42 protein-coding genes, 1 pseudogene and 1 riboswitch (1 of these 44 running past the window's edge) are annotated in these 57671 nt (G+C 70.4%); of the genes and pseudogenes, 17 read left to right on the top strand and 26 right to left on the bottom strand.

Annotated features, from left to right (window positions below; all coding sequences use genetic code 11):
- Positions 1-972, top strand: partial view of a DUF5691 domain-containing protein gene (locus tag ADL01_RS07560; protein WP_053741121.1) — the 3' portion only. It extends 732 nt beyond the left edge of the window; 972 of the gene's 1704 nt are visible here — the last part of the coding sequence; its start codon lies beyond the left edge, outside the window; it ends in the stop codon at positions 970-972.
- Positions 973-1003: 31 nt separating this feature from the next.
- Here the strand turns inward: ADL01_RS07560 and ADL01_RS07555 are convergent, their stop codons facing one another.
- A complete protein-coding gene (locus tag ADL01_RS07555; protein ID WP_053741158.1) occupies positions 1004-1420 on the bottom strand; it encodes a cobalamin B12-binding domain-containing protein in 417 nt (138 codons plus the stop codon).
- Positions 1421-1818: 398 nt separating this feature from the next.
- On the opposite strand from ADL01_RS07555, the gene ADL01_RS07550 reads away from it, so the two are divergent.
- The gene (locus ADL01_RS07550) at positions 1819-2703 is read left to right on the top strand and encodes an esterase/lipase family protein (protein WP_053741120.1); all 885 of its coding nucleotides are present in this window, start codon (positions 1819-1821) and stop codon (positions 2701-2703) included.
- 279 nt (positions 2704-2982) lie between these two features.
- Entirely contained in the window at positions 2983-4482 is a 1500-nt protein-coding gene (locus tag ADL01_RS07545; protein WP_053741119.1) for a M23 family metallopeptidase, read from the top strand.
- 80 nt (positions 4483-4562) lie between these two features.
- Here the strand turns inward: ADL01_RS07545 and pcrA are convergent, their stop codons facing one another.
- Positions 4563-7088 (bottom strand): DNA helicase PcrA, encoded by a 2526-nt coding sequence (pcrA, locus tag ADL01_RS07540; RefSeq protein ID WP_053741118.1) that lies wholly within the window; start codon positions 7086-7088, stop codon positions 4563-4565.
- Positions 7089-7382: 294 nt separating this feature from the next.
- Positions 7383-7558: riboswitch (cyclic di-AMP (ydaO/yuaA leader) on the top strand.
- 7 nt (positions 7559-7565) lie between these two features.
- Here pcrA and ADL01_RS07535 point away from each other — a divergent pair.
- Both ADL01_RS07535 and ADL01_RS07530 read left to right on the top strand, forming a co-directional pair.
- Entirely contained in the window at positions 7566-8768 is a 1203-nt protein-coding gene (locus ADL01_RS07535) for a C40 family peptidase (RefSeq protein WP_053741117.1), read from the top strand.
- Positions 8769-9260: 492 nt separating this feature from the next.
- A complete protein-coding gene (locus tag ADL01_RS07530; protein WP_053741116.1) occupies positions 9261-10388 on the top strand; it encodes a C40 family peptidase in 1128 nt (375 codons plus the stop codon).
- Positions 10389-10403: 15 nt separating this feature from the next.
- Here the strand turns inward: ADL01_RS07530 and ADL01_RS07525 are convergent, their stop codons facing one another.
- Together ADL01_RS07525 and ADL01_RS07520 are read right to left on the bottom strand one after the other, a co-directional pair.
- Positions 10404-11219, bottom strand: coding sequence for a LuxR C-terminal-related transcriptional regulator (locus tag ADL01_RS07525; protein ID WP_267889905.1), 816 nt, complete (start codon positions 11217-11219; stop codon positions 10404-10406).
- Complete coding sequence (locus tag ADL01_RS07520) at positions 11216-12508, bottom strand: ATP-binding protein (RefSeq protein ID WP_107090833.1); 1293 nt, start codon at positions 12506-12508, stop codon at positions 11216-11218. Before ADL01_RS07520 ends, ADL01_RS07525 begins: the two co-directional genes overlap by 4 nt.
- A gap of 179 nt (positions 12509-12687) precedes the next feature.
- Between ADL01_RS07520 and ADL01_RS07515 the strand changes: the two genes are divergently transcribed.
- Together ADL01_RS07515 and ADL01_RS07510 are read left to right on the top strand one after the other, a co-directional pair.
- Positions 12688-14214, top strand: a complete 1527-nt coding sequence (locus ADL01_RS07515) for a PspC domain-containing protein (protein ID WP_053741114.1) — start codon at positions 12688-12690, stop codon at positions 14212-14214.
- The gene (locus ADL01_RS07510; RefSeq protein WP_053741113.1) at positions 14201-14473 is read left to right on the top strand and encodes a hypothetical protein; all 273 of its coding nucleotides are present in this window, start codon (positions 14201-14203) and stop codon (positions 14471-14473) included. Before ADL01_RS07515 ends, ADL01_RS07510 begins: the two co-directional genes overlap by 14 nt.
- 55 nt (positions 14474-14528) lie before the next feature.
- On the opposite strand, the gene ADL01_RS07505 is transcribed toward ADL01_RS07510, so the two are convergent.
- Positions 14529-15059, bottom strand: coding sequence for a DoxX family protein (locus ADL01_RS07505; protein WP_053741112.1), 531 nt, complete (start codon positions 15057-15059; stop codon positions 14529-14531).
- A 357-nt stretch (positions 15060-15416) separates the two neighbouring features.
- Positions 15417-16694, bottom strand: coding sequence for a hypothetical protein (locus ADL01_RS07500; RefSeq protein WP_053741111.1), 1278 nt, complete (start codon positions 16692-16694; stop codon positions 15417-15419).
- Positions 16695-16945: 251 nt separating this feature from the next.
- Between ADL01_RS07500 and ADL01_RS07495 the strand changes: the two genes are divergently transcribed.
- Positions 16946-17827, top strand: coding sequence for a DUF4429 domain-containing protein (locus tag ADL01_RS07495; protein ID WP_053741110.1), 882 nt, complete (start codon positions 16946-16948; stop codon positions 17825-17827).
- A 104-nt stretch (positions 17828-17931) separates the two neighbouring features.
- Here the strand turns inward: ADL01_RS07495 and ADL01_RS07490 are convergent, their stop codons facing one another.
- Positions 17932-18726: a class II aldolase/adducin family protein gene (locus tag ADL01_RS07490; protein ID WP_053741109.1), complete on the bottom strand. Its 795-nt coding sequence runs from the start codon at positions 18724-18726 to the stop codon at positions 17932-17934.
- A 198-nt stretch (positions 18727-18924) separates the two neighbouring features.
- Here ADL01_RS07490 and ADL01_RS07485 point away from each other — a divergent pair, with 198 nt between their 5' ends.
- Positions 18925-19392, top strand: coding sequence for a pyridoxamine 5'-phosphate oxidase family protein (locus ADL01_RS07485; protein WP_053741108.1), 468 nt, complete (start codon positions 18925-18927; stop codon positions 19390-19392).
- Positions 19393-19410: 18 nt separating this feature from the next.
- On the opposite strand, the gene guaA is transcribed toward ADL01_RS07485, so the two are convergent.
- Positions 19411-20982 carry a glutamine-hydrolyzing GMP synthase gene (guaA, locus tag ADL01_RS07480; RefSeq protein ID WP_053741107.1) on the bottom strand — a complete coding sequence of 524 codons (1572 nt, stop codon included), beginning with the start codon at positions 20980-20982 and terminating at the stop codon, positions 19411-19413.
- 415 nt (positions 20983-21397) lie between these two features.
- Between guaA and ADL01_RS07475 the strand changes: the two genes are divergently transcribed.
- Positions 21398-21688 (top strand): chorismate mutase, encoded by a 291-nt coding sequence (locus ADL01_RS07475; RefSeq protein WP_053741106.1) that lies wholly within the window; start codon positions 21398-21400, stop codon positions 21686-21688.
- Positions 21689-22348: 660 nt separating this feature from the next.
- Positions 22349-23386, top strand: a complete 1038-nt coding sequence (locus ADL01_RS07470; RefSeq protein WP_053741105.1) for an LAETG motif-containing sortase-dependent surface protein — start codon at positions 22349-22351, stop codon at positions 23384-23386.
- Positions 23387-23443: 57 nt separating this feature from the next.
- Here ADL01_RS07470 and ADL01_RS07465 read toward each other — a convergent pair whose 3' ends face one another.
- The 4 genes from ADL01_RS07465 to ADL01_RS07450 all read right to left on the bottom strand — a co-directional run bounded on the left by ADL01_RS07465 (position 23444) and on the right by ADL01_RS07450 (position 30420).
- Positions 23444-25195: a GMC family oxidoreductase gene (locus ADL01_RS07465; protein WP_324614583.1), complete on the bottom strand. Its 1752-nt coding sequence runs from the start codon at positions 25193-25195 to the stop codon at positions 23444-23446.
- 120 nt (positions 25196-25315) lie between these two features.
- On the bottom strand, positions 25316-26947 hold the full coding sequence (locus ADL01_RS07460; protein WP_053741104.1) for a succinic semialdehyde dehydrogenase: 1632 nt from the start codon (positions 26945-26947) through the stop codon (positions 25316-25318).
- A 213-nt stretch (positions 26948-27160) separates the two neighbouring features.
- Positions 27161-28948 (bottom strand): serine/threonine-protein kinase, encoded by a 1788-nt coding sequence (locus ADL01_RS07455; protein ID WP_078960371.1) that lies wholly within the window; start codon positions 28946-28948, stop codon positions 27161-27163.
- Positions 28945-30420, bottom strand: a complete 1476-nt coding sequence (locus ADL01_RS07450; RefSeq protein ID WP_053741154.1) for a diacylglycerol/lipid kinase family protein — start codon at positions 30418-30420, stop codon at positions 28945-28947. Before ADL01_RS07450 ends, ADL01_RS07455 begins: the two co-directional genes overlap by 4 nt.
- 239 nt (positions 30421-30659) lie before the next feature.
- On the opposite strand from ADL01_RS07450, the gene ADL01_RS07445 reads away from it, so the two are divergent.
- Positions 30660-31610, top strand: coding sequence for a hypothetical protein (locus ADL01_RS07445; RefSeq protein ID WP_053741103.1), 951 nt, complete (start codon positions 30660-30662; stop codon positions 31608-31610).
- A gap of 25 nt (positions 31611-31635) precedes the next feature.
- Here the strand turns inward: ADL01_RS07445 and ADL01_RS07440 are convergent, their stop codons facing one another.
- The 5 genes from ADL01_RS07440 to ADL01_RS07420 all read right to left on the bottom strand — a co-directional run bounded on the left by ADL01_RS07440 (position 31636) and on the right by ADL01_RS07420 (position 42476).
- Complete coding sequence (locus ADL01_RS07440) at positions 31636-33315, bottom strand: serine/threonine-protein kinase (RefSeq protein ID WP_053741102.1); 1680 nt, start codon at positions 33313-33315, stop codon at positions 31636-31638.
- Positions 33316-33457: 142 nt separating this feature from the next.
- Entirely contained in the window at positions 33458-35104 is a 1647-nt protein-coding gene (locus ADL01_RS07435) for a serine/threonine-protein kinase (protein ID WP_053741101.1), read from the bottom strand.
- A gap of 130 nt (positions 35105-35234) precedes the next feature.
- The gene (locus ADL01_RS07430; RefSeq protein ID WP_063783477.1) at positions 35235-38030 is read right to left on the bottom strand and encodes a protein kinase; all 2796 of its coding nucleotides are present in this window, start codon (positions 38028-38030) and stop codon (positions 35235-35237) included.
- Positions 38031-38182: 152 nt separating this feature from the next.
- The gene (locus ADL01_RS07425; protein ID WP_053741099.1) at positions 38183-40330 is read right to left on the bottom strand and encodes a serine/threonine-protein kinase; all 2148 of its coding nucleotides are present in this window, start codon (positions 40328-40330) and stop codon (positions 38183-38185) included.
- Positions 40331-40769: 439 nt separating this feature from the next.
- Complete coding sequence (locus ADL01_RS07420; protein ID WP_053741098.1) at positions 40770-42476, bottom strand: glycerol-3-phosphate dehydrogenase/oxidase; 1707 nt, start codon at positions 42474-42476, stop codon at positions 40770-40772.
- Positions 42477-42769: 293 nt separating this feature from the next.
- Here ADL01_RS07420 and ADL01_RS07415 point away from each other — a divergent pair, with 293 nt between their 5' ends.
- The gene (locus tag ADL01_RS07415; protein WP_053741097.1) at positions 42770-43996 is read left to right on the top strand and encodes a nucleotide sugar dehydrogenase; all 1227 of its coding nucleotides are present in this window, start codon (positions 42770-42772) and stop codon (positions 43994-43996) included.
- 754 nt (positions 43997-44750) lie between these two features.
- On the opposite strand, the gene ADL01_RS07410 is transcribed toward ADL01_RS07415, so the two are convergent.
- The 4 genes from ADL01_RS07410 to ADL01_RS07395 form a co-directional block, all read right to left on the bottom strand.
- Entirely contained in the window at positions 44751-45875 is a 1125-nt protein-coding gene (locus ADL01_RS07410) for a GuaB3 family IMP dehydrogenase-related protein (RefSeq protein WP_053741096.1), read from the bottom strand.
- 118 nt (positions 45876-45993) lie between these two features.
- Positions 45994-47496 carry an IMP dehydrogenase gene (gene guaB, locus ADL01_RS07405; RefSeq protein WP_053741095.1) on the bottom strand — a complete coding sequence of 501 codons (1503 nt, stop codon included), beginning with the start codon at positions 47494-47496 and terminating at the stop codon, positions 45994-45996.
- 185 nt (positions 47497-47681) lie between these two features.
- Complete coding sequence (locus tag ADL01_RS07400; RefSeq protein WP_053741094.1) at positions 47682-48269, bottom strand: sigma-70 family RNA polymerase sigma factor; 588 nt, start codon at positions 48267-48269, stop codon at positions 47682-47684.
- 256 nt (positions 48270-48525) lie between these two features.
- A complete protein-coding gene (locus tag ADL01_RS07395; protein WP_003948568.1) occupies positions 48526-49137 on the bottom strand; it encodes a response regulator transcription factor in 612 nt (203 codons plus the stop codon).
- A gap of 404 nt (positions 49138-49541) precedes the next feature.
- On the opposite strand from ADL01_RS07395, the gene ADL01_RS07390 reads away from it, so the two are divergent.
- The gene (locus tag ADL01_RS07390; protein WP_053741093.1) at positions 49542-49874 is read left to right on the top strand and encodes a WhiB family transcriptional regulator; all 333 of its coding nucleotides are present in this window, start codon (positions 49542-49544) and stop codon (positions 49872-49874) included.
- A gap of 36 nt (positions 49875-49910) precedes the next feature.
- Here ADL01_RS07390 and ADL01_RS07385 read toward each other — a convergent pair whose 3' ends face one another.
- Positions 49911-50810, bottom strand: coding sequence for a LysR family transcriptional regulator (locus tag ADL01_RS07385; protein ID WP_053741092.1), 900 nt, complete (start codon positions 50808-50810; stop codon positions 49911-49913).
- A gap of 283 nt (positions 50811-51093) precedes the next feature.
- Here ADL01_RS07385 and ADL01_RS07380 point away from each other — a divergent pair, with 283 nt between their 5' ends.
- Positions 51094-51867 carry an SDR family NAD(P)-dependent oxidoreductase gene (locus tag ADL01_RS07380; protein ID WP_053741091.1) on the top strand — a complete coding sequence of 258 codons (774 nt, stop codon included), beginning with the start codon at positions 51094-51096 and terminating at the stop codon, positions 51865-51867.
- A gap of 93 nt (positions 51868-51960) precedes the next feature.
- Positions 51961-52668: an ester cyclase gene (locus ADL01_RS07375; RefSeq protein WP_053741090.1), complete on the top strand. Its 708-nt coding sequence runs from the start codon at positions 51961-51963 to the stop codon at positions 52666-52668.
- A gap of 123 nt (positions 52669-52791) precedes the next feature.
- On the opposite strand, the gene groL is transcribed toward ADL01_RS07375, so the two are convergent.
- The 4 genes and pseudogenes from groL to ADL01_RS07355 all read right to left on the bottom strand — a co-directional run.
- Positions 52792-54414 (bottom strand): chaperonin GroEL, encoded by a 1623-nt coding sequence (groL, locus tag ADL01_RS07370; RefSeq protein ID WP_053741089.1) that lies wholly within the window; start codon positions 54412-54414, stop codon positions 52792-52794.
- Between the two features lie 138 nt (positions 54415-54552).
- The gene (groES, locus tag ADL01_RS07365; RefSeq protein ID WP_006377800.1) at positions 54553-54861 is read right to left on the bottom strand and encodes a co-chaperone GroES; all 309 of its coding nucleotides are present in this window, start codon (positions 54859-54861) and stop codon (positions 54553-54555) included.
- 337 nt (positions 54862-55198) lie between these two features.
- Positions 55199-55984 (bottom strand): polysaccharide deacetylase family protein, encoded by a 786-nt coding sequence (locus ADL01_RS07360; RefSeq protein WP_053741088.1) that lies wholly within the window; start codon positions 55982-55984, stop codon positions 55199-55201.
- Positions 55981-56250: pseudogene (locus ADL01_RS07355) on the bottom strand (polysaccharide deacetylase family protein); the annotation flags it as partial. The pseudogene ADL01_RS07355 and the gene ADL01_RS07360, both read right to left, overlap by 4 nt.
- A 306-nt stretch (positions 56251-56556) precedes the next feature.
- Between ADL01_RS07355 and ADL01_RS07350 the strand changes: the two are divergent.
- Positions 56557-57671, top strand: a 1115-nt coding sequence (locus tag ADL01_RS07350) for a THUMP-like domain-containing protein (protein ID WP_053741087.1), incomplete at its 3' end; no start/stop codon positions are given.

Below are 57671 nucleotides of genomic sequence, written 5' to 3'. Positions count from 1 at the left end.
TTCCTCGACTCGCTCCGCACGGGGCTGCGTTCCGAGGACGAGCCCTTCCTGGAGCGGGCGTTGGCCGACCGCAGCCGCAACGTCCGGGCGACGGCCGCGGAGTTGCTGTCGGCGCTGCCGGATTCGGCGCTCGCCGCGCGGATGGCGGTCCGGGCCGGAACGTGCGTGGCGCTCGACCACACGAACAGCGCGGACGGCATGAGCGGGGGCAGCGGCGATGCGAACGGTGGGCCCTCGCTCGTCGTGGAGGCGCCGCACGAGTGCGACGCCGGTATGGAACGGGACGGCGTCGTGGCGAAGGCCCCGTCCGGGCGCGGTGAACGGTCGTGGTGGCTCGGCCAGTTGGTGGAGGCCGCCCCGCTCGGATCGTGGCCTGGGCGGCTCGGCGGGCGTACTCCGGAGGAGATCGTGGCGCTGCCGGTGGCCGACGACTGGCAGAGCGAGCTGCACGCCGCGTGGTGCCGGGCGGCGGTGCGGCAGCGGGACGCCGGCTGGGCCCGGGCGCTCCTCGGCTCACCCTCGACACCCGAGGCGGGCGGGCCCGGCGCGGTGTCCCTGGCGGAGCGGGCGAAGCTGCTCGCCACGCTCGATTCCGCCGAACGGGCCGAATGGGTGGCCGGATTCATCGCGACGCACGGCCTGTCCGAGGCATTCCAGTTGCTCGGGGTGTGCGCGGTGCCGTGGGCTCCGCCGCTCGGGCGGGCAGTCGTCGACGCGCTCGACATCGCGCGGGACGCGGGCAGCTACCCATGGAGCTTCAGCGGGGTGATGGGGCTGGCGGAACGCTGCCTGGACCCCTGCGAGGCCGGCCGTCTCGACGGCCTGCTGGCGATCCCCGACGAAGGCGAGGACGCCTCACCGGGCGCGGGCACCTACTGGGCCGAGGCGTTCCAGCGCCTGGTGGGCACGTTGCGGCTGCGGGCGGCGATGGCGGAAGAACTGGCGACGGACGCGCGGGTGGGAGATGCTTGACCTGCGGCCAGGCACCATCCACACCGAAGCCCTACGACCCAGCAGACTCCCGTACATGCCCCCGCACCCAGTCCACAACCGAAGCCGTGGTCGCACCGGGAGTGAAAATCTCCGCGACGCCCAGCTCCTTGAGCGCCGCGATGTCCGTCTCGGGAATGATCCCGCCCCCGAACACCTTGATGTCGTCCGCGTCCCGCTCTCGCAGAAGGTCGATCACGGCCGCGAAAAGCGTGTTGTGCGCACCGGAAAGGACAGAGAGCCCAATGGCGTCGGCGTCCTCCTGGATCGCCGTGTCGACGATCTGTTCGGGAGTCTGGTGAAGGCCGGTGTAGATGACCTCCATACCCGCATCCCGCAGTGCCCGCGCGATCACCTTGGCCCCGCGATCGTGGCCGTCGAGCCCCGGCTTCGCCACCACCACGCGGATCGGACCGGCTGCCACACCCATCACTGCCTCCATGAAGTGAACGAACGTTAAGTCAAGCATCCCTCAACCGGCAGTTTCGCGACGTTCGGCGAGGGGGAAATCACATGGTGGGACACGTTCGCCGCGCACCGGCGGGACCGGCGCGAGGGGAGCCGCATCGAGGTCGTCGTGCCACCGCGTCGCGAGCCGCGCGGCGTGGAGGTGCGGTGCATCGGAGATGGCACGAAGGGCAGGAAGGCACGACAGCGGGGAGCTTCGTCGCCGTACGGCAAGGAGCTTCGCCATCCCTTGACGTCGCACAGACCACACGCCCCACTCGTGTACCACCGCCGACGCCACCACCGGCCGCTCTCGTCGCGACTCCCATGAGGGCACACAGGGGACAGGGAAGTCCCCCGGGTGCCGACAGGAGGTCGGCCATGAAGGTCATCCGGGCAGTCTTGCCCATGCTTCCGCTCTGCGAGCGCGTCCTGCCGATCAGGCTGACGGGGCTCTCCATCGCTCTCCTCAAGGCGACCGCCCTGGAGATCGCGATCCTGGCGGGGCATCTGCTTCTCTATCCGTCGGGCATCGTCCAGGAACGCCGGACCCCGGACCCGGAACCCTCCTCGCTCCCCGAAACCCGCGCCACGCCCCTGCCGACGGAGCCGAAGGCCCCGGTCGTCCTCCTGCACGGCTTCATCGACAACCGCTCCGTCTTCGTCCTGCTGCGCCGCTCCTTGGCGCAGCACGGCCGACAGCAGGTCGAGTCGCTCAACTACTCCCCGCTGACCTGCGACATCCGCACTGCTGCCGAACTGCTCGGCCGGCACATAGAGGAGATTTGCAGGCGCACGGGCCAGCCGCGGGTGGACATCGTCGGGCACAGCCTGGGCGGCCTGATCGCGCGCTACTACGTACAGCGACTCGGCGGTGACCTCCGCGTCCGTACGCTCGTCACCCTCGGCACCCCGCACTCCGGCACCCGGGTCGCCCCGCTGGCCAACGCGCACCCGATCGTCCGCCAGATGCGCCCCGGCTCGGAGGTCATCGAGGAACTGCGCCTGCCCGCGCCGGACTGCCGTACGCGTTTCGTCAGTTTCTGGAGCGACCTGGACCACCTGATGGATCCGCTGGAGTCGGCCTGCGTCGACCACCCGGACCTGCTGGCACAGAACGTACAGGTCACAGGCGTCGGCCACCTCGCCCTGCCCCTGCACCCCGCCGTCGCGACCGGCATACGGGACGCCCTGGACCAGAGCGACGACTCTCTCGGCGCAGGCGCGCGGTCCGATCAGGCTCGAGCCGGACTGACCGTGGCGTAGGCCTCGCCCGAGCACCGTCCACAGACGGCTCACGGCCGTCCCAGGGCCGTCTCATGGCCGCCGAACAGCCGTCACAATTCGAACAACCTTCGAACGCCAGGCCAAACCCGTGCCCGCCGTCCCCCGAAACACGGCCGAATGCCCGTTTCCCTCAGGCACGAAACCTGCGGAAGATTGTCGCGCCCGCATACCGCCGGGTACAGTCGCCGCACTGCTCTGCCAGCCCCTGTTGTCGAGGCGAAAGAGAAGTTGGTGAACGAACCTCACCCGTCGGGGACCATGACCTCCCCGACTCCGGCTTCCGATGCCGCGACGGCCCATTACCCGTCGTACGGCACCCAGGAAGTTCCTTTCGGTGACTTCACCACGTACGACCCCACCTTCGCCAACGGTTTCGACGCGAACTTGGGCACGGGTACCGCCACGGGAAATTTCGAAACCGACCCGCTCTTCGGCAACATGCCGGGCGACGACGGCACCGGTGCGCACGACAACTCCCAGTGGCCCACCGGCAGTCACCACACCCTGAACTACGACCCGTACGCGGCCCAGCATCACGCCGCCTACGACACCGGGGCGTACGACACCACCACATGGGCGCCGGGATACCAGCAACTCGCCGACATCCCCGCGCAGACGCCGCCTCCGGGCGCCGACGCCAGCGGTCAGTGGGACGCGAGCGCCTGGCTCCAGCCCGAGCAGGCCGGCCCCGCCGACCAGACCCAGCACTGGGAATGGGGCACGCAGGCCTTCGACACCGGTGTGTACGACGCCACCCAGTGGAACTCGGACAGCGGCGCGGACAGCACGCCCGATCCGACCGCCGAGTACGACGACGCGCGTGAGCACGCGTACGACGAGCAGGCCACCGACGTAGCGGAGGACGACCGGCACGCCCTCGACCACGACGACTCGGACCTCGTCACCGACGGCGAACTGCCCGCCGAGGCCCCGCTGCTGGACGGCCAGGAAGAGGCCGACCTCGGCGCGGTGCCCGGGGGCGGGCGCGCGGCGTCCCGTACGGCGGCGCGCAGCGCGGGCCGGTCCCGGCGGCGTACCCCGGCCAAACGTTCCGCTCTGCTGACCATCGCCGTTCCGTCCGCCTGTGTGATGGGGGTCGCGGGCATCGCCGCCGCCTCCGTGGGCGGGATGAGCGGTGACAGCGAGCAGAACAGGACGACGTCCGCGTCCGACGGCGTCGCCGTAAAGCCGTCCACCGCGAACAACAAGTTGGACTCCCAGCTGGAGAGCCTCTCCGCGGGCGCCGACGACTTCGCCGACCGGGCCAGCCGGACGCAGGAACGTATCGACCTCAAGGCCCAGCAGGTCGCCGAGAAGAAGGCGGCGGCCGCGGAAGCGGCCCGCAAGGAGCGACTGCGCCCGAAGTACGCCCTCCCGGTCGCACAGCGCGGCCTCAGCGCCTACTTCGGCCAGGCCGGCATCAACTGGATGTCCGTGCACACCGGGATCGACTTCCCCGTCTCGTACGGCACGACGGTGATGGCCGCGACCGACGGCACCGTCCGCACGCAGTGGAACAGCGCGTACGGCAACATGCTGATCCTGACCGACAAGGACGGCACGGAGACGTGGTACTGCCACCTCTCCAGCTACCAGGTGGCGTCCGGTACGACGGTCAAGGCCGGCGACCCCATCGCGTACTCCGGTAATTCCGGCAACTCGACCGGCCCGCACCTCCACTTCGAGGTACGGCCCGCCGGCGGCTCGGCGATCGACCCGCTCCCGTGGCTGCGCAGCCACGGCCTCGACCCGACGTAGTTCCCGTCCGGACCCGTCCGGTCCCGTCTCGTACCTGGTTACCGGCGTGACCCGGGCATCGACGATGCCCGGGTGTCCGGCTACAGCTTCTCCACCGGCGCGTACCGCAGCAGCAGCCGCTTCGGCTTGTCCTCGCCGAAGTCGACGGTCGCCTCGGCGTTCGAGCCCGTGCCCTTCACGCCCACCACGGTGCCCAGACCGAACTGGTCGTGCGTGACCCTGTCCCCCACGGCCAGCGCGACGACCGGCTTCTCCGCACCGCCCCGGCGCGTGGCGAATCCGGACGCGCCCGAGGCGGCGGAGCGTGAGCGCGAGGACGACAGGGAGGACGCCACCCCGGAAGCAGGGCCCGAGGACGTCGCCGGAGCCATCGCGCCTGTGCGCTTCCACTCCAGATGCGTCGCCGGGATCTCCTCCAGGAACCGCGAGGGCGGGTTGTACGACGGCTGCCCCCAGGCGCTGCGCAGCGACGACCGCGTCAGATACAGCCGTTCGCGGGCGCGCGTGATGCCGACGTACGCGAGCCGCCGTTCCTCCTCCAGCTCCTTGACCTGGCCGAGGGCACGCATGTGCGGGAAGACGCCGTCCTCCATGCCGGTCAGGAACACCACGGGGAACTCGAGGCCCTTGGCGGTGTGCAGGGTCATCAGGGTGATGACGCCGGAGCCGTCGTCGTCCTCGTCGGGGATCTGGTCGGAGTCGGCGACCAGGGCGACCCGCTCCAGGAAAGCGGCGAGTCCGGCCGGGGCCGGGGCCTCGCCCTCGACGGGCTGCTCGGCCTCCGCCGCCGCCCCTGATTCCTGCTCGAACTCCAGGGCGACCGCGGCGAGTTCCTGGAGGTTCTCGATCCGGGTCTCGTCCTGGGGGTCTGTCGACGCCTGCAGCTCGGCGAGGTAGCCCGTGCGTTCGAGAACCGCCTCGAGGACCGTCGCCGGGCCCGCGCCCGACTCCACGATCGTCCGCAGGTCCTCCATCAGCGTGTTGAACCGCTTGACGGCGTTGGTCGACCGCGACGCCATTCCGTACGCCTCGTCCACCCGCTTCAGCGCCTGCGGGAAGCTGATCTTCTCGCGCTGGGACAACGCGTCGATCATCGCCTCCGCGCGCTCCCCGATACCGCGCTTGGGCACGTTGAGGATGCGGCGCAGCGGCACCGAGTCCTCCGGGTTGGCGAGGACACGCAGGTAGGCCAGGACGTCCCGGACCTCCTTGCGCTCGTAGAAGCGGACGCCGCCGACGACCTTGTAGGGCAGGCCGACGCGGATGAAGATCTCCTCGAAGACCCGGGACTGGGCGTTCGTCCGGTAGAAGACCGCGACGTCGCCCGCCTTCGCGTCACCCGCGTCCGTCAGCCGGTCTATCTCGTCGGCGACGAACTGCGCCTCGTCGTGCTCCGTGTCGGCGACATAGCCGGTGATACGCGCGCCCGCGCCCGCGTTGGTCCACAGGTTCTTGGGGCGGCGGGACTCGTTGCGCTCGATGACCGCGTTGGCGGCGCTCAGGATCGTCTGCGTGGAGCGGTAGTTCTGTTCGAGCAGGATCGTCGTCGCGTCCGCGTAGTCCTCCTCGAACTGGAGGATGTTGCGGATCGTCGCGCCCCGGAAGGCGTAGATCGACTGGTCGGCGTCGCCCACGACGCACAGCTCGGCGGGGCGCAGGTCGTACTCGCTCGGCGGTACGTCCACCGGGTGCTCGGCGGTGCCGACGAGTTCCCGTACCAGCGCGTACTGGGCGTGGTTGGTGTCCTGGTACTCGTCGACCAGGACGTGCCGGAAGCGGCGGCGGTAGTACTCGGCGACGTCCGGGAAGGCCCGCAGCAGGTTGACCGTCGTCATGATCAGGTCGTCGAAGTCGAGCGCGTTGGCCTCACGCAGCCGCGACTGGTACATCGCGTACGCCTGGGCGAGGGTCTTCTCGAAACCGTCGCTCGCCTGGGCGGCGAAGTCCTCCTCGTCGATCAGCTCGTTCTTCAGGTTGGAGATCTTCGCGCTGAAGGACTTGGGCGGGAAGCGCTTGGGGTCCAGGTCCAGATCGCGGCAGACGAGCGCCATCAGCCGCTTGCTGTCGGCGGCGTCGTAGATGGAGAAGGAGGAGGTGAAGCCGAGCCTCTTGCTCTCCCGCCGGAGGATCCGCACGCACGCGCTGTGGAAGGTCATCACCCACATCGCGTTCGCGCGCGGGCCGACGAGCTGCTCGACGCGCTCCTTCATCTCGCCGGCGGCCTTGTTGGTGAACGTGATCGCGAGGATCTGGCCGGGGTGGACGCCCCGCTCACCGAGCAGATACGCGATGCGGTGCGTGAGCACACGTGTCTTGCCGGACCCGGCGCCCGCGACGATGAGCAGGGGGGTCTCGGCGTGCACGACGGCGGCCCGCTGGTTCTCGTTCAGCCCCTCGAGGAGCGCGGCGGGGTCCACCACGGGTCGCGGGGCGCCGTCGCGGTAGTACGCGTCCCGGTCCGGCGGCGCGTCGAACTTCCCGCCGAACAAGTCGTCCGGAACGGGCTCCGGCACATGCTCGTCCTCGGGCGGTGGCGGGGGCTCCTCCGCGTGGGCCCGAGGGCCCTGGAGGTCCGCCAGGAAGCTGTCGTCAAAGAGGCTGCTCATCGCTCTCCGAGTCTAGGCCTCCCCACTGACAGCCCGGCCCCACCCCGAAAACATCCCCCGGCATCCGCACCGGCCGACCGGATCTCGACGGACGATGGGATCAAATCGACGTTAACCGAATGATTCATCAATAATCACCACGAACGATTCCCGATCGACCACACAGAGCCATGTTTAGGGCTGAGGTCACAAAAACGTATCGGGCATAGCGGGCACCAACCTTCACAGGAGCCACACCTTTTGGTTAGCGTGCCGTAAGGCCGCTCGATCTCCACCGGCGAACATCGCCGGGCCGCGCGGCCTCCGCCGAGTCCGATCGTGCCGCCCTGTGCGGCAGGAGCCGGGGACCCACCGAGCATTTGGGGTGAATCGGTCCAATTGCCGTCCAGGGCATGGACCGTAGGGCAAACCTTCCGAACCACCCGCCCGAACCCGACAGCTAACCCGGTAGGCGGAACGTGGAAGGAGTCGCCTCCCTTGGCGTCGTCGCACCGCAAGTCGCGCCCTACGGGAACGCGCGTAGCAGGCCTACGGACCCCCGCCTTCGCCACGGCGGCCCTGACCTCCGTGGCCCTGCTCTCCCAGACCGCCAACGCCGCACCCACGGCTCCCTCCACACCCCCGGTTCCCTCGTCCGACGACAAGCCGAGCATGGAGGAGGTCGAGGCGAAGGTCGGCGACCTGTACCGCCAGGCCGAGTCCGCCACCGACAAGTACAACGCCGCCAAGGAGAAGACCTCCAAGCAGCGGGGACGAGTCGACGCTCTGATGGAGGATGTGGCCCAGCGCGCCCAGAAGCTCAACAACGCGCGCGAGAAGCTGGGATCCTTCGCCGCGGCCCAGTACCGCACCGGGTCCGCCGCTCCGGACACGGCGACGTTCCTGCTCGCGGACGACCCACAGGACTACTTCGACCAGAACCAGCTGATGGACCGCCTGACCGCCCGCCAGAAGGACGCGGTCGACGACTACCTCACCGAGCAGGCCGAGACGACGCGGAAGCGCCAGGAGGCCTCCGTGAGCCTCGAGTCGCTCACGCACTCCCAGGACGAACTCCAGATCACCAAGACCGCCGTGCAGACGAAGCTCGTGGAGGCCCGCCGGCTGCTCTCCCGCCTCACCACCGAGGAGAAGCTGCGCCTCGCGGCGATCGAGCGGGAGAAGCAGGCGGAGGCGCGCCGCCAGGCAGAGGAACTCGCCCGGCAGCAGCAGGAGGCCGAGCAGCGCCGACAGGAAGCGGCGGCCACGGCGGCGGCGCAGCCGTCGGCGGGCAGCAGCGCCGCACAGACGCCGGCGACGACGGTCCCCGCCTCCTCGTACGCCACCAAGGCCGACAAGGCCCTGGCTTTCGCACGCGCGCAGGTCGGCAAGCCGTACGTCTGGGGCGCGGCCGGCCCCGACTCGTACGACTGTTCGGGTCTCACTCAGGCCGCCTGGCGGGCCGCCGGAGTCACCCTCCCGCGCACCACCTACGACCAGGTGAACGCGGGCACGACGGTCTCCCTCTCCGACATCCAGCCCGGTGACCTGGTCTTCTTCTACGACGACATCAGCCACGTCGGCCTCTACATCGGCAACGGCATGATGATCCACGCGCCGAAGCCGGGTGCGTACGTCCGCGAGGAATCGATCTTCTACGACGGCGAGTCGACGATCCACAGCGTGGTGCGCCCGGCCTGAAGCACACCCACCAGGTACACCGGGTTGACGGCACGGCCTTCGCGAGGCGCTCGGTGCCCGTCGTGCGCACGGCGGCCGGGAGGGAGGACGCGAGGGAGAAGGGGGCCTCGCATATATGCACCCCATAGCACCCTGTCACCCCCACCCGCCCCGTAAACCTCGGCATCGGTCAGGCGTTTGCGCGAAGACAGCGGCGCCGGAACTGGATCACAGTCGTATGCGGTCACCCGGCGGTCGGCTCACGCCAGTTCCGTACATCCCGTTACCCCCGCACCGCACTCAGGTTTAGCGTCCTCCTCCAGGTGGCCGGCTCCCCACCGCCGCCCGGGCCAGGGGCGGCAGTCGGACACCACCGCCGAGAAAGTCCGGCGGCGGACCGCTCCCCCTGTGCGGACCGTCGCCGGACGCGCAACCGCCCTCCTGGGTCCGCTTCCCAGGCAGCCGTCCGGCGGTCGTCGCAGTGGCGGTCGTACGAAAGGACGTGACGCCCCGGTGGCAGCGCACCGCAAGCCCCGACAGCGCTCGCTCAACGGCAATACGGCCCGCACCGCCGCGACGATCGCCCTCGCGGGCGCCGCGACGGCGACCGGCTTCGACGGCATCGGATACGCCGAACCACAACTGACACCGGCGCAGGTCCAAGCCAAGGTGAACAAGCTGTACGAGGAGGCGGAGGTCGCCACCGAGAAGTACAACGGCTCGAAGGAGAAGGCCGAGCGGGCGGAGCGACGGCTGGACGGCCTGCGGGACGAGGCGGCGCGCAAGGAGGAGCGGCTCAACTCGGCTCGCGAGGGGCTGGGTTCGATGGCGGCGGCGCAGTACCGCTCCGGCGGCCTCGATCCCGCACTGCGACTCGCCCTCTCCGACGATCCCGACGGCTATCTGGACGGCGCCGCCTTCGCCGAGCGGGCAGGCAGCAGACAGGCGTCGAACGTGGCCCGCGTACGCAAGCAGCTGCGGGAGATCGAGCAGCTGCGCGGGGCCGCCCAGGTCGAACTGACCACCCTCCAGTCCCGTCAGGCCGAGCTGAACCACCACAAGCAGACCGTGACGGGAAAGCTGGGCGAGGCACGCCAACTGCTGTCCCACCTGAGCACGGAGGACCGCACCCGGCTCACGGCGGACGGCAGAAGCCACGGCACGGGCTGGGGCGTTGGGCACGCGTCGCGGTCGTCGGGGAGTGCGCGGGAGGGCCTGGGATCAGCCGGCGTCGCCGACGCCCCCGGGGTGTCCGGGCCCGCCGGGACCACCAGCGTGGCCGCGGCACCCAACTCGCGTGCTGCGGCGGCCGTTTCCTACGCCTACCAGAAGCTCGGCAGCCCCTACGTGTGGGGCGCCACCGGCCCGGACGCCTTCGACTGCTCGGGCCTCATCCAGGCCGCGTACCGCAACGCGGGCATCTCCCTGCCCCGCACGACCTACGCCCAGATCAACGCCGGCCAGCGCGTCTCACAGTCCGAACTCCTCCCCGGCGACCTGGTGTTCTTCTACTCGGGCATCAGTCATGTGGGCATCTACGTGGGACACGGCCAGATGATCCACGCCCCCAACCCGTCGGCGCCGGTACGCGTGGCACCTCTGAACGAGATGCCGTTCGCGGGCGCCACCAGGGTGGTGTGAGAGCGGGCGAACCCGCTAGACGAGGCGCCGTGCCGTGGCCCACCGCGTCAGCTCGTGCCGGTTGGACAACTGCAGCTTCCTGAGAACCGCCGACACATGCGACTCCACCGTCTTCACGGAGATGAAGAGCTGCTTGGCGATCTCCTTGTACGCGTACCCCCGGGCGATCAGCCGCAGCACCTCCCGCTCGCGCTGAGTGAGGCGGTCGAGGTCCTCGTCCACCGGCGGGGCGTCCGTGGACGCGAAAGCGTCCAGAACGAACCCGGCGAGCCGCGGCGAGAAGACGGCGTCGCCGTCCTGGACGCGGAAAACAGAGTCGACGAGGTCAACGCCCGTGATCGTCTTCGTCACGTATCCGCGTGCGCCGCCACGGATCACGCCGATGACGTCCTCCGCGGCATCCGAGACGGACAGCGCCAGGAAGCGCACCGGCCGCTCGGCGTCGCCCATCAACGGGGCGCAACGGCGCAGGACTTCGACGCCACCCCCGCCCGGCAGATGGACGTCGAGGAGGACCACCTCGGGCCGGGTGGCGGTGATGACGGTGACCGCCTGGTCGACATCGGCGGCCTCGCCGACCACCTCGACGCCGGTTCGCTCGGTCTGCCCGATCTCGGCCTGAACACCCGTCCGGAACATACGGTGATCGTCGACGAGAACCACACGCACCCGCCGCCCGCTCGCGTCCCCACTGCCGCCGCCGTCGGCGGCAGACCCGCCTGCCTGTGCGGACTCAGCAGACGCCGTCGGTCCGGAAACCGCGGCCTGTCCGTCCGACTCCGCCGAACCGGCCGGTTCGGTCTGCCTGTTCTCCCCGTGCGCCTCGCTCATGACGTGCTCTCCGCCCTCTCCATCTCCAGCTCGACCTCCGTGCCGCCGTCCGGTACCGCGCGCAGCCGCGCCGTACCTCCGTTGCGCTCCATACGGCCGATGATCGATTCTCTGACGCCCATGCGGTCGGCGGGTATCGAGTCGAAGTCGAAGCCGGGTCCACGGTCCCGGACGGACACGAAGACCGTCCTGCCCTCGACCTCGGCGTAGACCTGCACCGCGCCGCCCTCGCCACCGTACTTGGCGGCGTTCACCATCGCTTCCCGCGCGGCCTGCATCTGTGCGCCCGTTCTGTCGTCGAGCGGGCAGTCACCGACGACCACGACCTCTATAGGGACGCCGTGCTTGTCCTCGACCTCGGCCGCGCTGCGTCGCACCGCCTCGGCGAGGGTGCCGGGTTCGTCGGCCTCCTCCTTACCGGTGCCCTCCGGTTTGTAGAGCCAGTTGCGCAGTTCGCGCTCCTGGGCGCGGGCGAGACGACGCACCTCGTTCGCGCTCTCCGCGTTGCGCTGGATCAGCGTCAGGGTGTGCAGCACCGAGTCGTGCACATGAGCGGCGACCTCCGCGCGTTCCTGTGCGCGAATGCGCATCAGGCGCTCCTCGGAGAGGTCCTGGGTCATCCGGACGAGATACGGACCGGCCAGCAGAGCGATCCCGACCAGCACCGCGAGCGCGGCCTGCAGCACCGAGCCGAGGTGGGCGGCGGATCCCTGTAGGACGAACACGCCGGAGACACCCGCCGTGACCAGCAGGACGCCGGCCGCGGTACGGAGGAGGGTGAGGGTGCGCCGGCGACCGCCGACCTCCATCCAGCGGGCCCGCCGTGCGTTGTCCGCCTGGCGCCAGACCAGGGCGACGCCGGCGGCGACGAGCACGATCGGGAACAGATAGGCCTTGGCGCCCCCGCCGAGATTCACGTTGCCGACGAAGACCATGGCCACCACGACCATGAGGAGCAGGGCGACCATCTGCCCCTTGTCCGGCTTACGGGCGACGAGTCTGCGACGGCCGTCGGGCGCGGTCTCGGCACTGACGAGGGACGGGGGCCGCTGGGCGTCGACGCCGCCGACACCGAGCGGAACGAAGAACCAGAAGGCCGCATACAGCAGCGCACCGAGTCCGTCCGCCATGAACAGGCCGACGAACATGAGGCGCAGCCAGATCACAGGCAGCCCGAGATGCCCGGCGAGCCCTCGCGCCACGCCTCCGAGCCAGCGTCCGTCGCTGCTGCGGTAGAGCTTGCGCGAGGGCCGCGGTTCGACGAGTGGCAACGCAGCGGCTTCCGGCATGCCATCGATGTTCACACGCCCGGCGGGCCCGGGCATCAGGGTCCGCCCCCGAGACTCCCCTGATCTTCGGGCCGACCTGCCGTCGAACGCTTCCCCCGCCCCGTCTCAGGGCCGATATCAGGGTTCGCCCAGGGTCATTCCGACTGCCGCCGGGCCGTCTCACGCGCCACCATGGACGCATGACAGATCACGCACACGCCGCGACGGGTCCGGGACCCGGCTCCGGCCCGCGCCCCACCCAGGGCGCCGGGCCGCAGGATGCCGCACCCGCCGCGGCGACCCCGCCCACGGAGAAAGGGGAACCGCGCGCGCCCGAGCACACGGACGCGGGCGCACCAACGGACACGGGAGCGAGAGCACACGCAACTCCCCGCCCGTCCGCACCATCCGCCACGACTTCCTCGACTTCCACGACCGCCATGACCGACGAGCAGTTGCCGGCCCGGTTCCAGCGCGACCGGCGGCAGAAGATGCTGGGCGGAGTGTGCGCCGGGCTCGGGCGGACCTGCGACATGGACCCGGTGATCTTTCGGATCACCCTCGCGGTGCTCTCCGCGACCGGCGGCCTCGGCCTCATCTTCTACGGCTTCGCCTGGTTGTTCGTGGCGTACGACGACGAAGAGGAGAACGAGGTTCGCAAGCTGCTCACCGGCCGAGTGGACGGCCAGGCACTGGCAGCCGTCCTCTTCGCGCTGGTCGGCTGCGGTGTGTTCCTGACGATGCTGAAGAACGGCGGGGTGCTCTCCTTCGCCGTCATACTGTCCATCCTCCTCGCGGGCGCCGGCTACTGGTCGCGCAACCGTGGCGCCCCCGACCCTGACCCGCTGGCCGCCCAGGCCGTCGCCGACGCACCCCCGGAGGCCCAGGCGCCCCCGGCCCCCTCTTCCTACCCCTCGTGGTGGCGTGACCCCATCGTCAAGGACGGCACACACGTCGGCGGTACGGGATATCTCTGGGGTCCCCACGACACCCGCGACCGGGACATCGCGGCGGCGGTCAACATCACCCACGGCAACTACGGCGGCCGGTACCCGGACATACGGGAGGCCTGGCCCCGCCAGCCGAAGCCGCGCGGCCCACGGTGGATCGGTGGCTGGATCTTCCTGCTGGCCCTGCTGGCCGGTTTCTCCGGCACGGCCGCGCGATGGTACGACCAGCCACTCGCCGCCAGCTTGCAGACCGGCCTGGCCTGCGCCCTCACGGTGCTCGGGGTCGGCATCGCGGTCAGCGCGTTCCTCGGCCGTACCGGAGCGGGCTCGGTCTTCCTGGCGATCATCACGGCGGCTCTGCTGGCAGGCTCGGCGGCACTGCCCCAGGGCGTCAGCACCCACTGGGTGCGCAAAGAATGGACACCGACCGCGGTGACAAAGGTGCTACCGAGATACGACGTCGGCACGGGCGTCGCAACGCTGGACCTGACCGATCTGCGCCTTGCCAAGGGGCAGACGGTGAGGACCGCGGTCGAGGTGGGCGTGGGCCGGATCGAAGTGATCGTGCCGAAGGGCGTGACGGTGGAGGCGGAGATCGAAGTGGGCATCGGCGACATCCAGTTGCCCGGCGACGACAAGCAGGACGTGGACGTCGCACCGGGCAAGCGCAAGCAGGTCACCCTGTCGCCGGCGAGCGGCGGTGCCGGCACCGGCACGGTCGACCTCGACCTCGGAGTCGGCCTGGGACAGGCGGAGGTGACCCGTGCTGCGTCATGAGTTCCAGCCCGGCAAGCTGATCGCGGGCATCTTCGTCACCATCGCCGGCATAACGTACGTGGGCGACGCGGGCGGCGCCTGGGAGACACCCTGGTTCGCGCTGTTCCCGCTCCTGATGTTCGGCCTGGCCCTGGCAGGCGTGGTGGCCCTCCTCACCGGGGCGATACGCCGCCGCACAAGGGCTCGCCGCTCGGCAACGTCCACCGGACCCACGACGGATACGGCAGCACCGTCAAGGCCCCCGGAGATACCGAACTGACGGAGCTCAACGCCCCCTGTCGGCACGCTCACGCGCACCGACTCCCCACCGCCTGCTACCGCAATCCCCCGGACCGCTGCCTCCGTCGCGCCCGCAGGGCAGCGTCCACGGAGAAGACGGACGCGCCGGCGAGGATCAGAGGGATCCAGGCCATCAGGTAGGGGAGATCGTTGCCGTAGTAGTACGGATCGGAGGCCCAGCTCACGGTCAGCCAAAGGCTGAGGGAGATCAGCGCACCACCGAGCGCCACCAGCCGGGCCAGGAGTCCGAGCAGGGTGCCGATGCCGACGGCCAGCTCGCCGAAGGCGATGGCGTAGCCGAAGCCGGCGGGGTTCTTGAGGGCGAGGTCCACCAGAGCAGGGATCGCGGAGGAGTCACGGACCGTACGCATCAGATCACCGACGGAGCCTGATCCGGAGTCGGCGAAGAAGGAGCTGTCGGTGAGTTTGTCCAGGCCGGCGTAGATGAAGGTGATGCCCAGGAAGACGCGCAGGGGCAGTAGGGCGTAGCGAGTGGCGGTGTCCCGCCAGTCCCGGTCGCCGTCGAGATAAGGGGAGCGCGTGTCCTTTCGACTGCTGTGAGCCATCGCCCTAGCCGCCTCTCGCCTGCCACCGTTGACCCCTCAACAGACGATACGCACGACAACGTGGCCTCGCTCACTCCTGGCACGGCCTTTTTCCGCCCTTTGTCTGGGGAGCGGCAGCGGTCGAAGCGATCCGCCGGCCCCGGGCACCGCGCCGGCGCAGTCGCCGCACCAGCGCGGGCGGAGACGTGCTGGGGGTCGCCCGAGCGGCTGGCCGTCACCAGCAGCCCGCCCCTACCCGCAAGCCCGCACGCACACAGAACCGCAAGCAACCACCGCGAGGAGGCCCCCTCAGCCCGCGAGCCCGTCAGCTCTCAACCCGCCAGTCCCCTCACCCTCAGCCCTGAGTACCTCAGTCCCTCAGTCCGTCACATCGATCACGCACCGGTTCGTCTCCACGCCCGCCGCAGTCACCACCTGCACCTCCACCCGACCGGGCTCCACCTCGGCCGGGACAGGCACCGTCAGTACCTCGTCCCGGGGGTTGCTGAAGCCGCCGGGGACCGGGACCAGGGGGACGTGGACGTGGACGGGGCCGATGCGGACGACCATGCGGGACAGCCGGTCGGCGGTGCCCGCACCCGGGGGCACGAAGCCGGCGCCTCGGATCTCAATGTCGTCGCCGGTGCGGATCGGGGCGTCCAGGTCGCCCGCCTCCCGGGACCGCACGACCGAAAGGATCACCGGGCGGCCTCCCTCGGCGTACTTGCCGGCCACATAGGTCGCCGCCGACACCAGCACCACCACCGCCAGCCCCCACGGCAGGTCCGGCAGCTGATCCGGACGTCGGGCCAGCCGTACGACCGCGAACAGGAGAGCAACCGTGCCGATCATCACGTACTGGATGTCCGCGAAGGTGCCGCGGCCCGCGTCGTCCGTCAGGAGGTCGGCCGCGCGCGGGCGGTCCGCACGTACCTTCTGCAGGCGTTGGCCGAGGACGCGCAGGCCGACCACCCTGCGCACGAGCACCGCGATCGCGCACACCACCGCGAGGACGGTCACGACGCCCGCGCCCCGGGCGAGTTCGAGGCCTGCGATCAGCGCGTCGCGCTCCACGTGGCCGGAGGCCGCCGCCAGCCGGCCCACCAGGACCAGCACGGCGTACGTCACGAACAGCACCCAACTCGCCGCCACCACACGGGAGGTCGACAGGCGGTTGTCCTCGCCGATCAGGGGCGCCAGCGCCCCGCCCCGCGCCCGGTGGAACCAGGACGCGGCCGTCAGCGCACCGCCGACGAGTACGGCGGCCACCAGTCCGGCCGTCCGGGCGGCAGTCCAGCCCGCCCCGATCGCGGTGAGTGCCTGCACGAGCAGCAGGACGGCGATCAGCGCCCACACCGTGAACGCCGTACGGCGCCACAGCCGCGCCAGCCACACCTCGCCCTCGGCCCGGCCGCGCTCGGCGACGACGGCGGCGGACTGGGTCAGTTCGTCCGAGACCCACTGGCGGGAGGCCGAGGCCGAATGGGCCACCGCGGCCGGCAGTCCCTGGCCCGCCGCGAACCCCTCCCGCATGAGCAGGAACTCGGCGACCGCACGCCGGTGCCCCGTACGCGCCCCGTGCGGGCAGTCCCCACAGGTACAGCCGCCGCCGTGTTCCCCGGGCAGCACACCTTGCCTCGCCTCCGACACCGCCACGCCCGACGCCCGCCTTCCCCACACCCGACACCACACATCAAGAACCAGGACATCGGCGCACCGGTATGCACCAGAAAACACCGGAACGTGCAGGGTTTCCGGAGGCCCGAATCCTGGCCTCGCAACTCCCCTACGACGAGAGCGAATTGTGCCCTACCTAACACCCGTCGCGCGCGGCAGGTTGGCCCGGGCAGCGGAAAGGGCGAGTGAAACCGTGACCTCCGTGTTGACCCGGCTGCGAGAATTCGCGTATGGCCGAGATCATCCAGCGCGACGGAGCCTGGGCTTTCGACGGCAGCACGGTCAGGATCACGCCGGGGCTCCACCGTTCCGTGCCGCTGTTCCGGCAGACGTACGGCGAGGTCACCGTGCCCCTGGAGGCCGTCTCGGGCATCGTCTACGAACCCGAACGCAAGCGTGGGCGGCTGCGGCTCAGGCTCCGCGAGGGAGCCGACCCGCTGCTCCAGGCGACCGGCGGCCGGCTGCCGGACGCGGCCGACCCGTACCGGCTGACCGTGGACATCGACCGGTCCGGGATCGCCGAGTACCTCGCCGAGGAGATCCGCCACGCCCTACTCCTCGATCCGGTGCCCGAGGAACCGGCCAAGGCGTATCTGCTCCCGGGTCCGCCCGTGCCGGTGTCGGTGCGGTCCAGCGACGGCATGGTGTCCTTCGACGGCACGCAGGTCCGAATCGACTGGGCCGACACGTCGGACCGGGTCAAGCGGGCCACCGGCCCCCGCATCATCTCCACCCACGATCTCGTCCAGGTCGACTGGCTGCCGAACTCCGGCTACGAGGACGGCTTCATGCGCTTCGTGACCCGCGAGTCGGTCTTCTCCAAGCTGCCGCCCGAGAAGGACCCCTACGCCCTCGATCTGTGGGGCAGCGCGCGCCGCGACCTGCTCACGGCCCTCGTCGCGACGGCGGTCACGGCCCGTCTGCCGCACCCCTCCACCCGGGCGGCCGACTCCAGGGAACGCCCCCGGCCCACACCCGCCGTCCCGCCCCCGTCCGAACACCACGACGTACTCCTGCGCAGGCTCCGGGAGTTGGGCGAACTGCACCGCGAGGGCGTGCTCACGGACGAGGAGTTCACGACCACCAAGGCGGCCGTCCTACGGGGTTTCTGACCCGCCAGGCGTTTCGGGACCGCCTGGGGTTTCAGGGCCACCCGGCATTTCACGGTCACCCGGGGTTTCGGGGCCACCCGGGGTTTCCGGTTTCCGGAGGACCGCTAGCTCAGCAGATCCGGTTCGCTCCTGCTGATGTCCTGCCACAGCGGCTGGTAGTTGATCCACGCGACCAGGTCACCGCCGAGCTGCTCCCATGTCGAGACCGCCTGTTTGTGGTCGATCAGGATGGGCCGGCCCGCCGCCCTCGCCGTCAACTGGACCTGGCTCGACCGTTCCATCGACAGGAACCACCAGGCCGCCGCGTCCACCGAGTCGCCCACCGTGAGGAGCCCGTGGTTGCGCAGCACGAGGGCCTTGCGGGAGCCCAGTGCGGACGCGATGCGCCGGCCCTCGTCGGCGTCCACGGCGACGCCCGTGTAGGTGTCGTACAGCGCGTGGTCCTCGTAGAAGGCGCAGCTCTCCTGGGTGATCGGGTCGAGGAGGTCGCCGAGGGCGGAGAGGGCGCGGCCGTGCACCGAGTGGCAGTGCGCCACGGCGACGACGTCCGGACGGGCGGCGTGCACCTGGGCGTGCACGGTGAAGGCGGCCTGGTTGATGTGGTAGCGGCCCTCGATGACCTGCCCGTCCTGGTTGGCCATGACGAGGTCGCTCACGGTGACGTACTTGAAGGGCATCCCGAACGGGTTGACCCAGAAGCAGTTGCCGTACTCCGGGTCGCGCGCCGTGATGTGCCCGGAGACACCGTCCTCGAAGCCGAAGCGCCCGAACAGCCTGATCGCCCCGGCCAGCCGTTCCTTGCGGTGCCTCCGCTCGTCGTCGAGCGACTCGTACATCGGTGGCATCGCGAACTGCAGCTGGTCGGTGGGCAGCGGCAGGGGCGGAGTGGGCCCGTGCATAGATCCTCCAGCACTGGGTTCCTTTACGGAGCGGAAGTTACCGTCGGTCCGCGCAGGAGAACAGGGATGTTTGCGAAGAGATGAAAGAGATATCCGGGCCAGGGAGCCGAAAGGCCGACGCGACATCGGCGAGAAACCGGCGAGAATCCGGCCCATACACGTCAGAGGATGTCGGGTATTCGCGTCAGACTCGTTTCCATGAACTGGGCAGTATTCACCACCGCGGAACCCGACCTAGCCCAAACCGCCGAGAAACGCTTCCGGGCCTTCACCCACCACACCCTCGCCACCCTCCGCAAGGACGGCTCGCCTCGCACGTCCGGAATCGAAGTCCGCTTCCTGCACGGCGAGTTGTGGCTCGGCATGATGCCGGACTCGCTCAAGGCGCGGGATCTGCGCCGCGACCCCCGCTTCGCCCTCCAGGCGAACCCCGGCCCGGGGACGGACATGAGCGGCGGCGATGTGCGGATCAGCGGGCGGGCGTACGAGGTCGAGGATTCCGCCGCCAAGGCCGCGTACGCCGAAGAGGTGGAACCGCCGGAGCCGTTCCACCTCTTCCGTACCGAGCTGACGGAGGTCGTGCGGACGTACGTGGAGGACGAGACGTATCTGGTCGTCCAGGTCTGGCAGCCCGGAGAGCCGGTGCGCACGCTCAGGCGTACCTGAGCCGCACCACCTGCGGGACTACTCCCACTCGATGGTGCCCGGCGGCTTGCTCGTCACGTCGAGGACGACGCGGTTGACGTCGGCGACCTCGTTGGTGATGCGCGTCGAGATCTTCGCCAGGACCTCGTAGGGGAGGCGGGACCAGTCGGCGGTCATCGCGTCCTCGGAGGAGACCGGGCGCAGGACGATCGGGTGGCCGTACGTACGGCCGTCGCCCTGGACGCCGACGCTGCGCACGTCCGCGAGGAGGACCACCGGGCACTGCCAGATGTCGCGGTCGAGGCCGGCTGCGGTGAGTTCCTCGCGGGCGATCGCGTCGGCCTCGCGGAGGAGGTCGAGGCGGTCCTTGGTGACCTCGCCGACGATGCGGATGCCGAGGCCGGGGCCGGGGAACGGCTGGCGCTGGACGATCTCCTCCGGCAGGCCGAGTTCCTGGCCGACCATCCGGACCTCGTCCTTGAAGAGTTTGCGCAGCGGCTCGATCAGCTCGAACTCGAGGTCCTCCGGCAGCCCGCCCACGTTGTGGTGGGACTTGATGTTGGCGGTGCCGGTACCGCCACCGGACTCGACCACATCGGGGTAGAGGGTGCCCTGCACCAGGAACGCGACCTCGGGACCCTCGTCCGCGATGATCTCGGCCTGCGCCTGTTCGAAGACGCGGATGAACTCGCGCCCGATGATCTTCCGCTTCTCCTCGGGGTCGGAGACCCCGGCGAGCGCGTTCAGGAACCGCTCCTCGGCGTCGACGACCTTCAGCGTGACGCCGGTCGAGGCGACGAAGTCCTTCTCGACCTGCTCGGTCTCATCCTTGCGCATCAGGCCGTGGTCGACGTAGACGCAGGTCAGCTGGGAGCCGATGGCCTTCTGTACGAGGGCTGCGGCGACCGCCGAGTCCACGCCGCCGGAGAGGCCGCAGACGGCGCGCTTGTCGCCGACCTGCTCGCGGATCAGCGCCACCTGCTCGTCGATGACGTTGCCGGTGGTCCAGGACGGGGTCAGGCCCGCGCCCCGGTAGAGGAAGTGTTCGAGGACCTGCTGGCCGTGCGTGGAGTGCATGACCTCGGGGTGGTACTGGACCCCGTACAGCTTCTTCTCGTCGTTCTCGAAGGCGGCGACCGGGACGACGTCCGTGGACGCCGTGACCGCGAAGCCCTCGGGGGCGGCGGAGCAGGCGTCGCCGTGCGACATCCACACCGACTGGTCCGCCGGGGTGCCCTCGAAGAGGGTGGAGGACGGCTTGGTCACGGTCAGCTGCGTACGGCCGTACTCGCGGGCTCCGGAGTTGTCGACCGTGCCGCCGAGGGTGGTCGCCATCAGCTGGAAGCCGTAGCACATGCCGAAGACGGGGACGCCGGCCTCGAAGATCGCGCGGTCCAGGCGCGGGGCGCCCTCCGCGTACACCGACGAGGGGCCGCCGGAGAGGATGATCGCCGCGGGGTTCTTGGCGAGCATCTCCTCGACCGGCATGGTGCTCGGCACGATCTCGCTGTAGACCCGGGCCTCGCGGACTCGGCGGGCGATGAGCTGGGCGTACTGCGCACCGAAGTCGACGACCAGGACGGTGTCGGGGGCGGGGGTCGCTGCTGACACGGGGGCCTTCCGGCGGTTGGGCGGCGGTCTGTGCCTCCGATTCTACCGGGGTGGGCGTGGGGCACCTCGCCGTCGCTGGGGGCTGCCCGCCCCCCGGGCCCCCGCTTCGGCCCTGAACGGGCCTTGTCCTCAAACGCCGGACAGGCTGAGGATGCCCGCCGACGCTGAAAAAAGCTGAAGAAAATACCGCCTTGGAAAGGCGTCCCGCCCCGTGCATACTGACCCCCATGCTCACGCACCCGACCTTCCTCTTTACCTATGGCAACCGGCCCACCGGCTGCCATGGTCGTGCTGCTTGAGCAACTGACAAGCGACTTCCCAGGCGCCCCAGGCCGACAAGGCCCGGGGCGTCTGTCGTTTCCGGGTCCTGCCGGTCCGGGGCACCCTTCCCACAAGGAGCCCCGAGATGACCTCTATGACATCCACGACCTCTCTCGATGTGACCGGTGCCCGTACCTCCGAGGCCGCCGACGTGATCACCGGCGCACGGGAACGCATCGACGCGCTCGACGACCGGATCATCGGTCTCGTCCAGGAACGGATGGCCGTGTCCGCCGTGATCCAGGACTCGCGGATCGCCTCCGGCGGGCGGCGCGTGAACCTGTCCCGCGAGATGGACGTCCTCGGGCACTACCGGGACGCGCTGGGCCGGCCCGGCACCTCCCTCGCGATGACCTTGCTGGAGCTGTGCCGGGGTCGTATCTGAGTTCGGGCACCGTCTCACCCGTCCGGCGCGTGACCGCCGTAGGCGTTCTTCGTTGGTACCGGTGTCCGTGCCAGCCAGGGGCGGGCCCGCACAAACCACGCGTGGCTCCAGGGTTGTGACCGGACGGCAGGGGACAGCAGCCCGGTCACCCCAGAGAACGGTCGGCCCCGGGGACGCCCGGGGCCGACCGGCACAGCTCAGTCGACTGCAGCACAAGGCCCAAAAAGTACGAGCCCGGGTCAAAAGGTTGCGTACCGCGTGACCTTCCAGCACGATGCAAGAACAAACCCAAGCCCCTTGGCAGGCAAGTGCGTTGCCTTGCGATCCCCGACTGCCATTGGTTCAGACCATCAATGCGGCGCAACCCCCCGGCGCCGCTTCCCCCAGGCACCGGCGCTGCCCTGACGCCGGTGCTGACGGAAAGGGCCCCGCGGCTCCGCCCCGCGGGGCCCTTTGCCATTGCCATGTCCGGTGCCATGTCCGGCGGCCGAAGACGGCTCGACACCCCCCTCACCCTCGCCACCTCGAAATGTGACCCAGTACACATAAATTTTCTGTGAGTGAAGAGCAACCATTCACAGCCGACACATGTCACACGTTCAGAACCAGGGGCCACGTCCGTGCCCCTCAGCTCGATTGTCCTGAGGTCTTGAGGTCTTGATGAAGCTTCGCCGTGCCATGGCCGCCGCAGCGGCGACTGCCGTCATAGCCCCGCTCGCCCTGCTGTCCGCGCCCGCCGCGTTCGCCGACGAGTCGCCGTCGGCCACGCCGACCGAGACGGCCGTCACCGAGACGCCCTCGCAGACCCCGAGCGACACTGCTTCGGCGACCCCCACGGACCCCGCGCCGTCCGACACCGCTCTGCCGTCCGACGTGCCGTCGTCGGGCAGCGCCTCACCGAGCTCGAGCACGAGCGACTCCGCCTCGCCCTCCCCGTCCCTGTCCGCCTCCGCCTCGGTCTCCGCCGAGCCGAGCGAGCAGCCGTCGGACCCGGACGTCCCGTTCTGCGAGGACCTCGACGAGAACTACGGCGACGCGCAGGTGTCCGCCGACATCAAGGGCCTGCCGGGCAAGATCGTCGCGGGCGACGGCTTCCACGACTTCAAGCTGGTCGTCACCAACGACTCGGCGGCCGACATCAAGCACGTCGCCTTCTACGCCGAGGTCGAGAACTACGAGATCGACGAGGCGAAGTTCCTGAGCCCGTACGTCGACCTGGAGTTCAAGAACCCCGAGACCGGCGCCTGGGACCGGATCGGCAACGACGACTGGGCGGGCGACTACTTCTTCTACGTCGACAAGCTCAAGGCCAAGGCCAGCCAGTCCGTCGATCTGCGCATCAGCGTCTCCAAGGAGGCCCCCGCAGGCGACGCCTACTCCTTCGGCTCCGGCGCATACATCGACAACGTCGACGGCCAGGAATGCATCGCCGAAGGCTGGGCCCAGTACGACTTCCGCGTTCTGAAGGCCGGCGCCCCGAACACGGACCCGGGTACGGCCACGCCGAGCGGCAACGGTCCCAAGGACTCGGTCCACAAGCCCCAGGGTGACGTCACCGCCCTGCCGACCGGCAACCTCGCCGACACCGGCTCCAGCTCCGCCCTGCCGATGATCGGCCTGGTCGGCGGTGTCGCCGTCGTCGCCGGTGCGGGCGCGGTGTTCGCGATGCGTCGCCGGAAGGCGGACACGGAGGCGTAAGCCTCCGGCACGAACCAGAGAGGGACCTGCGCTCGGAGGGGGGCGCGGGTCCTTCTCTCATTTTCTCCTGTCGTCCGTGGGCCTTACCGTCGGGATCCCCAGGAACGGCAGGCGCAGGGCGCCGAACGCCTCCGCCGGGACCGCCGGTGCCTTCGGTTCGACCGGTTTCAGTCGCTCGTACGCGGCGCCCTGGGCCGGACGCGGATCCGCCTCCCCGTTGTTCGGCCAGTACGACATCGCGCGTTCGGCCTGGGCGGTGATCGTGAGGGACGGGTTGACGCCCAGGTTCGCGGAGACGGCGGCGCCGTCGACCACCGAGATGCCCGCGTGGCCGTACAGGCGGTGGTAGGGGTCGATCACGCCCGTCTCCCGTGAGCCGCCGATCGGGCAGCCGCCGAGGAAGTGGGCGGTCAGCGGCATGCCCATGAGCTCGCCCACGTTGCTGCCGGCGAAGCCGTTGATCTCCGCGGCGATCGCCGACGCGCTCTCGGTCGCCGCCCTGATCTGCTTGGGGTTGGGCGCGCCGTGACCCTGACGGGCCGTCAAAAGACCTTTGCCCGCACCCTTCGGCTTCAGATAGGTGGTCAGGGAGTTGTCCAGGGACTGCATCACCAGCCCGATGATGGTGCGTTCCGACCAGCGGCGGTTGGAGATCGAACGGAGGACGAGGAGAGGGTGGCGGGCGGAGTTCGCCAGCCAGCCCAGCGCTCTCGACGAGCCTTCCGCGTAGGGGACTTGGAGGATCGACAGGCCGCCCATCGAGTTCGATCCCTTGCCGTAGCGGACCGGTTCGATGTGGGTGTTCTCGTCGGGGTGGACCGATGAGGTGATGGCGACGCCTCGGGTGAAGTCGACCTTCGTCTGCCCGGTCGCCCTGCGGTAGCGGCGGTTGTCGGTCTGGGCGCCGACGAGCGCCTCCGAGTTGGTACGGGTCAGCTCGCCCAAACGGTCGGACAGGTAAGGGAGTTGGCCGCCCGCCTTCATCCGGTGCAGCAGCGTCTGGGTGCCGTAGGTACCGGCGGCGAGGACGACGCGGCGGGCCGTGAAGGTGCGCCCCCCGCTCTTCTTCCTGTCCGTGGGGAGGGTGGCCAGCGCGTAGCCGCCGCGCGAGTCGTCCGTGACGGACACGACCGTCGTCAGAGGGTGGACGACCGCGCCCGCCTTCTCGGCGAGGTAGAGATAGTTCTCGTTGAGGGTGTTCTTCGCACCGTGCCGGCAGCCCGTCATGCACTCACCGCACTCGGTGCACGCCGTACGGGCGGGCCCCGCGCCCCCGAAGTAGGGGTCGGCGGCCCGCTCCCCCGGCGCCGCCCGCACCGCGCCCTCCGCGTCCTCGCCATCCCCGAAGAAGACGCCCACCGGCGCCATGTGGAAGGTGTCGCCGACGCCCATCCGCTCCGCCGCCGCCTTCAGATGGACGTCGGACGGGGTCATCGTCGGGTTGAGCCGTACGCCGAGCATGCGCCGGGCCTGGTCGTAGTAGGGCCGGAGCTCTTCCTGCCAGTCCGTGATGTCACGCCACTGGGGGTCGTCGAAGAACGGCTTCGGCGGTACGTAGAGGGTGTTGGCGTAGTTCAGCGAACCTCCGCCGACACCCGCGCCCGCCAACACCATCACATTGCCCAGCAGATGGATGCGCTGGATGCCGTACATGCCGAGCCTGGGCGCCCACAGGTAGTTCTTCAGGTCCCAGGAGTTCCGGGGAAGCGTCTCGCGCGTGAAGCGGCGGCCCGCCTCCAGTACGCCGACCCGGTACCCCTTCTCGGTCAGGCGCAGGGCGGTGACGGAGCCGCCGAAGCCGGAGCCCACGACGATGACGTCGTAGTCGTACCCATGGTCGCGGTCGTGCTCATGGTCGCGGTCGTACCCATGGTCGTCGTCGTGGTCGTACGGCACGTGCTCTCCTCGTCGAGAACAGAAAAACGTCGGTTACCGCAGCCTCAGCGCCTTCATCACCTTGAGGCTCCGGCTCATGAACTCCGCGTACTTCTCGTCGTCCATGCCCAGGGCGGGGCCCATCGGCAGCAGGCGCTGCTGGGCGACCGTCTGGGCCTCGGTGTACTTGAGGATGCCCTCGGAGCCGTGGCGGCGGCCGAGGCCGGAGTCCTTCATGCCGCCCATCGGCGACTGGACGCTGCCGTAGGCGGACGCGTAGCCCTCGTTGACGTTGACCGTGCCACAGCGCACGCGGGCGGCGACGGCGCGGCCACGGGCGCCGTTCTTCGTCCAGACCGAGGAATTCAGGCCGTACGGCGTGGAGTTGGCGAGGGCCACCGCCTCGTCGTCGGTCGTGAACCGGTAGATCGAGACGACCGGGCCGAAGGTCTCCTCCGAGCAGACGGCCATCGGGGTCTCGACGCCGTCGAGGATGGTCGGCTCGTAGAAGTACGGGCCGATGTCCGGGCGGGCGGTGCCGCCCGCGATGACCTTCGCGCCCTTCGCGACCGCCTCGTCGACGTGCTGCGTCACCGTCTCCAGCTGGCGTTCGCCGACCAGCGAGCCCATGTCGGCGCCGTACGCAAGGGACTTGCCGAGCCGCATCGCCTTCGTGCGGGCGGCGAAGCGCTCGACGAACGCGTCCGCGATCGACTCGTGGACGTACAACCGCTCGATGGAGATGCAGAGTTGGCCGGCCGAGGAGAAGCAGGCCCGGACGGCGCCCGCCGCCGCCTTCTCGATGTCGGCGTCGTCCAGGACCAACATGGCGTTCTTGCCGCCGAGTTCGAGCGACACGCCGACCAGGCGCGCGGCGGCGCCCTGCGCGACCTCGCGGCCGGTGCGGGTGGAGCCGGTGAAGGAGACGTAGTCGGCGTGCTTGACGACCTCGGGGCCGATGACCGGGCCGTCGCCGAGGACGACCTGGAAGACATCGGCGGGCAGGCCGGCCTCGATGAGCAGGTCCCGGGCCCACAGTGCCGTCAGGCAGGTCTCCGTGTCCGGCTTCATCACGACCGCGTTGCCCGCGACGAACGCCGGGATCGCGTCGCCGATCGACAGCTCCAGCGGGTAGTTCCAAGGGGAGATCTGCCCGACCACCCCGCGCGCGTGGCGCAGTTCGGTGACCCTGGTGAGCGTGGGCATCGCGCCGGCGTGCCGCTTCGGCTTCAGGTACCGGGGGGCCATGCGGCCGTAGTGGCGGGCGGCCACGGCGACGGCCTGGACCTCCTCGTGGGCGTGCAGGCGGGCCTTGCCGGTCTCCAACTGGATGAGGTCGAGGACTTCGGCCTGTCGTGCCAGCACCAGGTCGTGGAAGCGGAGCAGCACGGCGGCGCGCTGCCGTACCGGGGTCTGCTCCCAGACGGCCTGGGCGGCGCGGGCCCGCTCGTACGCCTTCTCCACGTCCTCGGGGGTGGACTCGGGCAGGTCGGCCAGCTTCTCGCCGGTGAACGGGGTGTGGTTGGCGGTGCGACCGGAGCCGACGACACCCTTGGTGAGCTGGGCGACCAGCTCGGGGGTGACCACGTCGGCGGCGGTGCGGGCGCCTATGGGCGCGGGGGCCAGGGGGTTCGTACCGGTGGGGGTGTCGGTGCCGGGCTTTACCGGGGCCTGCGAGTCCGTCATGAGCCGCAGGGTATGACGGACTCGGAGACTTTGGGTACCCAGGGGTAACCCGGATTCACCGGCTACGCACAACGGTGCCGTCCCCCGGCGACATGCCGCCAGTGAGTACTGGCAACGAATCCGCTGATCAGGGCGTTGGGCGTCGCGCGCGCCCCCGGGTACGACGGGATGAATCACTTTTCCCCGGCCGGGAGCCGACCGGGGAGACGCGGGTCACTTCCTGTCGATTTCGAGCCGGTCACGCGCCCCCTGGAAGACGTCCGCCCCCCGCTTCTCGTTCGGCGTCCCCTTGGGCATGTCGACGCGCAGCTCGTAGAGCCTGCCGTCGTCGGTCAGGATCTCCACCTGCATGACCCGGATGACCCTGCGCTCGGTCTCGTAGGTGGTGTCGGCCTGAACTGCCTGGTATCCGCCAACGGTTGTGTCGGTGTACCGGGTGGTCGACTGGCCGTATCCCGACCAGATGTCGGCGGCCTCCTTCGCCTGGCTCAGGGGCGAGCCGGGCGCCTTGTCCCACAGGGTGAGGCGGACATCGATGACCCCGTCGTTGTCGTAGAGCGCCATCCGGGGCTGGTCGTCGGCGTCACCCTGCTCGTGGAAACGAACGTACTGGCGGGGCAGGGCGAGGACCGCCCTCAGGTCCTTCTCCTCGTGGGCCAGCCAGTTGTCCGGGGTGGTGCGGCGCGGCTCACGCACTGCGACGGGGGACCCCTCGCCGCCGGTCTCGACGTCGAACAGCACGCCCCCGCCCACGAGCGCGACGACGCCGGCCAGCACCACGAGGGCCACCCGCAGGGGGTGTCGGCGACGCGGCGGCCTGGGGGCGGGCAGCGAGGCGGCGCGGGTCTCGGGAGAGAGCTCGGCGCCGGGGGCCACGGGTACCAGTGGTCCGGGTACGGACGGTACGGGTACGAGTGTGCCGGGTTGGGCTGTCTTGGGCCCGGAAGCGGAAACGGACCCGGAAGCGGCCCCGGCCTCGGACGGCGACCCGGGCTCGGATGCCGGGCCGTCGGCCCTCAGCCGTACCGTCCCCGAGTCGTCCGCGAACTCCAGGATTCCTGACGGCTCCTGAGTCTTCGTCGACTCCTCGCGCTCCGGCGCCTTCGGCAACGGCCAGCCCTTCGCGACCGCTTCCAGGGCTGCGGCGACCTCGTCCGCGTCGGGGCGTTCGGCGGGTTCCTTCATCAACAGGCGCACGAGCAACGGGCCGAGTGGGCCCGCCTGTTGGGGCTGGACCGGGTCGGCGGAGAGAATCGCGGCGAGCGTGGACTCCACGGTCGTACGGCGGAAGGGGGACCAGCCCTCGACGGCCGCGTACAGGAGTACGCCGAGCGACCACAGGTCGGAGGAGGGGCCGGCGCCCCGGCCCGACATGCGCTCGGGCGCGATGAACTCGAGGGAGCCGACGAACTCCCCGCTCATCGTGAGGGATTCCTCGCCCATGATGTGGGCGATACCGAAATCGGTGAGGACGACCCGGCCGTGCGCTCCGAGCAGCACGTTGGCGGGTTTGACGTCCCGGTGGACGATCCCGACGGAGTGCGCGGCGCGCAGCGCGCCGACCACGGCGAGGCCGATGCGCGCGGACTCGGCGGGCTTGAGGGGACCGCGCTGGAGCATCTCGTGCAGGGACTCTCCGCGCACCAACTCCATGACGATCCAAGGGAGTCCGTCCTCGACGACGACATCGTGGACGGAGACGGCGGAGGGGTGGTCGACGCGCGCGGCGGCCCGCGCCTCCCGGTGCAGCCGGTGGGCGATCCGCTGATGGGCGGCGTCCTGCGGGTCCCCCGGCAGCCTCGGCTGCTTGACGGCGACCTCACGCTCGACGAGTTCGTCCTGGGCCCGCCACACGGTGCCCATGCCGCCGGAGCCGATGCGCTCGGTCAGCCGGTACCGGCCCCCGACCAGCCGCCCTTCGTCACCCTTGTTCCCTCGTCTGTTCCCTCGTCCGCCGCTCTCCCCGCTCCTGTCCGCGCCGCCTTCCCCCTCGTTGCTCATGCCCCATCCCTACCCTGCGGGTCCGACGCCTGTCGACGCCGGTTCAGCGCTTCCGTCGTACGGCTGGGCAGCGCCGTACGGCCCACCATCGCCGCCAGCTTGCGCAGCCGCCGCCAGTCCATGGGGGGCGTCGGGGCGGGCACCCCGGGCCGGTGGCGGGGGACGCGGACGCGCAGGGCGCCCGGTTCGACGCGGCAGCGGACGGGGGTGCGCAGGACGAGGGCCTCACCGTCGAGACCGACCTCGATCTCGGGCAGGTCGGCGTCGACGACGACCTCGCGGGCGGTGGCCAGGGTCAGGCCGGTGGCGTACCGGCCGAGGAGCAGTTCGGCGGCCTGGGCGGCGTCCTCGACCTTGATGGCGAGCACCCCGAGGACACCGGCGTCCAGGCGCTCACGGCGGCCGAGGCCGACGAAGTCGTCCATGCGGTAGCGGTTGTTGCTGACCAGCACGGCCTGCGGCGCCTGGATGACCGTCTCCCCGGACCGTTTGCGCTCCTGCGGGTAGGCGTGGGCGGTCAGCGTCGCGCCGCGCTCGAAGGTGAGCAGCTCGGGCAGCAGCTCCAGGGTGGTGCCGACCTTGTCGTCGCGGTAGGCGGGGCTCTGCACGATCGAGGCGTACGCGCCGAAGGAGGCGTTGTTGACGAAGGGGCGGCTGTCCGCCGTAGCGCCGCCGTCCGTTTCGCCGGCGCCGCTGTCGAGGAAGCCCAGGTCCACCTTCACCTCGACCCCGCCCGTGTCCGTGAGGGCGTCGAGGCAGGTCGCCGGGTCGTCCCGGTCGAGACCGAGGTCCATGGCGAAGTGGTTGCGGGTACCGGCGGACACGACCAGGAAGGGCAGGCCGTGTTCGGCGGCGACGCCCGCGACGAGGGCCTGGGTGCCGTCGCCGCCGGCCACGCCGAGCAGATCCGCGCCCGCCGCGACCGCTTCCCGGGCCAGGGCGACGACGTCCTCGGGTTCGGGTTTGCCGGGGTCGATGAGATGGACGCGGGCGCCGAGCCGCTCCGCCTTCTCGCGCAGCCCGAAACGCTCGACCTTCCCGCCGCCCGAGTGCGGGTTCATGAGGAGGAAGGGCCGGACGGGCGCGGGCGTCTCGTACTCGCGGACCGGCGCGACATGGGACCTGGTGCTGCTCAGCGCGAATTTCCCGGCCCACACGGCGGCGCCCCACAGGGCGAGGGAGGCGATCGCCGGGCCCAGCTGCTTGACGGCGGCGAAGACCGCGACGACGCCGACGGGGCTGGCGACGGCGAGCAGTGCCCCCAACCACCGCACGAAGCCGCGCCGGGCGAGGGCCCACCACAGGCCGGCGGCGGTGAGCACGGCCCCGCCCACGCTGACCGCCGCGAGCAGCAGACTGCCCAGGCCGGCGGACCCGATCGGCACCAGCACGGCCAGCCCGGCGGCTCCGAGCGCACCGCGCGCCGCCCAGCGCTGCCGGGCGTGCGCACGCCCGAACAGCTCGATACCCAAGCCGCTCCCCATGTCCATGTCGACGTTTTAGCAGAGTTCGTCATCAGCCCGTGCACGGACGGGACAAAGCGGGCATTCAAACGGTGATCCGACTCACTCCCCTGAGCTGGATGATCACTGCGTACTCACCTTGAAGGCACCATTGGGCCACGGTATCTTCACGATCCAGTCGGCACGCATACCCGATAACGGCGCGTACATTCGCTTTTCACCCTTCGCACTGTTTGGAGAACGTGACGATGACCGTGCCCGAAACGGATTCCCCAAAGGAGCGGGAATCGGCGGAGTCAGCGCAGTCGGCTGAGCCAGAGATACGCCACCACGTCTCGCGGGCCGAACTGCGCGGCACCCGGGTGCGGTTGGCCGGGTACGCGTATCTGCACCCGGCGCGGACAGCCGACGCCACCACCGAACTCGTCCTGCGCGAGCGGGAGTCGGGAACGGAGTACCGACTACCCGTCACACCCGTCACACCCGCCGCGTCCCCGTCCGTCGGCGCCGAGAAGGCCGGGTTCGAGGCGGACATCGACATCGACACCGTCGCCGACGGAGCGCCCCTCGACGACGGGCTGTGGGACATCTCCCTCGCCCTCGGCGCCCAGGGGCTCACCCGCGAGGTGCGCATAGGCAGCAGCCGGGCCGCCCGGCTCCCCGGCCGTCCCGACGTACGGATCACGGAGACCGTACGCGGCAGGCGTGCCGTCGCCCTCTACACGACGGTTCCGTACGGCAACTACACGATCGACCTCGGCGAGCGGAAGCACCCGGTGCTGAAGCGGATCGCGTTCGGGGACATCCGCTGGCACGCGAGCCGGCCCACCGAGCTGCTGATCACCGGCCGCTGCACACTCGGCGCGTATCCGCGCGGGGCGCTGACCGTGCACCTGAGCAACGCGGCGGAGCCAGGTGCCACGGTGGTCCTCACCGCTGTACGGCCGCCGCACGGCGAGCAGTTCACCGTGCGGGTGCCTTTCGCCGAGCTGGGACCGGGCGTGTGGAGCGGTGAACTACGGCTCGGGGAGCGAGTGTTGCCCCTGCCGCAGCCGTCGAAGGGGCTGGGCACGGTCACGTGGTGGCGGCGGAGCGGACTCTGGCACGCGAAGCCGGTCGCCCGTCCCGGCGGCGGGTTCGCCCTGCGGGTGGGCAGGACCGGGAAGGCGGGGCTCCTCAGAGCGGCATTCCGCCTCTGACCTGGCCGCCTCCCTCGCCTTCCGGTCACCCACCGGCGACGAAGGTGTCCAGGGCAACGTCGAAGTACTCCTTCGCCTCCCGCACCTTGCCGACGGGCGCCGACACCCATACGTCGTACATCCGCCCGCCCTCCTCCCAGCACAGGTCGTACGTGTGCCGTGGCCCCTCCGCCGCGCTGAAGCCGTCCCAGGTGAACTCCCAGAGCGCGGCGGCCTGTTGGGCGTGGACCGTCTCGGTGACCCGCCCGTCGCGGTAACCCGGGTTCGAGGAGGCCCCGTTGGCGTCGGCCCGCTCCATCACCGCGAGCGGGCCGCCGGGTTGGGGGTCGATGACCTTGACGCCGAGCCGGAAGGTCTCCCCCGACGACAGATAGAAGACGCGCTCCTTCTGCTCGGTGCGCGTGAACCCGTCCGGAACGGCGAGCGAGAAGCCGCGCGGGTCGTGGGCGAGGCGGTAGCCGGAGGGAGCGGTCCGGGAAGAACGGGAAGGTCCGGCGGCACTGGGCACCGACGCCGTTGCCGTCCCGGACGCGGTTGCCGTTGCGGTCGCGGTCGCGGTGCTCTTCCCCGACACCGTGGCTGTCGCTGTCGCCGTGCTCTGCGGCCTACGGCCTCCGTCGTCCCCCGGGTGCATCAGCAGCGCCGCCGCCGACACCCCCGCCCCGGCCAGCGCCGCGACCAGCACCGCGCCGACGAGCACGCTGCGCCCCGAGGGCCGCGACGACCGGTCCGGCGCGCCCACGGCAGCCGTACGGGACGTGGCGGTACGCCGAAACGTCGTCGGCGTCGCCTCCCGGCCGCCGGATTCCGCTCGCCGCTGGGTGTGGGTCTGCTGCCGGCCCGGAGTGTGCCCGGCCGTCAGCTTCGGTGTCCGCCCGGTCGCCCGGAACGCCCGCAGCATCCGCTCCGCCTCCGCCGCGTCGAGGCGCCGCTCCGGATCGCGTTCGAGGAGCCCCCGTACGACGGGCAGGAGCGGCGCGGCCTGTGCCGGTGGCCGTACCTCGTCCATCACGACGGCGTGCAGGATGCCGCCCAACGAGTCGCGCCGGAACGGCGATTCGCCGCTCAGTGCCGTACAGAGGAGCGCGCCCAGCGACCACAGGTCGGACTCCGGGCCCGTTCTGACACCGGCCATCCGTTCGGGCGCGGTGTACTCGGGCGAGCCGACGAAGGAGCCGGTCTCGGTGAGCGTGGTCGCGCCCGCGACCTGGGCGATACCGAAGTCGGTGAGGACGATCCGGTCGGTGCCGTCCTCGAGAAGCACGTTCGCGGGCTTGATGTCCCGGTGCAGCACCCCGGCGGCATGGGCCGTGCCGAGGGCGCCCAGCAGGGCGATGCCGATCCGGGCGGCCTCGTCGGCGTCGACGGGGCCGTGCTGGGAGATGCGGTCGGCGAGCGAGCCGCCGTCGATCAACTCCATGACGATGTACGGGCGTTCGTCGTCCTCGACAACATCGTGCACGACGATGATGTGCGGGTGGCTCAGCTGGGCGACCGCGCGCGCCTCACGCAGGGTGCGGTCCCGCCGTAGCCGGGCCTCGTCGGTGGAGAGGGAGGTGTCCTGCGTCAGCTCCTTGACCGCGACCCGCCGTTCGAGCAGCTGGTCGGTGGCCCGCCAGACGACACCCATGCCGCCCCGGCCGACCCTCGCCTCCAGGCGGTACCGCCCGGCGATCACACGGAAGCTGTCCCCCTCGGTCCCCATGCGCCTCATCATGCCGCACCGGAGGACGGGACTCCGGGACGGCCGGCACCGGATGACCGACAACCGCCGTATCAGGCCCGTCGGGCCCTGTCCTTCGGACGCCGAGATGATCCAAACGACAGGGCGCAGGCCCCGTGTGCGGTCAGCCGGAGGTGGGGCGCCATCCTCGTAGCACCGCCGTGAACTGGTCACGCGCGGTCACCCAGTCGGCCGCCGGAGCGGACATGTAGAGCACGTACTCGGCTCCGTCACGGCCGAGATACGCCTGCTCGATGGCCCGCCGAGGCCCCGGGAAGGGCGAGTCCTTCGGGAGCGCCGTCCAGGTGAAGTCCCAGAGGGAACCCTTGCGGTCGCGGTAGACATTCGCCCCCAGGCTCACCCTCTTGTACTCGCTGAGCCGCTTGAGCTGCTGTTCCAGGTCGAGTTGGTGGAGGTAGGGGTCGTCGAAGTCCGTGTCCTCGTCGATGGCGATCCGCAGGAAATGCTCGCCGCCGTCGGGCGAGTAGTCGATCTGCCCGTTGTCCACGGTCCGCGTCCACCCCTTGGGGAGCGTGAGGCTGAATCCGGCCGGATCGTTTACTCGCTCCCAGCCCTTCGGCACGGCGCCCGGCACGGCGGAGGCCTGCCCGCCCGCACCGGCGGAGGCCGGGCCAGAGCCGGAAGGGGTGGTGGACGGCGTACCGGACGGAGCGGCCGAGGCAGCCGAACCGGCCTTGCGCGTCCCCGTGTTCCACGGGTGCAGCGCGAGCGCCACACCGCCGCCGACCAGCACGACGAGCGCGACCACGAGGGCGACCGTACGACCCCGGCGAGACGGCCTGCCCGGGGCGGCGGAAGCGACGGCGGTCCCCTGCTGCGGCGTGGGCGAGCCGACTGCCGCCCCGCCTATCCGGAACGTCCCGACCTCGCCCTCCCCCGGCGTCCGCACCGCCCCGGCGTGCAGCGTCGGCACGTACTGCTGGGCCACGCGGGGCCGTCGCCCCTCCGCCGCCTCCGCGAGCATCTGCTCGGCCTCGGCCGCTGTGGGCCGTACGGCGGGATCCTTGAGGAGCAGGGCCGTGATGACGGGCGCGAGCGGACCGGCGTGCTGCGGCTCGGCGGGCTCGTCCTCGACGACCGCCTGCATCGTGGTCAGCGGGGAGGTGCGGCGGAACGGGGAGCGGCCCTCGACGGCCGTGTACAGGGTGGCGCCGAGCGCCCACAGGTCGGAGGACGGTCCCGGGTCCTCGCCGCGCAGCCGTTCCGGGGCGAGGTAGTCGACCGACCCGACGATCTCTCCCGTACGGGTGATGGTCGTGTCCCCTTCGACCTGCGCGATGCCGAAGTCGGTGAGCAGGACGCGGCCGTCGTGGGAGAGGAGGACATTGCCGGGTTTGACGTCCCGGTGGAGGACGCCGGCGGAATGGGCGGCGGTCAGCGCGCGCAGCACCCAGAGGCCGATCCTGGCCGCCTCGCGCGGCTCGACCCGACCGACGTCCTTGACCTGGTCGGCCAGCGAGTTGCCCTCGACGAGCTCCATCACGATCCACGGCCGGCCGTCGTGGTCGAGTACGTCGTGCAAGGTGACGACGGCGGAATGGTTGATCCGCGCCGCCGCGCGCGCCTCGGCGCGGGTCCGGGCGAGCAGAACGGCCTGTTCGCTCTCCGACACATACAGCGCGGCCGTCAATTCCTTGATGGCGACGGCCCGGTGCAGCAACTCATCGTGCGCACGCCACACCCGCCCCATGCCACCGCTGCCGATGACGTCGACGAGCCGGTAGCGGCCCGCGAGGAGCAGGCCCTGCATCTGATTCACGTTTCCCCGCAATGGTTTTGACAGGGGCAAGCCTAAAGAGCGCCCTCGACCGAGGGAACCGCAGGGGGCCGTACGGGGACAGCACTGTGACGGTTCCGCCCGCCGGACAGGACCCTCCCTGTCAGCCGGTGAACTGGTAGGTGGCCGTTGCCTGTTCGTACAGGCGCGTCACCTCGTCCAGCTCGGCCTCCGGTCCGCGCACCTGGACCACGTGATACCGCCCGTCGACGATGATCGCGAGATTGCGCACGAACACCTCACTGCCGGAGCTGTTCTGCCAGGTGAACTGCCCCTCGGCCATGGTCCGCCCGCCCACCTCGATGGTCCGCATCCCACTGGACGTGGCCCAGGTCGAGTCGCGGAACGGCTGCAACTCGTACTCCCGCTCCCGCTGATACGCCATCGGATCGGCGCCCGCCGCCTTTGTCGTGTCACGGCCCGGTACGACGATGAGCTGGAACGCGCCGTGCGAGTAGACGACTTGGCCGCGACCGTTCTTCCCCGTCCGGTCCCAGCCGTCCGCGACGGCGATCCGGAATCCCGCGGGGTCCTTGCGCACGGTGAAACCGGCGGCGGCATGGGACCCGTTGGTCGCCTGCCCATCGGATGAACCGGCCGAACCGGTAGGACCGGCCGACGGGGAAGCGCTGTTGCCCTTCCCTCCGCCGGGCGACGTCTGCTCGGGCCGGGGTTCACTGCTCGCGTCCGGGTTGCCGGGGGACTGCTCCGGCGTGGCCGTCACCGCCCCGCCGGAACCGGTCCGCTGCCCGTCCTGCGCTGCGTCCTTGGCCTTCGGCATGAAGAACATGGCGTACGCGATCGCCGCGGCCAGCGCCAGCAGTACCAGCAGGAGCAGGTTGCGGCCCAGTTTTCGCGGCGCCTGCTTCTCCTGTCTGCCCCGCTTGTGCCGGCCGTGCGGACCGGTCGCGGGCAGGCTTGCCCGGCGCCTGCGCACCAGCTCGCCCCGGCGCCGCACGATCGGCAGCCGGCGCGGATCAGTGGGCGGCGCGGCGACGAGATGCGCACCGGCCTCCGGCTCCGGCGCCGACCGGACGAGGGAGCGCAGCCAGCCGTTCAGCTCCTCGAAGTCGAGCCGCTCCGTGGGGTCCTGACGCAGCAGCGACTCCACGACGGGCCGGAGCGGACCGCACTCCTCCGCGAAGGCGGGCGGCTCGGCACACACCAGCTGCACCAGCTCGGCGGTCGACTCCTCGGGGTAGGGCGCATGACCCTGTACGGCCCTGAAGAGCAGCGCGCCGAGCGCCCACAGGTCGGTCGCGGGGCCGATGGGCGGCGCCAGCTGCCAGTTCTCATGCACGGGACCGGCCTGCTCGGGCGCCCAACGCTCGGTCACCGCCCCGACGACAGCCATCCGGGCCTGCCGCGCCCGCTCGGCGGCCAGCGCGGTGGCGGGCCCCCGCCTGGGCGCATCGGCGACAGGCGTGTCACCCCAGCGACCCGCCGACCGGCCGGGGACGCGGTCGGCCGACGGTGACTGGCCCTGGGGCCGGCCGTGCGTGAGTGGGCTGGGCTGCTGCGGAACGCTGTCGGCGACCCTGCTCGGCACGGCGCCGCTTCCTGCGGCCGGCAGAGCACGCGCCTGCCCGGCGCCCCCCGCCGCAGTACCGGCGCCGCCGTGCCAGGCAGTCGTCGTCCGTACGCCGTAGGGGTCGGCGATCTGCCCCGGAGGCGGCGTGGCCGGAGCCCGCTCCACACCGGTGCCGTACGCACCGCCGCCGGTGTCGCCGGCCGCCTCGAGCGAAGGCCGGGCGCCGGGCAGCGCCGCGCGCTCGCTCTGCTGGGCCTCCTGGACCCGGGCCGCGGCCCGTGCGCCCGCCCGATACGCGGCGATCGCCCCGGCCCGCGCCGCCCGGATGTCCCCGCCGGTCTCCAACGCCCGCCGCTCACCCCCGGCGGCCTCTCCGTTGCTTCCGTCGGCGCCCGCCCCGGGCACCCCACCACCGGCCCGCGCCTCGATGGCGGCCCGCCGGGCAGCCTCGGGGTCCGTCGCGGCATCCCCGCCGACCGCACCAGCGGTCAAGCCCTGCGGCCTCGCCCCGCCCGGCGCACCCGCCGACGAAGCCGGTGAGAACCCACGGCCGTCGGCCGAACCCGCCCCGGTACGCGCCTCGATGGCGGCCCGCCGGGCAGCCTCGGCATCCCCGGCGAACGTACCCCCGGCAACCCCGTAGCCCCCGCTTCCACCGGAATGCCCCGCACCGCCCCCGACGGGACCACCGACCGCCGTGCTCACGTCCCCGACGCCCTTCGCGTCCTCCGGCGCCCCCGGCGCGTCCCGGCCGGGCACCGGGTCGTACCCGCACAGGGCCTCTTCCGCGGCCCCGGCCGCCAGCCCCGTGAGCATCACCCGCCCGTCGTCACAGACGAGCACCGTGCGCTCGGTGATGTTGCGATGCACCCAGCCGTGGGCGTGCAGCACCCTCAGGGCCATGAGGACGTCGGCGGCCACCTCGGCCGCGCGGTACGGCGTCAGCGGCTTCTCAGCGAGCAGTGACCCCAGTGACCGGGCCGGCACCAGTTCACTCACTATCCACAGCGAGCCCCCCTGCGCGAACACGTCGAACACCTGGTCGAGCCGTGGGTGATCAGGGATGGAGGCGGCGGCCTGCGCGGCCTCTATGGCCCGTCGTACGGCCGGGTCGCTGGGTCGGCGAGTGGCCGCGGACCGCGCGGCAGCGCCTCGCGCCCGGCCGTCCCGTGCCACGAACCCGTCCGGCAACCCGTCCGCGTCGAGCACCTCGGCCTCGACGACCTCGGGCAACGGCACCTGCCTGACCAGGACTTCCTGCCCGCTGTAGGTGTCGAAGGCCCGGATCTCGGAGGGTTCGAACTCATCGGCCGGCGGCAGGGGCAGGCGATAGCGGTCGGCGAGCACCCGCCCCGCATATTCCTCCACAATGCCTCCCCCGGCCGGCCGGCTGCTCAATTCCGTTCGCCATACGTCCCGTTCTGCATGCGTACGGTCCGCGACAACTCACGATACGTGCCGGAGGCAACTCGCCAAGAGAGGATTCGAGATCTCACGGCCTCAACTCGGACCCGTGCGCATCACGATTTCGGCTCGAACGTCTCCGTGAACGTCCGCCATGTCTCCTTGCGCAGCTCGCTGCCCCAATTCGACGCATTCACCGTGTACATGAGCCCATACCCGAGTTGACCGCTGACGACGAACCCCCGGTCCACCGACCGGTACGTGGTCCCGCCCTCCGCGTAGGTGAACTCCCAGTCGGCCGTGTTCCAGCCGCGGTAGCCCACCTTCTCTATTCGGATCCTGTCGTACTGCGAACGCGTCATGTACCGCTCTTGGTTCTTCCAGTCCGCCACAGGGTCGCTCTTGGGCGTCGTGGTCCACCCGACGAGGAGCCTCTGCCCGTCCGGTCCCGCGAACCGGGCGCCCGCAGCTCCCGTGGACTGGTACCTCCACCCGGCGGGCAGTCCGATGGAGAACCCCTGCCCATCCTTGTGCGTGGACACACGCGCCGGCACACCTGACTCGCTCGCGGACGCCTGGGGCGAGTTCGGCGACCCGGCGCCAGGGCCGGTCCCCGCCTCTGTGCCCTTCGTGGCGTCGGGGCTCCGGCCGCCGTCCGTACGGGTGCCGCCGCTCTGGGCTCCCTTGTGCCCCTTGCCCCCCTTGTCCTCCTTGGTCTCGGCGGAGCCGGAGGACGCGGAAGTCGCCTTGTCCCCACCGCTCTTCGCCCCACCCCCGGAAGCGTCGTCGGAGTTGTCGCCCCCGAGCACGAGGGCCAGCACCACGCCGAGCACGATGACCGCGACGACGACCACCGCGATGATCACCAGGGTCCGCTTCGGCACCACGTCGGTGATCGGCGCCCTGGGCACGGACCGGGGCGGCAGATCCGGCGGCGGCACGACGGGCCACCCCGAACTCCTGGCGCCACTACCGGCGTTGCTGCCCTGAGCCCCGCTGTCCCGAGCCTGACCGTCCCGAGCGCGGGGAACGGCAGCTCCCTGAGCAGTGCCCCCGGCCCGCCTCCCGGCCTCGCCCGCACCGCCGCTCTTCGCGGCCTCCTCCGCCACACCGGCGGCAGCCGCACTCCCGGCGACCGCGGTCTCGGAGGAACCGGAGCCCCCGGAAGTCCGGGCGGAGTCGGTGGACTTGGTCCGAGCTTCCGCGCCCGCCGCGACGGCCGCCTTCTTCACCGACCGGAACGCGCCGCGGAACCGCTCACCGGCCTCCTCGCTGCGCTTGCCGCCGGGCCCGGAGTCGGCCGAACTCCCGCTGTCCGCGCCCTTGCCGGCCCGTTTGGCATTGCCGGGGATGACCGGCAACGGCACGACCTTCGTGGCGTCCAGGGGCTCCGGATCGGCCGGCCTGGACTCGGGGGCGTGGATCACCGCGTTGAGCATCTTGCGCGCACCGGCGTCGTCGAGCCGCTTGGCGGGATCCTTGGTGAGCAGGCCGTAGATCACGTCTTTCAGCGGACCCGCGTTCTTCGGCTCTTCCAGTTGCTCCGTCATCACGGCGGTCAGCGTCGCGATCGCGGACCCCTTGTCGTACGGCGGCACCCCCTCGACCGACGCGTACAGCAGGCCTCCGAGCGACCAGAGGTCGGCGGCCGGGCCGGGCTTGTGGCCTCGGGCCCGCTCCGGCGAGATGTAGGAGGGCGCGCCGACGAGCATGCCGGTCGAGGTGATCGACGGGTCGCCCTCGACCTGCGCGATACCGAAGTCGGTGAGGACGACCCGGCCGTCCTCGGACATCAGCACGTTCGACGGCTTCACGTCGCGGTGCAGGATGCCCTCGCGGTGCGCGGCCCTGAGGACGTCGAGAATCGCGAGGCCCACCTCGGCGGCGCGCTGCGGCTGAAGCACCCCGTCCTCCCGGATGACCTCGGCGAGCGACTTGCCCTCGACGAGCTCCATCACGATCCACGGCCGGTCGTCCTCCTCGACCACGTCGAAGACGGTCACGGCACTGTTGTTGCGGATCCGCGCGATCGCCTTGGCCTCGCGCAGCGTCCGCGTGATCAGCCGCCGCTTCTCCTCATCGTCGATGCTGCCCGGGAACCGCAGCTCCTTGACGGCGACCGTCCGCCCGAGGGTCTCGTCCTCCGCGCGCCAGACGGTGCCCATGCCGCCGCGGCCGAGGACCCCTCCCAGCCGGTACCGCCCGGCGAGGAGACGCTCACTCCTGTCCTGACGGGATGCTCCCGCCCGCTCCGCCTCCGACATGCGTCCCCTCATGCAACCCGCCCTGACAGAGCCTCCATTGTCCCTCACCCGACAAGCGGCCGATGCCCCGGGTGCCCCTCGGGACGGACGGCGGCCCGTGGGGAAGGAGACCGCATGAGTCACACGTTCTGCCGTCACACCTACTGTCACTGCCTTTCCCCCCTCCCCGATGAACACGGACCCGAGCACAGAACCGAGCACAGAACCGAGCACAGAAGCGAGCGCAGAACCGAGCACGGACCCAGACGCGGAGATCCGGACGTCGAACCGGCCGCGCTCGCCGCCGAGTTCTGCCCCGGCACCTCGTAGAACGGACGGGTGCCGAGCAGAGATCCCAGCTCGCGACACTCGTTCGAGTGACGCTCAGAAGTTCGAAGGGAACGCACGGGACGCCACCGGAGGATCAACGCGGGGGTCCGAACCGGAAGTTCCGGAGCCGTCAGAGCGGCGCGATGTCCGGCGCGCCCAGCCGCGCCGCGTCCGCCGTCAGGTCGTCCGGTTGCCGCTGCGACTCGCGTTCCGCCTCCACCCGCTTGTCGTAGTGCTCGACCTCACGCTCGATCTGGTCCTTGTCCCAGCCGAGAACGGGTGCCATCAGTTCCGCCGCCTCACGGGAACTGCGCGTCCCCCGGTCGAACGTCTCGATCGAGATCCGGGTCCGACGTGTCAGCACGTCGTCCAGATGCCGCGCGCCCTCGTGCGAGGCCGCGTACACGATCTCCGCCCGCAGATAGTCGTCCGCCGCCTGCAGCGGCTCGCCGAGCGAGGAGTCCGCGGCGATCAGGTCAAGGACCTCCTGCGCCAGTGAGCCGTACCGGTTCAGCAGGTGCTCCACGCGCACCACATGGAGTCCGGTGCGCGCCGCGGTCCGCGCCCGGGCGTTCCACAGCGCTCGGTACCCCTCCGCGCCCAGCAGCGGTACATCCTCCGTCACACACTCGGCGACCCGCTGGTCGAGGCCGTGCACCGCAGCGTCGACCGCGTCCTTCGCCATCACCCGGTACGTCGTGTACTTGCCGCCCGCCACCACCACGAGCCCCGGCACCGGGTGCGCCACGGTGTGCTCGCGCGACAGCTTGCTGGTGGCGTCGGACTCACCGGCGAGCAGGGGCCGCAGGCCCGCGTACACACCCTGGACATCGTCCCTCGTCAGCGGCACCGCGAGCACCGAGTTCACATGCTCGAGGAGATAGTCGATATCGGCGCTGGAAGCCGCCGGGTGGGCCTTGTCCAGGTCCCAGTCGGTGTCCGTCGTCCCGACGATCCAGTGCCGGCCCCACGGGATCACGAACAGCACGGACTTCTCGGTGCGCAGGATCAGCCCGGTCGTCGAGTGGATCCGGTCCTTGGGCACCACCAGATGGATGCCCTTGGACGCCCGGACATGGAACTGCCCTCGCTGGCCCACCATCGCCTGGGTGTCGTCGGTCCACACGCCGGTGGCGTTGACTATCTGCCGGGCGCGGATCTCGTACTCCCCGCCGCCCTCGACATCCTGCACCCGGGCGCCCACCACCCGCTCCCCCTCACGCAGGAAACTGGTCACCCGCGCACGGTTGGCGACTTTCGCGCCGTAGGCAGCGGCCGTACGCACCAGGGTGGCCACATAACGGGCGTCGTCCATCTGCGCGTCGTAGTACTGCAACGCTCCGACCAGCGCGTCCTTCTTCAAGGCGGGCGCGACACGCAGGGCGTGACGGCGGCTCAGGTGGCGGTGCGCCGGCAGGCCCCGCCCGTGCCCGCGGGCCATCGACATCGCGTCGTAGAGGGCGACGCCCGCCCCCGCGTACAGCCGCTCCCAGCCCTGGTGCTGGAGTGGATACAGGAACGCCACCGGCTTGACCAGGTGCGGAGCGAGGCGCTCGAGCAACAGCCCGCGTTCCTTCAACGCTTCCCGTACGAGGGCGAAGTCGAGCATCTCCAGATAGCGCAGGCCGCCGTGGATGAGCTTGCTGGACCTGCTCGACGTGCCCGACGCCCAGTCCCGGGCCTCCACCAGCCCGGTGGACAGGCCGCGCGTCACGGAGTCGAGCGCGGTGCCCGCACCGACCACGCCGGCGCCCACCACCAGCACGTCCAGCTCACGCTCGGCCATCGCTGCCAGTGACTCGGCGCGCTGTGCCGGTCCCAGTGCCGCTGTCCTCATCGCTGCCTCCCGCTGTCGGTCGCGCCGGCCGGGTCCGTACGACCCACGGTGTCCCGGCGTACGTCTGCGCCTGCCCCGAATCCCCCTGCCCGAATTCTGACCGGGTTGCCCGACTTCGGCCACCACCCGCCCTCAGCCTGTGGACAACCTCCACGGAAACACCTGTGGAAACTCGCCCACCCAATCCCGCATATCGGTCATATTTACTCCTAGTCTGACATTGCGCTCGCCCGTCCAGTCCCCAGGGTTTGCGCACCTGTCCCGCTTCGGCTACTGGGAAGGACGGCCCACGCATGCCCGCAGACCTCGCCGTCATCGGACTCGGACATCTCGGCCTGCCGCTGGCCCAGGCCGCCGTCGCCGCCGGCATCCCCACCCTCGGGTACAAGACCGGCCCCGAGGCCGGCTCCCTCACCGCCGCCGAGCTGCGCCGGATGCTCTCCGGGGGGTTCCGGACGGCCGCAGGACCCGCCGAGCTCGGCCGCGTACGCACCGCCGTAATCTGCGCCCCCACTCCGCGCGGCGCCGACGGAACCCTGAACCTGAGCCAGGTGGAGGCAGCCGCCCGCACCCTCGCCGCCCGGCTGCGTCCGCACACCACGGTGATCCTGGAGTCGCCCGTACACCCGGGCACGACGGAGGAGTTCCTGCGCCCCCTCCTCGAAGAGGGCTCCGGGCTGCGGGCGGGCCGCGACTTCCATCTCGCCTACTCCCCCAGCCGCGTAGACCCCGGCAACCGCGACTTCACGCCCGCCAACACCCCCAAGGTCATCGGCGGCCTCACCCCCGCCTGCACCGAGTCGGCCGCCGCCTTCTACAGCCGGCTCACCGACAAGGTGGTACGCGCGCGTGGACCACGGGAAGCGGAGACCGTACAGCTCCTGGAGACCAACTTCCGGCACGTCAACATCGCCCTCGTCAACGAGATGGCCGTCCTCTGCCACGACCTGGGCGTCGACCTGTGGGACGTCATCCGCTGCGCGGAGACAAAGCCGTTCGGCTTCCAGGCCTTCCGCCCCGGCCCGGGCGTGGGCGGCCACGCGGTCCCCCAGGATCTGCACAACCACACGGGCCGCACCGGCCGCACCGGCCGCACGCTGCGCATGGTGGAACTCGCCCAGCAGGTCAACAACCACATGCCCCAGTACGTCATCCAACGCGCGGCCACCCTCCTGAACGAGCACGGCAAGTCGGCCCGGGGCGCCCGCGTACTACTCCTGGGCGTCACCTACAAGCAGGACCTAGCCGACCAACAGGGCTCCCCCGCCCAGGAGATCGCGATCCGCCTGATGGAACTGGGCGCCTCCGTCAGCTACCACGACCCCCACATCCCGTCGTGGAGCGTCCTGGACCGCCCCCTCCCCCGCGCGGACTCCCTCTACGAGGCGGCGGCCGACGCCGACCTGACGATCCTCCTTCAGCAGCACCGCACGTACGACCTCCAGGGCCTGTCGGTGAAGGCACAGCTGCTGCTGGACACCCGGGGGGCGACTCCTACGGGGGCGGCGCATCGGTTGTGAAGGGGGGCGCGTGCGAGTCGCCGAGCCTCGGAGGCCGGTGGCGCGGGGGCGCTCGCGTCGGTACCGTACAAGGCAGGTGGAGCCCACTGCAGCGGGAACCTGCGGCAGGCTCCTGGATGGTTCACGGGTATCCGCCCCTAGCTCTTACAGGGGCGGCCGCTCACCATCCGTAGGTCCACAAGACGCACCACCTTCGGCACCGGGCCGCCCGACGGCGAGTCCGGTACCGTACAAAAAGGTGGAGCCCACCGCAGGGGTCACTGCGGCAGGCTCCTGGATGGTTCACGGGTGTCCGCCCCTAGTTCTTTTGGGGGCGGCCGCTCACCATCCGTAGGTCCACAAGACGCACCTCCTCCGGAACTTGACCGCCCGAAGACGGATCCGGTCCCAGCGGGTGGGCTTGCGGTGACGACCCATGGGCGCCCCCTTCCGCGACACCGCCCATAGACCCGGTAGGCGGCTTGCTGGAACTCGGGCCGGGCCCCGACGGGCGGGGGTCCGGAACCATGTCCCTGGAAGGGGGCGCTCCACAGAACTGAGGCGCCGACACACACGCTAGCGGCCTCACCGCCCTTGATCGGCCCGCGTTCGCCTCGAAAGCAACCGTGCGCCCCCCTCCCGCAAAACACGCCCCACCAGGCCACTTGGACACGCGAAGGGGCCCGGCCACCCCCCACGGGTAACCGGGCCCCTTCGTCGTTCAGACCGCCCAAGCCGCTGACGCCGCGCAAGCGGAGCGCAGCGTCACCTCAGCTCATCGCATGTGCGTCGAGTCCGCCACCGTCACCTCGATGCGCTGGAACTCCTTGAGGTCGCTGTAGCCGGTGGTGGCCATGGCGCGGCGCAGGGCGCCGAAGAAGTTCATCGACCCGTCGGGAATGTGCGAGGGACCCATGAGGACCTCCTCGATGGTGCCGACCGTGCCCAGGTCGACCTTCTTGCCGCGCGGCAGCTCCTCGTTCACGGCCTCCATGCCCCAGTGGTGGCCCTTGCCGGGCGCATCCGTGGCACGGGCCAGAGGGGAGCCCATCATGACCGCGTCGGCGCCACAGGCGATCGCCTTCGGGAGGTCGCCGGACCAGCCGACGCCGCCGTCGGCGATCACATGCACGTACCGGCCGCCGGACTCGTCCATGTAGTCGCGGCGGGCCGCGGCCACATCGGCGACCGAGGTCGCCATCGGGACGCGGATGCCCAGCACGTTGCGCGTGGTGTGCGCGGCGCCGCCGCCGAAGCCGACGAGCACGCCGGCCGCGCCGGTGCGCATCAGGTGCAGGGCCGCGGTGTAGGTGGCGCAGCCGCCGACGATCACCGGGACGTCCAGCTCGTAGATGAACTGCTTCAGGTTCAGCGGTTCGGCGGCGCTGGAGACGTGCTCCGCGGAGACCGTCGTACCGCGGATGACGAAGATGTCCACGCCCGCGTCGACGACGGCCTTGGAGAACTGGGCCGTGCGCTGCGGGGAGAGCGCGGCGGCGGTGACCACACCCGAGTCGCGCACCTCCTTGATGCGCGCGCCGATCAGCTCCTCCTTGATCGGAGCCGCGTAGATCTCCTGGAGGCGGCGGGTCGCGGTGTCCGCGTCCAGCTCGGCGATCTCGTCGAGCAGCGGCTGCGGGTCCTCGTACCGCGTCCAGAGCCCTTCGAGGTTCAGGACGCCGAGGCCGCCCAGCTCGCCGATGCGGATCGCGGTGGCCGGGGAGACGACCGAGTCCATGGGGGCCGCCAGGAAGGGCAGCTCGAAGCGGTAGGCGTCGATCTGCCAGGCGATCGAGACCTCCTTCGGGTCGCGCGTACGACGGCTGGGGACGACGGCGATGTCGTCGAAGGCGTACGCCCTACGGCCGCGCTTGCCGCGCCCGATCTCGATCTCAGTCACGTGTGTGGCCTTTCCATCCTTGGTTGTGCGCCTCCCAGTATCCCCGACGGGTACGACAAAGGCGGTCCCGGAGTACTTCCGGGACCGCCCCTCGCACGTCCGGTTACCGCTCGCGCGCTTACTTGCGGCTGTAGTTGGGCGCCTCGACCGTCATCTGGATGTCGTGCGGGTGGCTCTCCTTGAGACCCGCCGACGTGATGCGGACGAAACGGCCCTTGGTCTCCATCTCGCCGACACTGGCCGCGCCGACGTATCCCATGGTCTGACGCAGACCGCCGACGAGCTGGTGCAGCACGTTGGCCAGCGGACCGCGGTAGGGCACCTGGCCCTCGATGCCCTCGGGGACGAGCTTGTCGTCGGCCCCGACGTCGGCCTGGAAGTAGCGGTCCTTGGAGTACGACTTCGCCTGGCCGCGCGACTGCATGGCGCCCAGCGAGCCCATGCCGCGGTACGACTTGAACTGCTTGCCGTTGATGAACTGCAGCTCACCCGGGGACTCCTCGCAGCCCGCCAGGAGGCTGCCCAGCATCACGGAGTCGGCGCCGGCGGCGAGCGCCTTGCCGATGTCGCCGGAGTACTGCAGGCCGCCGTCACCGATCACCGGAATGCCGGCGACGCGGGCCGCGAGGGCCGCCTCGTAGATGGCCGTGACCTGCGGTACGCCGATGCCGGCGACCACGCGGGTGGTGCAGATGGAGCCGGGGCCGACGCCCACCTTGATGCCGTCGACACCCGCGTCGATCAGGGCCTGGGCGCCGTCGCGCGTGGCCACGTTGCCGCCGATCACGTCGACGTGGACGCTCGACTTGATCTTCGACATCCAGCTCAGGGCGTTGCTGTTGTGCCCGTGCGAGGTGTCGACGACCAGGAAGTCCACCCCCGCCTCGGCGAGCGCCTGGGCGCGCTCCAGCGCCTCGGGGCTGGCGCCGACGGCCGCGCCGACCAGCAGCCGGCCCTCGGAGTCCTTGGCGGCACTCGGGTACTTCTCGGCCTTGACGAAGTCCTTGACCGTGATGAGGCCCTTGAGGAGACCGGCGTCGTCGACCAGGGGAAGCTTCTCGATCTTGTGGCGGCGCAGCAGCTCCATGGCCTCGGTGCCGGAGATGCCGACCTTGCCGGTGACCAGCGGCATCGGCGTCATGACCTCACGGACCTGACGCGAGCGGTCCGTCTCGAAGGCCATGTCACGGTTGGTGACGATGCCGAGCAGCTTGCCGTTGCCGTCCGTCACCGGGACGCCGCTGATGCGGAACTTGGCGCACAGCGCGTCGGCCTCGCCCAGCGTCGCGTCCGGATTCACGGTGATCGGGTCGGTGACCATGCCGGACTCGGAGCGCTTCACGAGGTCGACCTGGTTGACCTGGTCCTCGATGGAGAGGTTGCGGTGCAGCACGCCCACGCCGCCCTGGCGGGCCATGGCGATCGCCATGCGCGACTCGGTCACCTTGTCCATCGCCGCCGAGAGCAGCGGGATGTTGACCAGGACGTTGCGGGAGATACGGGACGAGGTGTCGACCGCGTTGGGCAGCACTTCGGATGCGCCCGGCAGCAGCAGCACGTCGTCGTAGGTCAGCCCGAGTGTCGCGAACTTTGCGGGCACTCCGTCGACGTTGGCAGTCATGACACCTTCCCCAAATGGCCTTGATCGGTGCGGATGTCCATGCTAACGGGAAGCGCGGCTCCCGAATTCCACAGTGCGAGGTGCCCCAGAGCTTCGTACGTTCGTACGGAATCGCTTGTTCGTACGGATTCGGCGTCCCGGCCGTTCACCCGGGGGCCGGGAAAAGGGGGCCGCGGGTGCGGCCGTTACTGCTCCGCCAGCGCCCGCAGCCGACTCAAGGCGCGATGCTGGGCCACGCGCACCGCACCGGGTGACATTCCCAACATCTGGCCCGTCTCCTCCGCCGTGAGGCCCACCGCGATGCGCAGCAGGAGCAGCTCACGCTGGTTCTCAGGGAGGTTGGCCATGAGCTTCTTGGCCCATTCGGCGTCGCTGCTGAGGAGAGCCCGTTCCTCGGGGCCCAGGGAGTCGTCGGGGCGTTCCGGCATCTCGTCCGAGGGGACGGCGGTCGAACCCGGGTGACGCATCGCGGCGCGCTGGAGGTCGGCGACCTTGTGCGCGGCGATCGCGAAGACGAACGCCTCGAACGGACGTCCGGTGTCGCGATAGCGCGGCAGGGCGAGGAGTACGGCGACGCAGACCTCCTGCGCCAGGTCCTCCACGAAGTGGCGCGCGTCGCCCGGCAGTCTCGACAGCCGGGTGCGGCAGTAGCGCAGGGCGAGGGGGTGGACATGGGCGAGCAGATCGTGCGTCGCCTGCTCGTCCCCGTCGACGGCGCGGTGGACGAGCGCACCAATCACCCCATGGGCATAAGCCGCCTCGTCGTCGCGCATCGGACCATGGTGCCTTGGCGCCGCTCTCTCCGTGGCACCGCGTCCGTTGTTGTGCACCGAAGCGTTATGAGCAGGTGCGCCGGAACTCATTTCCTGCGCCCTCCCCTTCCGCTCGACCGACTCGTCCCCGAGGAACTCCACATCTCAAGGATGCGGCATCCGCGGCGAAACGAGCAGCGGGCACCCGGCGGGCCGTTTCACGACCCCCGCCCACCGTGCGGCAGGCGGGGACTTCTTTAGCCCCGGCGAGGTCCACCTAACGGACCAGACCCCACCGGAAACCGAGCGCTACCGCGTGCGCGCGGTCTGAGGCGCCGAGCTTCTTGAACAGGCGCCTGGCGTGCGTTTTCACCGTGTCCTCGGAGAGGAACAGTTCGCGTCCGATCTCCGCGTTGGACCGGCCGTGACTCATGCCTTCCAGGACCTGGATCTCGCGCGCGGTGAGCGTGGGCGCAGCGCCCATCTCGGCCGAACGCAGTCGGCGCGGCGCGAGCCGCCAGGTCGGGTCGGCCAGCGCCTGTGTCACCGTGGCCCGCAGTTCGGCGCGCGAGGCGTCCTTGTGCAGATAGCCGCGGGCACCGGCGGCGACGGCGAGCGCCACGCCGTCCAGGTCCTCGGCGACGGTGAGCATGATGATGCGCGCTCCAGGGTCGGCGGACAGCAGCCGCCGGACCGTCTCGACGCCGCCCAGACCGGGCATGCGTACGTCCATCAGAATCAGGTCCGAACGGTCGGCACCCCAGCGGCGGAGGACTTCCTCCCCGTTGGCCGCCGTGGTCACGCGCTCGACACCGGGCACGGTCGCGACCGCGCGGCGGAGCGCCTCTCGGGCAAGCGGGGAGTCGTCGCAGACGAGGACGGATGTCATGACCGCCCTCCGCAGCTGATGCGCGTCACCTTGAGCCTCCAGGCTGGTACTAATCGTCACCTGTGCGGTTGACGCTCGACCGATTTTCCCGGCAGTGGGTACTGCCGCCCGTCCGAGCGCTTGTTCCTCCAACCGCCTCCGCACTCTCAACGATGGTCACTCGAAAGAGTTACGGGGCTGTGTGTCGTCTTCGGCACTCTACGTGAGGGCGCGCACACGGTGCAGACATGCACAACAGACCCTCAACGTTTCATCACAACCTATGCCCCATTCAGCCGTTTTTCTTCCCTTTTATTGGTGTCTGAGGCTAGATTCGCAATGAGTCATATTTTCATATCCTTAGATCGTAGTTGTACGGTCAGGGGCCACTATCTCAGCCCAGAACGGCAACAAGGGGACATGCAATGGCAGATTTCTCCCGCCTTCCCGGTCCGAACGCGGACCTCTGGGACTGGCAGCTCCTCGCAGCCTGCCGTGGGGTCGACAGCTCGCTCTTCTTCCACCCGGAGGGAGAGCGCGGTGCGGCACGGAGCGCTCGCGAGAACTCGGCCAAGGAGGTCTGCATGAGATGCCCGGTCCGCGCGCAGTGCGCGGCGCACGCGCTGGCGGTGCGCGAGCCCTATGGCGTATGGGGCGGGTTGACCGAGGACGAGCGCGAAGAACTGATGGGGCGGGCCCGCAACCGGCTGGTGTCGGCGTCGGCAACGGCTGGCGGACCCTTGGGTTCGAACAACTGAAGGAACGTTTCTTCGATAGGGCCGGGCCCCGCCTGCTCAGGTTCGCGCCGCCGCCCGCGCCAACTCATCCAGCGTCGCCGCCACCGCCGGCACCTGCGCCAGGTCGGGCAGCGTCAGCGCGACGATCTGCCGCCGGACCGCCGGTTCGAGCGTCACAGCGCGCGCACCTCTCGGCCGTACGGACTCGATGGCGAGCTGGGGCAGGACCGCGACGCCCAGACCCGCGCCCACCAGGCCGACCACCGCCGGGTAGTCGTCGGTCGCGAAGTCGATGCGCGGCGTGAAGCCCGCGCTCTCGCAGGCCTCGACCAGCTGACCCCGACAGCGCGGACAGCCGGCGATCCATGGCTCGGCGGCCAGTTCGGCGAGGGCGACCGACTCCGCGCGGGACAGCCGGTGCCCTTCGGGTACGAGACCGACGAGCCGGTCGGTGAGCAGGGGGCGGACCACCAGGTCGTCCCACTCGCCCGCGCCCGCCGCGCCCTCGTATCGGAAGGCGAGGGCCACGTCGCAGTCGCCCTCGCGCAGCAGTTCGACGGAGTGCGGAGGTTCTGCCTCCTCCAGGGAGACCCGGGTGCCGGGGTGGGCGGCGCGCAGGGCGGCAAGGGCGGTCGGGACGAGGGTGGAGCTGCCGCTGGGGAAGGACACCAGTCGGACCCGTCCGGCCCGCAGGCCGGCGATCGCGGCGACCTCCTCCTCCGCCGCCGTGAGGCCCGAGAGGATGCCCGCCGCGTGGCGCACGAGGGCCTCACCCGCCTGGGTCAGGCGCATCTCGCGTCCGGTGCGGATGAGCAGCGGGGTGCCGACCGACGCTTCCAGCGCCTTCATCTGCTGACTGACGGCGGGCTGGGTGCAGCCCAGTGCACGGCCCGCCGCCGAGAACGACCCGGTGGTGGCCACGGCGCGCAGGACACGGAGATGACGGGCTTCGATCATTTCTCGATCATAAGTGATCCTTGGGCTTGAAGGAGATTAATGCGTCGACACTTTGGGGATGACTGACTCAGCGTGTGGTCGTGGTCATGAATGCGTGTCCGCGCCTCGAGTACGGGGGCGAGTGTCGTGCGGGTGCGTGTGGATGTGAAGAAGTACGACTGACGTCCGGGAACGGCATGGGCGCTGACGAGGGCTTACGTCTGGGCACCGGGTGGGGACTTCACGAGAGGGAGGGAGCGTGCAGAGGGCGGACGGGCACAGCACGGGTCACTAATCTTGCGCCATGACAACGGCTTTGATTACAGGATCGACCGCGGGAATCGGCGCCGCGTTCGCACGACGGCTGGCGGCCGACGGCCACAACCTCGTTCTGGTGGCGCGCGATGCCAAACGGCTCGGCGAGCAGGCGACCGAACTGCACGACCGGCACGGCATCGAGGCGGAGGTACTGAGCGCCGACCTCGCGACGGAGGCGGGCATCGAGGCGGTGACCGCTCGTCTCAGCGACCGCAAGAACCCGGTCGACCTGCTGGTCAACAACGCCGGGTTCGGCAACAAGGGCAGCTATCTCGACGTGTCGATGGCGGACGAACTCAGGATGCTCAAGGTGCACTGCGAGGCCGTGCTGCGGCTGACCAGCGCGGCGGCCGAAGCCATGCGGGAGCGGGGGCGTGGGGGTGTCGTCAACGTGGCGTCCGTCGCCGCCTTCGTGCCGCGCGGTACGTACGGGGCGTCGAAGGCGTGGGTCGTGCAGTTCACGCAGGGGGCGGCGAAGGACCTGGCGGGAAGCGGGGTGCGGCTGATGGCGTTGGCTCCCGGGTTCGTGCGCACCGAGTTCCATGAGCGGGCCGGGATGGGGACGGACAACATCCCGAACTGGATGTGGCTGGACGCCGACAAGCTGGTCGCGGCGGCGCTCGCCGATCTGTCCCGGGGCAAGTCGCTGTCGATTCCGGACCCGCGCTACAAGGCGCTGATGGGCGTGGTGAAGGTGACGCCCAGGGCGCTGCTGGGCGGGATCTCGTCGAAGACGGGGCGGAAGTACGGCCCTCAGTGACGCGGTTACGGGCCGGTGTGAAAGAGGTGGTGGCGCTGCTCCGGTGGGAGTATGGAGAGAGGTACCCGACCCAGGGGGGCCGGAGGCGGCGCTATGACATTCGTACAGCTGATTGATTGCAAGACCAGCCGGTTCGACGAGATGAACCGGCTGATGGACACCTGGGTCGAACAGACCAAGGGGAAGCGGTCCGCGACGCACACGGTGATCGGCAAGGATCTCTCGGACTCGTCGCACTTCGTCGAGATCGTGGAGTTCCCGTCGTACGAGGAAGCGATGCGGAACTCGAACCTTCCGGAGACCGACAGGATCTTCCGGGAGATGGTCGCCCTGTGCGACGAGATGCCGACGTTCACCGACCTGGACGTGGTGCGGGACGAGCCGTTGTGCGCGGACTCCTCGCGGCGGTTCTTCGAGGTCGTCGCCACCCGGGGTGAACTGCCCGCGCTGAACGACCTGTTCGTGGAGAGTTACCACGACCATGATCCGGCCAACGAACAGGATCTCATCGGGCTGGACGCGGCCCGGCGTGAGATGGAGATGTGGCGTGAGGCCTTCGACTTCGCGTTCACCGTTGACGAACAGATCGCCCAGGGCGACCGGGTCTGCACACGCTGGACGTGGAACGGGACTCAGCGGGGTGAGTTCCTCGGGATTCCCAACAGCGGCAGGCAGGCCTCGATGACCGGCATGACCATCCACCGGTTCGACGGGGACGGGAAAATCGTCGAGGGCTGGTGGCAGTACGACCGGCTGGGGCTGATGGGGCAGCTCGGGGCGCTGGACTCGTTGGAGCAGTAGGCGCGTGAGTCAACGGGGTCGTTGGAGCAGTAGGGCACGGGGAACATGTGACCGCCCGCGAAGGGAGAAACCCCCCGTTCCGGCCAGGAACGGGGGGGTTCTTCGTGCTGCGTGAGCTGTGGCTCAGTGGGAGTGGCCGTGGCCGCCCGCCGCTGCCGGCTCTTCCTCTTCCTTCTTCTCGACGACCAGGGTCTCGGTCGTGAGCAGGAGGGAGGCGATCGAGGCCGCGTTCTCCAGAGCGGAGCGGGTGACCTTGACCGGGTCGATGACGCCCTGCTTGACCAGGTCGCCGTACTCGCCGGTGGCGGCGTTGAAGCCCTGGCCCTTGTCGAGCTCGGCGACCTTGGAGGTGATGACGTAACCCTCCAGGCCGGCGTTCTCGGCGATCCAGCGCAGCGGCTCGACGGCGGCCCTGCGGACGACCGCGACACCCGTCGCCTCGTCGCCGGTCTTGCCGAGGTTACCCTCGAGGATCTTCACGGCGTGGACGAGCGCGGAGCCACCACCGGAGACGATGCCCTCCTCGACCGCGGCGCGGGTCGCGGAGATGGCGTCCTCGAGACGGTGCTTCTTCTCCTTCAGCTCCACCTCGGTGGCGGCGCCGACCTTGATCACGCACACGCCGCCGGCCAGCTTCGCGAGGCGCTCCTGGAGCTTCTCGCGGTCCCAGTCGGAGTCCGTGTTCTCGATCTCGGCCTTGATCTGGTTGACGCGGCCGGCCACGGCGGCGCTGTCGCCACCGCCGTCGACGATGACCGTGTCGTCCTTCGAGATGGTGACGCGGCGGGCGGTGCCCAGCACGTCGAGGCCGACCTGGTCGAGCTTGAGGCCGACCTCCTCGGCGATGACCTCGCCGCCGGTGAGCGCGGCCATGTCGCCGAGCATCGCCTTGCGGCGGTCACCGAAGCCGGGGGCCTTGACCGCGACCGCGTTGAAGGTGCCGCGGATCTTGTTCACGACCAGGGTCGACAGGGCCTCGCCCTCGACGTCCTCGGCGATGATCAGCAGCGGCTTCGAGGAGTTGGTCTGGATGACCTTCTCCAGCAGCGGCAGCAGGTCCTGGATGGAGGAGATCTTGCCCTGGTGGATCAGGATGTACGGGTCGTCGAGGACGGCCTCCATACGCTCCTGGTCGGTCACCATGTACGGGGACAGGTAACCCTTGTCGAAGGCCATGCCCTCGGTGAAGTCGAGCTCCAGACCGAAGGTGTTGGACTCCTCGACGGTGATGACACCGTCCTTGCCGACCTTGTCCATCGCCTCGGCGATGAGCTCGCCGACCTGCGTGTCCTGCGCGGACAGCGCGGCCACGGCGGCGATGTCGGACTTCTCCTCGATGGGGCGGGCGGTCGCGAGGAGTTCCTCGGACACAGCCTTGACCGCCGCGTCGATGCCCTTCTTCAGGGCGGCCGGGGAGGCGCCGGCGGCGACGTTCTTCAGACCCTCGCGGACGAGCGCCTGGGCCAGCACGGTGGCGGTGGTCGTACCGTCACCCGCGATGTCGTTGGTCTTGGTCGCCACCTCCTTCACCAGCTGGGCGCCGAGGTTCTCGTACGGGTCGTCGAGCTCGACCTCGCGGGCGATGGTGACGCCGTCGTTGGTGATGGTGGGAGCGCCGAACTTCTTGTCGATGACGACGTTGCGGCCCTTGGGGCCGATCGTCACCTTCACCGTGTCGGCAAGCTTGTTGACGCCGCGCTCAAGGGCGCGACGGGCGTCCTCGTCGAACTTCAGGATCTTCGCCATGGGAGCGGTTCAGCCCTCTCGGAAATGTGGGAGAAACGAACTGCGCCCCCAGCTCCCGGCTGTTGAGAGTCGCGGGGGCCAGGGGCGCAGTTCACTGCAGTGCTGGTAATGCTGGTGATGCTGGCAAATCCGGGTGAATTACTTCTCGACGATCGCGAGCACGTCGCGAGCCGAGAGGACGAGGTACTCCTCGCCGTTGTACTTCACCTCGGTGCCGCCGTACTTGCTGTACAGCACGATGTCGCCGGTCTTCACGTCGAGCGGCAGGCGCTCGCCGTTCTCGAAGCGACCCGGGCCCACTGCCAGGACGACGCCCTCCTGGGGCTTCTCCTTGGCGGTGTCCGGGATGACCAGGCCAGAGGCCGTGGTCTGCTCGGCTTCGAGCGGCTGGACCACAATGCGGTCCTCGAGCGGCTTGATGGCAACCTTGGAGCTGGTGGTCGTCACGATCCGACCTCCCCCTTCGGAGATCTCACGGGGTTAACTGTCTGAGGTGGCGACCAGGTCGATCCGTCGTCGCGGGTGCCGGACCTGCCCGTCGCTGTTGGCACTCTCCAGGGGGGAGTGCCAGACCTGAGACTATGACTGCGATTAGCACTCGGTCAAGCGGAGTGCCAATGCCGCCGACGGTTTCGCGGGGGTTTCCAGTGATCGTGGGTCCGGATGAGTGGCCGTTCGTCCGTGTGCGCGTCGGTACTGGGGGCTCTGCCACCGGGCCCCCGTTCGCGCTGGACGCGCTCGCCTCAAACGCCGGACGGGCTGGGATAGGAACGGGCTGGATTTGTCAGAGGTAGTCCTCCAGGCGGGCCACCTTCAGGCCTCGGTTCTGAACTTGTCTGAGCAGGCTCACCGTTCGCTCGACCAGTGGGGGGCCCACCGGGACGATGTCCCCTGGTCGGAGTGGATTCTGACCCTTCGTCCACAGCACCACCGCCGAGATTCCGCAGTCTCCGGCCGCCCTCAGTGTGGTCGGGTCGTAGGTGCCGTACGGCGGGCGGAAGAGGCGGGGGCGGAGGCCGAAGCGTTCTCGGAGTTTGTCCTGTTGGCCGCAGATCTCGGCGCGCTGGCCGGCGTACGGGAGGCCTTGCAGGGGCTGGTGATCCAGGGTGTGGTTCTGGACGTTCGCGCCGACCTGGCGCAGGCGGGCGAAGTGGGCGTAGCCGGGGCCCACGACGCTGTCCGTGAGGAACACGCTGACCGGGAGGCGCAGTTCGCGGACCAGGTCGACGAACCGGGGGTCGCGTTCGGCGCCGTCGTCGTAGGTGAGGAAGACGACCTTGTCGTGGGTCGGGACGTGGTCGACGACCGGAGGGAGGCCGGGGCCCGCCGCGCGGAGGTGGGGGCGGGGGGACGGGGACGACGGGGCCGGGGGCAGGGGGGACGGCAGGCCCCAGCGGCGGTACGCGTGCGTGTCGCCGGCCGGGGAGTGCGTGCGCGCCGCCTGCCGGGCCGCGTGGGCCGCCTTTCTGCCGAGGCGTTCGATGGGGTCCACGGACTGGGCGCAGCCGGTCGCCGTCGCCGTCAGGAGGGCGGCGGCAAGTGCGGCGGCGGCCAGGGGGCGGGCGGTCACAGGTAGTCCTCCCGGCGGGCCACCGCGTATCCCTTGGCGGTGACGGGTTTCATGAAGCGGCGGATCATGTCGGGCATCGTGCCCTTTCCGTCGCCCCTGCCCTGGAAGCGGCTGAGGACGATGTCACCCGGATGGATGTCCCGGTCCCCCTCGCGGTAGTCCCAGCGGTCCGCGAAGGACTCCTCGTTCCCCAGCGGGACGTACTTCACGCCGCATGACTTGGCGGCTCGCAGGGTGTCCTCGTCGTAGGTGCCGTAGGGCTGGCGGGTGGCGGGCGTACGGCGCAGTTTCTGGGCGTATGTGTCGAGGGTTCGCGCCGGGGCCGCGTGGAGCCGCCGCTGATGGTCGGCGGGCGCGGGGGCCGGGCGGATCGGCTTCCGGGCGCCTGACGCGGCACAGCCGACCGCGAGGGCCACCGCGGCCGTCCCGGCGCACGGCCTCACCGAGGGCCATCTTTTGTCATTTTGTCCTACTGTCCGCATGGTGTCGGATCTTCTCAGGGCCCCGCGGCGCGGACGCTCCGACACCGGTGCGGGAAGCACGCCGTCCACCGTCTGGCTCACAATGACCCGGTGAACGACCTCGCCTCTCCCCTCTCCGCCTTCGCCGCCCTGCTCACCCCGGCCGGCCGCGCCCTCCTCGACGAGGTGCGCGGTACCGAACCGGCCCGTGAACTGGCCGTCGCCACCCGGCTGCGCCGCGAGCACCCCGCCGAGCTGGTCTCGGCGGCGCTCGGCCAGGAACGCCTGCGGCAGCGGGCGGTGGCGAAGTTCGGTGCGGAGGACGCCGGGCGGATGTTCTTCACGCCCAACGGCGTCGAGCAGTCGACCAGGGCGAGCGTGGCCGCGTACCGGGCGGAGCGGTTCAGGGAGTTGGGCGTGACCTCCGTCGCGGACCTGTGCTGCGGGATCGGGGGCGACGCTCTCGCGCTCGCCCGCGCCGGGATCCGGGTCCTCGCCGTGGACCGGGATCCGCTCACGGCCGCCGTCGCCCGGGCGAACGTCGAGGCGCTCCGGATCGGGGATCTGGTGGAGGTACGGGAGGCCGACGTCACCGACGTCGACACGACGCCGTACGACGCGGTGTTCGTCGATCCCGCGCGGCGTGGAGGGCGCGGCAGGATCTTCGATCCCGAGGCGTACTCACCGCCGTTGTCGTGGGCCGTGGAGGCGGCGCGGAAGGCTCCGCTGGCCGCGTTGAAGATCGCGCCCGGTGTGCCGCACGAGGCGATTCCCGCCGACGCCGGGGCGGAGTGGATCTCCGACGGTGGCGACGTGAAGGAAGCGGTGCTGTGGTTCGGGACCGAGCCCGGGGTGGTTCGGGCGACTCTGCTGCCCGGGCCGCGTGTTCTGGTCGGGCGGGGGCTGCCGAATCCTCAGGTGCGTGCGGTGGGGCGGTACTTGTACGAGCCCGACGGTGCCGTCATTCGGGCGCATCTGGTGGCGGAGGTGGCCGAGGAGGTCGGTGGGGGGCTTGTCGACGAGACGATCGCCTATGTGACGGCGGATGAGTTGCGGGATACGCCGTATGCGTCCGTTTATGAGATCACCGATGAACTGCCGTTCGGGGTGAAGAGGTTGAAGGCTCTGTTGCGGGAGCGGGGGGTGGGGGTGCTTACCGTGAAGAAGCGGGGGTCGGCTGTTGAGCCTGAGGAGTTGCGGAGGATGGTGAAGCCTCGGGGGGCTGG

The organism is Streptomyces sp. NRRL WC-3618 (assembly GCF_001280005.1).
Taxonomy (GTDB): Bacteria; Actinomycetota; Actinomycetes; order Streptomycetales; family Streptomycetaceae; genus Streptomyces.
This window is presented reverse-complemented; position numbering and strand designations above follow the sequence as displayed.

Coding starts and splice junctions, on each gene's coding strand:
- ADL01_RS07555 (WP_053741158.1), bottom strand. CDS start 1,420: ATGGGTGTGGCAGCCGGTCCGATCCGCGTGGTGGTGGCGAAGCCGGGG.
- ADL01_RS07550 (WP_053741120.1), top strand. CDS start 1,819: ATGAAGGTCATCCGGGCAGTCTTGCCCATGCTTCCGCTCTGCGAGCGC.
- ADL01_RS07545 (WP_053741119.1), top strand. CDS start 2,983: ATGACCTCCCCGACTCCGGCTTCCGATGCCGCGACGGCCCATTACCCG.
- pcrA (WP_053741118.1), bottom strand. CDS start 7,088: ATGAGCAGCCTCTTTGACGACAGCTTCCTGGCGGACCTCCAGGGCCCT.
- ADL01_RS07525 (WP_267889905.1), bottom strand. CDS start 11,219: ATGAGCGAGGCGCACGGGGAGAACAGGCAGACCGAACCGGCCGGTTCG.
- ADL01_RS07520 (WP_107090833.1), bottom strand. CDS start 12,508: ATGCCGGAAGCCGCTGCGTTGCCACTCGTCGAACCGCGGCCCTCGCGC.
- ADL01_RS07515 (WP_053741114.1), top strand. CDS start 12,688: ATGACAGATCACGCACACGCCGCGACGGGTCCGGGACCCGGCTCCGGC.
- ADL01_RS07505 (WP_053741112.1), bottom strand. CDS start 15,059: ATGGCTCACAGCAGTCGAAAGGACACGCGCTCCCCTTATCTCGACGGC.
- ADL01_RS07495 (WP_053741110.1), top strand. CDS start 16,946: ATGGCCGAGATCATCCAGCGCGACGGAGCCTGGGCTTTCGACGGCAGC.
- ADL01_RS07490 (WP_053741109.1), bottom strand. CDS start 18,726: ATGCACGGGCCCACTCCGCCCCTGCCGCTGCCCACCGACCAGCTGCAG.
- ADL01_RS07485 (WP_053741108.1), top strand. CDS start 18,925: ATGAACTGGGCAGTATTCACCACCGCGGAACCCGACCTAGCCCAAACC.
- ADL01_RS07475 (WP_053741106.1), top strand. CDS start 21,398: ATGACATCCACGACCTCTCTCGATGTGACCGGTGCCCGTACCTCCGAG.
- ADL01_RS07470 (WP_053741105.1), top strand. CDS start 22,349: ATGAAGCTTCGCCGTGCCATGGCCGCCGCAGCGGCGACTGCCGTCATA.
- ADL01_RS07460 (WP_053741104.1), bottom strand. CDS start 26,947: ATGACGGACTCGCAGGCCCCGGTAAAGCCCGGCACCGACACCCCCACC.
- ADL01_RS07455 (WP_078960371.1), bottom strand. CDS start 28,948: ATGAGCAACGAGGGGGAAGGCGGCGCGGACAGGAGCGGGGAGAGCGGC.
- ADL01_RS07445 (WP_053741103.1), top strand. CDS start 30,660: ATGACCGTGCCCGAAACGGATTCCCCAAAGGAGCGGGAATCGGCGGAG.
- ADL01_RS07440 (WP_053741102.1), bottom strand. CDS start 33,315: ATGGGGACCGAGGGGGACAGCTTCCGTGTGATCGCCGGGCGGTACCGC.
- ADL01_RS07435 (WP_053741101.1), bottom strand. CDS start 35,104: ATGCAGGGCCTGCTCCTCGCGGGCCGCTACCGGCTCGTCGACGTCATC.
- ADL01_RS07425 (WP_053741099.1), bottom strand. CDS start 40,330: ATGTCGGAGGCGGAGCGGGCGGGAGCATCCCGTCAGGACAGGAGTGAG.
- ADL01_RS07420 (WP_053741098.1), bottom strand. CDS start 42,476: ATGAGGACAGCGGCACTGGGACCGGCACAGCGCGCCGAGTCACTGGCA.
- ADL01_RS07415 (WP_053741097.1), top strand. CDS start 42,770: ATGCCCGCAGACCTCGCCGTCATCGGACTCGGACATCTCGGCCTGCCG.
- guaB (WP_053741095.1), bottom strand. CDS start 47,496: ATGACTGCCAACGTCGACGGAGTGCCCGCAAAGTTCGCGACACTCGGG.
- ADL01_RS07400 (WP_053741094.1), bottom strand. CDS start 48,269: ATGCGCGACGACGAGGCGGCTTATGCCCATGGGGTGATTGGTGCGCTC.
- ADL01_RS07395 (WP_003948568.1), bottom strand. CDS start 49,137: ATGACATCCGTCCTCGTCTGCGACGACTCCCCGCTTGCCCGAGAGGCG.
- ADL01_RS07390 (WP_053741093.1), top strand. CDS start 49,542: ATGGCAGATTTCTCCCGCCTTCCCGGTCCGAACGCGGACCTCTGGGAC.
- ADL01_RS07385 (WP_053741092.1), bottom strand. CDS start 50,810: ATGATCGAAGCCCGTCATCTCCGTGTCCTGCGCGCCGTGGCCACCACC.
- ADL01_RS07380 (WP_053741091.1), top strand. CDS start 51,094: ATGACAACGGCTTTGATTACAGGATCGACCGCGGGAATCGGCGCCGCG.
- ADL01_RS07375 (WP_053741090.1), top strand. CDS start 51,961: ATGACATTCGTACAGCTGATTGATTGCAAGACCAGCCGGTTCGACGAG.
- groL (WP_053741089.1), bottom strand. CDS start 54,414: ATGGCGAAGATCCTGAAGTTCGACGAGGACGCCCGTCGCGCCCTTGAG.